The organism is Sphingobium boeckii (genome assembly GCF_014199215.1).
GTDB classification, from domain to species: domain Bacteria; phylum Pseudomonadota; class Alphaproteobacteria; order Sphingomonadales; family Sphingomonadaceae; genus Sphingobium_A; species Sphingobium_A boeckii.
Window position 1 is genome coordinate 305077 of the sequence record NZ_JACIJC010000001.1, and the last position, 54993, is coordinate 360069.

Sequence of the window (54993 nt, forward strand, 5' to 3'; positions counted from 1 at the left end):
GCACCGGCATCGAATCCGGGCAATTGGGCAGGCAGTAACGGGAGAGCGCTGACGTTGATTTTCCGGTATGCGCCGCTGCATCTTCCAGCCCGCCTGCCGCGCGGATCAGCTTCTTCGCGGCCAGTGCCTCGGCCTGTTCGTCGGGCGAAAGGACGGTTTCGTGGCGGCTCATGCCGGGACGCCGCGGGAAAAATCGCCGGCGATTCCCCGTGACGGGCTCGCAACGATGGCGGTATCGGATGGAGCGAGGCCATTCCCAGCCTCAAAAGGAGGAATATGAGGTTCCAGCTTGCGGAGCGTGTCGAGGGTGGGATTCCAGCTATCCTCTTCGCAACCCAGCAATGTGTTGTGGTGGATACCAGCCAGCTTCGCGAGCTCGCGCTTGGTGAAGCCTGGACGTTTGAGCGCGGCACGAAGCCGATCGAGAGTGTCGATAACCATGGCCCGGCAAAAAGCATATCCCAATATGCTTTGCAATCAGAAATTCATACCGGGATGTGTTTTGCGCCTGTTAAATGTCCCCGCATGGATAGAACACCCGACGAAAAGCGCGAAATCTTGCGGCGTTTCATTCTGGATCGCGATCTCAAGGTCGCGCGCTGGGCTAAGGATTCTGGCGTCGACAAGAATTCGATTTACAATTTTATCAACGGACACTCCCAGTCCCTTGATCTGCGAACCTATGCCAAGCTGGCCAGGACGACCGAAGTCCCTGTCTGGAAAATCAGCGGTGATATGCCCGAGCCGTCGAGCCCCACCGCAATTTGGGTATCCGGCCATGTCGAGGCCGGTATGTTTCGCGAAGCCGTTAGTTGGGATCAGTCACTTTGGTATTCCGTGGATATCCCGGTCCCAGGTCGATTTCGCGGCATGGCGAAGGCGCTGGAAGTGCGCGGCAATTCGATGAACCTTGAATATCCATCCGGGAGCGTCGTGATATGGGTCGACATGCTCGATTTTCGGCCGCCGCGCGATGGGGACCATGTTATCGTTTACAGTCATTGCTCTGACGACACGATAGAAGCGACGGTGAAAGAATTACGCATTGATGAAAAGGGCCGGTGGCTGTGGCCGCGCTCCGACGATCCGCTGCATCAAGCGCCGCTGGATCTCATGAGACCGCCCCAGAATATTACGTCAATCGAAATCAAAGGTATTGTGATCGGCGGTTATAAGGCCCGTGTGATCTGACTACTCCAGTGTAACGCCCCAAGGTCCGGCATGCGCCAAACGCTTGCCGCTCCGATAGCCATACACCACTGCTGATTTATAACTGTCCAGATCCATCATATCAAAATGACTAAAAGGTAGGCCGCCGTTGGCAATACAGCCTACGGTAAGCGCCAGCCCCTTTTTCGCATCGGCGGGCAGCAGAGCCCAGGCTCGATCCTCGACGTTCACGCGCTGCGGAGATGGGGTTTGACGGATCAGGCCGATTTTCTTCCCTTCCACGATTGCAGCTTCGCACTTTTTGAATTGTGCTTCCGTGGCCGCGCGATCGACAGGCGGCTTGGCGGACATCGCGGGGTCTGATGGCTTGGGCGCGTCCGAGCTGCACTGGCTGAAGGCGACCGCTACCCCTGCGAACAGCGCTAGTCCGCATCCCAGACCTTTGAAATCAGGCGCAGCACCCTTCGACGCCGAGAATGAATGGCCAGGCATCATAACCCGCGTCCCACATGCGCCACAAAGCCCCGCTCCGGAAACCAGCGGCCCCCCGCAGGCATGGCAAAATGCCATATTCCTAACTCCCTCCTGCTTCATATGGACCATGTTAACAAACAAAAAACATATCAAGGTGTGTTTCTGTGCTTGAAAAGCATATTGCAATATGCTTCACACGCAATCCTGTTTCATCAGGAGGCGCACATGCTGCAACCACATACCCACCCGATCGGCGCGCAGGCGCTGTACAAGGGACATCCCGTAACCATCCGCCAGTGGCGGTCCGATGGCGCTGCCCTCGTCTTCGGGCCAAAGATCACGCGAACCTGCCAGCCCGAAGAGCTTCAGCCGCTGCAGGATCTGCCGCTGTTCGAACGCTGGTGCGCCGCTCGGATCGCCCGCGTCGGCCCCGTGGTCACGGCCGCCAGCGATTGTTACCGCGACTATTGCGCCTTCGCCGCGCGGGATGGCCGCCCGGAAGATCGTTTGCAGTCGGCTCGGGCCTTTGCCTGGGCGATGCGCCTCGCCGGCTATGAGCGCGCCCATGCCCTGATCCGCCCCCTGAATCAGATCCGCTATCGACGCGCAGCCGCCTGGAAGATCGCATTGCACCCCGGCCCCGTGGGAGGCCTGGCATGAAGCACGATCGCATCCAGGCCGATATCTGGGCGAAGGAAGATCGCGCCGACGCCGCAGCCCGCCAGCGCCTCGATCGCGCCATGATGCTGCTGTCCATCGCGATCGTCCTCTATTGGGGCGGCCAGATCATCCGCTGGGCGGTGTCGGCATGATCGGCGCAAACCCCGCAGACGATCTGCGCCATGGTGTCAGCCCCGCGGGCCACGCCGTGTTGGATTTCGTCGAGGATCATCAGCCCGATTGGGATAATGGCGATGATCTGTTCGAAACGCAGTTCACGCTCGCCATGGCCTGCATCGCCCGCGCGCAATGCACCGGGGTCAAGCTCGTGCACCAGCGCGATCGCGCGATCGAGGCCGCCGCCCGCCTGATCGATGCCGTCCACACGCTCGACATGATGATCGATGCCGGGCGCTCTCTGCAGGAACGGGCGGCGTGATCGAGCGACCAGCTTTCGCCAATGATTGGCCAGCCCTCGCGACAGAGGCGCGCGACGCCCTTGAACGTCGCCAGGCGCAGCTCCCCAAGCTGATCGAGCAGGGCAAGGGCGACAAGGCCGAGCTCCTGCGCGGCGAAATCCGTGTCTGGCGCGCGATCGCGGCGGATTGGGCGGAGATCACCGATCGCTGCCGGCCGCAAACGGATTGGGCCGATTATGTCAGCGGCCCGGATAAGCTGGAGGCGCTCGCGATATCGCGCGCCCGTTGCCACGCGGCCCTGGTCAAGGAGGCCAATGCGCTCCCCGCCGGCATCCGCGCCAGTGCGCCAAACGTGATCCTCTCCATGATGGAGCAGGTCCATGGCGCCGAAGTGCTGCCCTATCTCGCGGCCCATCGCCGGCTCGATTGCGTCGAGGCCATGCTCTGGTGGCAGGAGCCGGCGCAATGGAAGCGCCTCGACACCCGCCTTGCGGCGGACATCGCCGGCCGCTGGCGGCCCGCATCCCTAAGTCCCGAAAGGCACGCCGCATGAAACAGAATCTCGATCATATCCCCGGCTGCGAATGCGATCCCTGCAAGGCGGCGCTCGCCGCAATGCCGGGCGCCGGCCGATGCCTTCTGGTCGCTGTGGCGGTCGCGATCATGGCGATCGTCCTGATGTCCGCCCTTTTTCGGTGATCCACCCAGTTCCACCCAGCCAGCAAAAGGAAAATGGCTATGAAGAAAGTACTTGTTACGACGGTCCATCGCGGCGTCTTCGCCGGTGAAATTGAAGAGACGCAGGATATCTTTGCCAAAGCGATGCCCCTGCAGAATGCGCGCATGGCTATATACTGGGGCACGACGCGGGGCTTGATGGAATTGTGTGAAAGCGGCCCGACCAGCAAAAGCCGGATCAGCGCGCCTGCCGATATCCCGATGCTCCACGATATCACGGGCATCTTCACGATCAGCGATGTCGCGTGGGCAAAATGGGTTGCTTGAACCCACACGATCCGATCCTCACCGCCGATGATGTGATCCGTGTCGGCGGCGCTTGTCGCAGCGGCGTGGCCCAACTCGTGGCGAGGAAGGCTGGGGTCATCGCCGCCGCCATGCCGATGTCGGAAATCCTCAAGCTCACGCCCGAATCCGATCAGCATTATGTGCTGAAAGCCGGCCAAGCTGATGGCTATGGCGATGGCGATGGCGATGGCGTTGGCTATGGCGATGGCGATGGCGTTGGCGTTGGCGTTGGCTATGGCGTTGGCGTTGGCGATGGCGTTGGCGTTGGCGATGGCGTTGGCGTTGGCTATGGCGATGGCGTTGGCGTTGGCGATGGCGATGGCGTTGGCTATGGCGATGGCGATGGCGTTGGCGTTGGCGTTGGCTATGGCGTTGGCTATGGCGATGGCGTTGGCGTTGGCGATGGCGTTGGCGTTGGCCGCGCATATGCCTAGCGAGCCCTCTCAGGATCGAGGGGGCTATGCCCCCTCGATCAACACTCAGCGTCAGCCCGTCCGTATCCAGCGCAGTCGCCGAAAGGGATCGCGCACGCCCGAGGGCGTCATCTATGTCGGGCGTCCCACCATCTTCGGCAATCCATTTTCGCACCAGCGCTTCGGTCATGCCAAATCCGTGCGGCTCTATGATCGTTGGATCGATGGCAGGCTGGGTGATCTGACACTCGAACGCCTGGGCTTCTGCCCCGCCCAGATCGAGGCGCTGCACCGCTGGCGCGCACGGTTGATCGATCGCCTACCCAGCATTGCTGGCCGCGACATTCAATGTTGGTGCCCGGCGACCAGCCGTTGGTGCCACGGCAACATCCTGCTCGATCGCGCCAATCAGATGATTCCTGCGGCGCCTTACTGATGTCGCGGCCATCATGCGCCCCCGTGTTACACGATAGCCCTCAAAACGCCGGACGCCCGGAAACCGCGTCTGCGGCTGCAGCGCTGCCACGCACGGGGCCACGCTGCCCGGAATGCCTCGCCACGTTCGAAAGCGTCAGCCCCCGTCAGCTCTTCTGCTCGGCGGCGCACAAGGCGGCTTTTCATAATCGCCAGACGGTGCGCGGGCGGCAGCTCGTGCCGCTCGTCATGGCCGCCCGGCTCACGCGCGGCGGCACTAGGGGGAATGTTGTGGCCGGCCGCAAGGCACGCCGCGACGGTGATTTCCTGATGCAGCGCTGGGCAGACGACGATCGCCGCGAAGGTCGCATGTCCATGATCGATTATTTTGCCCTGCGCGATCGCAAGGGCTTCGATACGTTGCTGATCCGGTGAAAGGGAACGCTCTGTGAAATACGAGCCAATTGACCCTCGCAAGCCATTCACGGTCAAAACTCTGGCCGTCTATTGGGATTGCAGCGAAGGCGTGATTCGCAAGCTGATCGAGCGGCAGGAGTTGCAATCCTTCCGGATCGGCGATTTGATCCGCATCCGTGCGGCCGAAGTAGAGAGATTCGAATGTCAGACCAGCCTTTCACCATCCAGCGACTGCGCGGAGCATGGGCCATCGTCTGGCGAGATGGGGATGGAAACCGACATAGACAGGCTCTTGCCGCCCCCGATCGCATCGGGGCAGAGGCCGAGGCGCGCCAGCGCTGGCGGCTCGGCAACCGTTCTCGAAGGACCGTGGGCGGATTAGTCGAGGCCTACCTTGCGGATCGCAAGGCCGAGGGCATCGTCACTGCTGACCGCCAGGCCGATGCGTGGAAGGCAATGAAATCCTATTGGGGGGATGTCAGCCCCAATCTGATCGATAAAGACATGGCACGCGGCTATGCCGCCCGGCGCAAGGCCGCCACAGCCACCATCCGCTATGAGCTCTCGATGCTGTCCGTCGCGCTGCGCTGGGCGAAGGATGAGAAGTTGATCGATGCTGCGCCAGAGATCTGGCGGCCTGCGCCACCTGATCGCAAACAGCGTCATCTGTCGCAGCAGGAATTCGAGACGTTCTTCGCCCAGGTGAAGGCACCACATGCCCGCCTCTATGTGCTATTGGGGTTATACACCATGGCACGCCCGGCCGCGCTGCTCGATCTCACATGGGATCGCGTTGATTGGAAGCGGGGCACGATCGATCTCAATCCGCCCGGCCGCACCCGGACCGCGAAGAAGCGGGCCGAAACGATCCCGCTGAATGACGAGGCGATCGAGGCACTGAAGCTGGCGTGGACGGCCCGCCAGACCGATTATGTCATCGAACGCGGGGGCAAGCGCATCGCCAACGTGAAAAAGCTGTTCCAGGCAGCCAGCGAACGCAGCGGGATCCATGTCACCGCCTATATGCTTCGCCACACCGGCGCGGTCTGGGCAGCCGAGGCGGGCGCGCCGATGAGCGAGCTGGCGCAGTTCATGGGCCACGATGACAGCCGCACGACTGAGAAACATTATGCCCGCTACACACCGGGTTTTCTGCGGGGCGTCGCCAACCGCGTCCGCCGCGCCGAGACAACGGAGGTTCAAATGAACCTTGGCGTCCTGTCCGCTTGATGCCAAAAACGGCAGAAAACTAGGAAATTTTTGGTCGGGGAAAGAGGATTCGAACCTCCGGCCCCTGCCTCCCGAAGACAGTGCTCTACCAGGCTGAGCTATTCCCCGACCGATGCGGATCCGGCACGAAGCCGGTTAGGCAGGCGGCGGCTTATAGCAGCGAAGCGGGCGGGTTCAAGTCCGCACTTCATGTGTCGCGTGCAGCGATCATCTCGGCCACATCGATGAACTTGCCGCGCGGCGCGCCATCGCGGGCACGCGCGATTTCGGCGGCCTCGATTTTTTGCCAGTCCCGAAAAGTGACCACTTCGACGGCGCGCTGCGCAAGCAGCGAATCGAGCGCGGCGCGTCCGGCCTTTTGCGATCCGGCGGCGATATCGGCCCCGATCAGCTCAACGATCGCATAACCATCGGGCCGGTTGGTGCCGATCGTGCCGCTCGGCCCACGACGCGCCCAGCCGACGCAGTAAAGGCCGGGCAGAATCCGGCCCTCGTCATTGATGAAGCGGCCCAGGCCATGATCATAGGGCACGCCTTCGATCGGCGGTGTGCGATAGCCGATACAGCTTATGACGAGGCCGCACGGGATGTCATAGGTTTCGCCCGTGCCATGGGCATTGCCGCGATCGTCCAGCGCGGTGCGTTCGACGATCATGCGTTCGGGCTTGCCGTCACCCTCGATCCGCAAGGGGCTGCCGAAGAAGTCGAAATCGATCCTTACCGGTTTCTGTGTGTTGGCGGCTGCGAAATTGCGCAGATGGGACACCGCCTTTCGCAGGCCGGGTTCGAGCGTAGAATCGTCGGCGATGGGCGGGAGATCGCGCTCATCGACATGGGGAGCCGCTTGGTCGAGATGGCCAAGCTCGCCCAGCTCCTTGGGCGTCATCGCAATCTGATGCGGGCCGCGCCGCCCGAGCAGCGTGACATGCCGGATGGAGGAGCCGGACAGCATCGTCAGCGCATGATCGACGATATCCGAACCGGCGAACTCCGACTTTGTCTTGGCCAGGATCCGCGCCACATCGAGCGCGACATTGCCATGGCCGATAATCACCGCGGACGTGGCATGGAGCGGCGGGTTCAGCGCGGCGAAATCCGGGTGCCCATTATACCAGCCGACGAAGGCGGCGGAGCCGATCACACCGGGCAGATCGCCGCCCGGCAGATCCAGCGCCCGATCCGAGGGCGCACCGGTGGCCAGCACCACGGCATCATAGAGCGTTTGCAATTCGGCGATGGAGATATCCGTGCCGACCGAAACATTGCCAACGAAGCGGACATTGTCGGACAGAGCTACCGTCTCATACCGCTTGGCCACGCCCTTGATCGACTGATGATCGGGCGCCACGCCGAAGCGGATCAGACCATAGGGCACCGGAAGGCGATCGATGATATCGACGCGCACATCCTCACCGAACGTCTTCTGACAGGCTTCGGCGGTATAATAACCCGCCGGCCCGGAGCCGATCACCGCGATATGCCGCATACCTCTGACCTTTCCGTATTTTTCGGCAATGGTAGCGCCGTGAGAAACGGGCGCAAGTGCCGCTGGCGGAGCGGCGAGCCTGATGCTACCGAACGGGGCGTGAGCGGGCTCGAAATCATTGCCGTCATTCTTGGCGCGATCAACATCGTGTTGATCGTTCGGCGGAATATTTGGAATTATCCCGTCGGGATGGCGATGGTCACGCTCTACGCGCAGATTTTCTTCGATGCGAAACTGTATAGCGATGCGCTGCTCCAGATCTTCTTCTTCATCGTCCAGATCTATGGCTGGTGGTATTGGCTCCGCGGCCGTGCTCAAGTGGGTGATATCGTTGTCGAGGCGCTGTCATGGCGCGCGCGCGGCCTCGGGGTTGCGGGGCTGATCCTGGCGACCGCATCGTGGGGCTGGATGATGCACCGTTATACCGATGCGCATTTCCCCTGGTGGGATGGCGGCATCGCGATGATGAGCGTGGCGGCGCAATTGCTGATGTCGCGGCGCTATCTTGAGAATTGGCTGCTGTGGATCGGCGTCGATATCATGTCCGTGGGACTTTATTGGGTGAAGGATCTGAAACTGACTTCTGCGTTATATGTGGTGTTCCTGGCGCTTTCGATCTGGGGTTTCGAAGAATGGATGCGGGTCCGGCAGCAAAAAGCCGTATCAGCGTGACCAGGACCATTTGCTTGCACGGGCCGGAAAGCACCGGCAAATCCACCATGGCCAAAAGGCTGGCTGCGCATTTCGATGCGCCGCTCGTGCCCGAATATGGGCGCACCTATTGCGAGCAATATGGCACGGATCTGACGCTGAACGACCTGCTGACCATCGCGCAGACGCACGATGCGATGACCGGCGCGGCCCTCCGGAACGCGCCCGCTCTGGCGATTCTCGACACCGATCCGCTGATGACCGCCGTATGGTGCGATATGCTGTTCCGTCGCCGGCCGGCCTGGTTCGCGGAGTGGGACCGGACGGCCGATCTCTATCTGCTGTTCGATATAGACTTGCCGTGGATCGACGATGGCACGCGCTTCTTCGGGTTTCCGACCGAGCGCCAGCATTTCATGGATCTGTCCCGCGCCGAACTCGAACGGCGGGGCGTGCGCTGGGCCTTGATCAGCGGCGATGGCGAAGCGCGATACGAAAGCGCGCTGTCCGCGATCACGGCCGCGGGATTGGCCTGAGAGGATCTGGCCTGAGCGGATTTGGCCTGAGCGGGCGATGTGCGGTGGGTCACAATTTATTGACCCTCGATAGGCTAGATTGATAGAGTAAAACATAACCCCAGGGGACCATCACATGTATCGCGCCATCATCCTGAGCTTGCCCTTATTGGCCGCAAGCGTGTCCACGGTCGCCTTGCCGAGCCCCGTTCGTGCCGCGATGCAGGATGGGGAGGAGGCCGTTGCGCCCTGCAAGTCACCCAAGCAAAAGAAGAAGAACAAGCTGTTCGGCAGCATCATCGGCGCGGTGGCCGATCGGACGGTGGGTAGCAATCCGATCACCAATTTCATCCCCTATAACACGATGGCGACCACGCTGACCGATGCGATTGCCTGCAAGCTGGACAAGGACGAGCAGAAAAAGGCGGCCGAGGCGACCGAAGCGGTGGTCACGCGCAGCGTGGGTGCCAGCGAGAGCTGGACAAGCGATACGCGCGAAGGCGTGAGCGGCACGTCTACCGTGACCGCCAGCACGCAAATCGCCAGCGGCGGGACCTGCCGGACGGTGACGGACGTGATCATCGTCAATGGTGAAGAGACCAGCGTGGACAAGAAGATGTGCCGCGCCCCTGGCCAAAGCGCCTATGTCGTTTCGGTCTGATCGCACCAGGGTGATGCGGGTCGCAGCCGCGCTGGCCGTGCTGGCGCTGTGCGCCGGCGCGGCGCCTGCGGGGCGCGATCCGGTGAATCCAAGCTGCCCCAAGGTGCTGAGCTTTTCGGACTATCCGGAAATGCGCTTCACGCTGCAGAAACAGGGTGCCGCGCGCATATTGCTGGCCGAAGGGCGGATCGACGGCGCGGTTGAAAGCCGGCTGGCCGATGCGCTGGAGGCCAATAAGCCGATCGACGAGATCTGGCTGCGATCGCCGGGCGGCAATGCCAAGGCGGGGAATGAAGCGGGGCGCTTCATCCGCAGCGTCGGCATTCCCACGCGCATCCCCAAGGGCTGGGCCTGTTTCAGTGCCTGCAATTTCGTTTTCATGGGCGGTGCGGTGCGGATGGTCGATCCGGGCGGCCTGTTTGTGGTGCACATGTTCACGCATCTGAATGATCGCGGTGCGATCCGCGAGGAATTGAACAAGGGCACGGACAAGGCGATCGATCTGATCGGCGACGTGGAGCAGGGGTCTGCCTTGCTCGCGAGCGACGACAATGATTTCCTGATCCGCATGGGCGTGTCGCGCAAGCTGCTCACCGAGGTGATGTATCAGCAAAAAGCGATCCAGAGTCAGGGTGGAGACAGGTCGACCCGGCGCTGTCTCACCCAGGAAGAGCTGTTCAAATACAATGTCGCCAATGCGCGCTAGGCGACGCTGATTCACCGCGGCGCTGGCAATTCGCGGGCGGGATGCTATCGAGCGGGCCAGTTCTTCTGATTGGCTATGACGTGACCGAACTCTCCAAGATCCGTAACTTCTCCATCATCGCGCATATCGACCATGGCAAATCGACCTTGGCCGATCGGCTGATCCAGGAAACGGGCGGACTCACCGCGCGCGAAATGACCAGCCAAGTCCTTGATAATATGGACATTGAGAAAGAGCGCGGGATCACGATCAAGGCGCAGACCGTGCGGCTGGATTACACCGCGGACGACGGGCTCACCTATGAACTGAACCTGATGGATACGCCCGGCCATGTCGATTTCGCGTATGAGGTCAGCCGGAGTCTTGCCGCGTGCGAGGGCGCCTTGCTGGTGGTGGACGCCGCGCAGGGCGTGGAAGCGCAGACGCTGGCCAATGTCTATCAGTCGATCGAGCATGATCATGAGATCGTGCCGGTCATCAACAAGATCGATCTGCCCGCCGCCGAGCCTGAGCGCGTGCGCAAGGAAATCGAGGACGTGATCGGACTCGATGCGTCCGAAGCCGTGTTCGCCAGCGCCAAGGCAGGGATCGGGATCAAGGAGATCCTGGAGCAGATCGTCAAGAAGATCCCGCCGCCCAAGGGCGACCGCGATGCACCGCTCAAGGCGATGCTCGTCGATAGCTGGTACGATCCCTATCTGGGCGTGGTCATCCTTATCAGGGTGATCGACGGCGCGATCAAGAAGGGCCAGCAGATCAAGTTCATGCAGGCCGGCACGACGCATCTGATCGACCGCGTGGGCTGTATGCGGCCCAAGATCGAGCAATTGCCGGAATTGGGGCCGGGCGAGATCGGCTTCATCACCGCGCAGATCAAGGAAGTGGCGCAGACCCGCGTCGGCGATACGATCACTGACGCCAAGCGCCCCGCTGCCGAACCGCTGCCCGGCTTCAAGGAAGTGCAGCCCGTGGTGTTCTGCGGCCTCTTCCCCACCGACGCGAATGATTTCGAGAAATTGCGCGAGAGCATTTCCAAGCTGCGGCTGAACGACGCCTCATTCAGTTTCGAGATGGAGACGAGCGCCGCGCTGGGCTTCGGCTTCCGCTGCGGCTTCCTGGGGCTGCTCCATCTGGAGATCATTCAGGAGCGTCTGACGCGCGAATATGATCTGGACCTGATCACGACCGCCCCTTCGGTGGTCTATCAGATCCAGCTTGCGCATAATGGTGGCGAGATGGCGCTGCACAATCCGGCGGACATGCCCGATCCCAGCCGCATCGCGATGATCGAGGAACCGTGGATCGAGGCAGTGATCTATTGCCCCGACGAATATCTGGGCTCGATCCTCAAGCTCTGCCAGGATCGCCGCGGCATCCAGAAAGGCCTCACCTATGTCGCGGGGCGCGCGCAGGTCACCTATGAACTGCCGCTCAACGAAGTGGTGTTCGATTTCTATGATCGCCTGAAAAGCATCAGCCGCGGCTATGCCAGCTTCGATTATCATCAGATCGGCTATCGGGAGGGTGACCTCGTCAAGATGAGCATCATGGTGAATAGCGAGGCGGTGGATGCGCTCAGCATGATCGTCCACCGCGGCACCGCCGAATCGCGCGGGCGCGGCATGTGCGAACGGCTGAAGGATCTGATCCCGCGCCATCTGTTCAAGATTCCGATCCAGGCTGCGATCGGCGGCAAGGTGATCGCGCGCGAGACGATCGCGGCGATGCGCAAGGACGTCACCGCGAAATGCTATGGTGGTGACATCAGCCGCAAGAAGAAGCTGCTCGACAAGCAGAAAGAGGGCAAGAAGCGGATGCGCGAATATGGCAGCGTCAGCATCCCGCAAGAGGCGTTCATCGCCGCGTTGCGGATGGGGGACGACGCCTGAAGCGAGACGGATTTGCGGGCCTCGCTTCGATCTGCGAGGTCAGCTTCCGGATTGAACCGTTTCTGATGGCGCGGGGACGCCTTCAGCCGATGCCTGGCAAAGGCGCGCCCAGTGAAATCCACCATGCCGCGCCGGCTGCGATGGCGGCGGCGATCATGGACCGCCATGCGGGGGCCATGGCCGGCCGCACGGTCACGCCGTCCATCCGCTTGCGGCCCGTCACCATCGGCCCGATCAGATTGTCGCGCTTGAAGATCACATAATAAGCGATCGCGGCGAGGTGAACCACGATCAGGCCCAGCAGAATATTGAAACCAAGCTCGTGCCATTCGCGCGCAGCGTCCGCGCCATCATAGGAAATGAGATAGGCGAGGGGCCCCGATTCGATGCCATCCACATCCTGTGCGAACAGCCCGAGCGTAAGCTGCGTCACCAATACGACCAGCAGGGCGATCACGCTGAGCGCGCCGAGCGGATTATGCCCGATCACTGGCCCTTGCCCTTCGCCATCAGACCCGCGCAAATGGGCGATGATCGCGCGCGGTCCACGGACGAAATTGGCGAAGCGGGCGGTCCCGCTGCCCACTACGCCCCACAGGATACGGAACAGGACCAGCCCGATCATCACGAAGCCGATGGTCTTGTGCGTATCGATGTCACCTTCCTCACCCGTCCACCACAAGGCGGGGATCAGTGCCACAAAGCTCCAATGGACCAGCCGCACTGGCAAATCCCAGAGCGTGACCATAGCCGGCGTTGCCGCGTCCTGCGGCGCGATGCCAGGCATCAGTCGCGGGTCCGGAAAGTGTCGTGACAGGCCTTGCAGGTGCCGCCGAGCGCCTGAGATGCGTTTTTGATGGCTGCGATATTGGTGCCCCGCGCGGCGGTCTGGAGGCCGCGCGCAGCACCCAGGAATTGGGCCGTCTTCTGGCGAAACTCGGGGTTGCGCTGCCAGATGATCGGCAGCGCTTTCATCTTCACGCCTGTTTCAGGGCCGGTGCCTTTGGGAAAATGCCCCCCCACGCGCGTCGAGGCGGCATAGAGGGCGTCCGCATTGGTCCGCACGATGGCCAGCGTGGGCGCGTCCTTCTGCAATTCGTCGCGAATGGCCTTGTAGCTGCCGCCGATCTTTTTGAAATTGGCTTGACGCGCCTGGATGATTTCGGCCGGCGTCGCCGCCCAGGCGATCGAGCCGACGGAAGCGAGCACCATGGCGGCAAGCGTGGCAGACAATCCGAATTTCATTGACGCGCTCCTAAAATCGAACGGGAAGTTCAGCCCTTGATCAACACGATAAATGGTATCTTGATCAATGCAATTGATAAGCGGCCGCGCTTGCGACGCCCGCTATGGATCAAGCATGAAGGATTCGCGTCATCGCGCACAGGGCGTCACGCGGCCTATCCATGTGTCGAATTCCGACAAGTCCGGCGGCGGATCACATAGCATTGCCAGAATGGGGCGCCATCTCCGCCGACATCAGTCGGCGGAAAGCATCAGGCCTCGATTACCCTGCGATGCCGCCGGCTGCGAGCACTGCCAGCGTCACCAGTTCGGATGCCGTGGAGGCCATCGTCGCCACCTGGACCGGTTTTTCCATGCCCACCAGCATCGGGCCGATCACATGATCGCCGCCCAGCTCGCGCAGCAGCTTCGCTGAAAGATTGGCGGATTGGAGGCCGGGCATCACCAGCACATTCGCCGGCCCTGACAGGCGCGAGAACGGGTATTTCGCCATCATCTTGGGGTTGAGCGCCACGTCCGGGGCCATTTCGCCTTCATATTCGAAACTCACGCCGCGCGCGTCCAGAATGGCCACGGCGTCACGCAGATTGTCCAGCCAATTGCCCGGAGGATTGCCGAAGGTGGAATAGCTGAGGAAGGCCACCCGGGGCTCATGACCCATGCGGCGCGCCACGGCGGCGGTGCCTTCGGCGATATCGGCCAGTTCGGCGGCGCTCGGGCGTTCGTTCACCGTGGTGTCCGCCATGAAAACGGTGTGGCTCTGCCCCACCAGCACATGGATGCCAAAGGGCGTTGCGCCTGCGCGGGGATCGATCACCTTGCGCACTTCGCGCATCGTCTGCGCATAGGTGCGCGTGGTGCCGGTGATCATCGCATCGGCCTCGCCCATCTTGAGCAGCAGCGATCCGAAGATATTGCGATCGCGATTGACCATCCGTTCGATCTCGCGCTTCAGATAGCCGCGGCGCTGCAGACGCTCATAGAGATAATCGACCATCTTGGGCACCAGCGGCGAATTGACGCTGTTATGCACTTCGAAGCTCTCGGGATCATCGACGCCCAGCGCGCGCAGACGATCATGCACATCGTCGCGCCCGACGAGCACGGGAATGCCATAGCCGCCATCGCGGAACTGGATCGCGGCGCGCAGCACCACCTCTTCCTCGCCCTCGGCGAACAGCACGCGCTTGGGATGTGCCTTCGCACCCTCATAGGCCAGCGTGAGCACGGAGGTGGTGGGGTTGAGCCGCGCCTTCAGCGACTGACGATAGGCCGCCATGTCCAGGATCGGCTTTTGCGCAACGCCCGAATCCATCGCTGCCTGCGCCACCGCTGCCGGCACGATCTCCATGAGGCGGGGATCGAACGGTGCGGGAATGATATAGTCTGCGCCAAAGCTCTGGGCGAGGCCGCCATAAGCCAGCGCCACTTCTTCAGGCACCTGCTGACGCGCGAGATCGGCCAGCGCCTGGGCGGCGGCGATCTTCATCTCGTCATTGATCGCGGTGGCGCGCACATCGAGCGCGCCGCGGAAGATGAAGGGGAAGCCCAGGACGTTATTGACCTGATTGGGATAATCCGAACGACCCGTGGCGATGATGGCATCGGGCCGCGCGGCCTTGGCCTCGGGCGGGGTAATTTCCGGATCGGGATTGGCCATCGCGAAGATGATCGGCTTGGGAGCCATCTTCATGATCATTTCCGGCTTCAAGGCACCAGCGGCGGAAAGCCCGAGGAAGATGTCCGCGCCGTCCAGCGCTTCGGTCAGCGTGCGCCGGTCGGTCTTGGCGGCGTGGGCGGATTTCCACTGGTCCATTCCGGCTTCGCGGCCCTGATAGATCACGCCCGTGCGATCGCACATGAGCACATTGTCATGCGGCACACCCAGCGCCTTGATCAGCGCGGTGCAGGCGATCGCCGCCGCCCCTGCGCCGTTCACCACCACCTTCACGTCCTTCAGTTCGCGCCCGGTGAGATAGCAGGCGTTGATCAGGCCCGCCGCGGAGATGATCGCGGTGCCATGCTGATCATCGTGCATCACCGGAATTTTCATCCGTTCTTTCAGCGCTTGCTCGATGATGAAGCATTCGGGTGCCTTGATATCTTCCAGATTGATCCCGCCGAACGTCGGCTCCATCAGCGCCACGGCATTGATGAAAGCGTCGGGATCCTCGGTATCCAGTTCGATATCGATCGAATCCACATCGGCGAAGCGCTTGAACAGCACGGCCTTGCCTTCCATCACGGGCTTGGAGGCGAGCGCGCCGAGATTGCCCAGCCCGAGGATCGCGGTGCCGTTGGAAATCACCGCGACCAGATTGCCCTTGGCGGTATAGTCATAGGCGGTGGCGGGATCGTCGGCGATGGCGCGCACGGGCACGGCGACGCCGGGCGAGTAAGCGAGCGACAGATCGCGCTGGGTCGCCATCGGCTTTGACGCCACGATCTCGATCTTGCCGGGCCGACCGTGAGAATGGAACAGCAAGGCTTCCTGTTCGGAAAATTTGACGTTGCTGCCTTCGCTCATGCGGATGCCCCTATGGAATGCTGGAATGAATCGCGCCCCTGATAGGCGCAAAGAGAGTTTTGGCAAAGTCGCTCCAAGCCGGTATCAGCGGCGCAACGATATGAGCACCAAACCCGCCCCCGCCAGCCAGCCCACGCCGATGATGGTCCAGTATCTGGGCCTGAAGGCGGAGGCCATGGATTGCCTGCTGTTTTACAGGATGGGCGATTTCTTCGAACTTTTCTTCGATGACGCCAAGATCGCGGCTGCGGTTCTGGATATCGCATTGACCGCGCGGGGCGAGCATGAGGGCCGGCCGATCCCCATGTGCGGCGTGCCGTTTCATGCGGCGGACGCTTATCTGGCGCGGTTGATCAAGGGCGGTCACCGGGTCGCGATCGCCGAACAGATCGAAAGCCCGGCGGACGCCAAGGCGCGCGGAGGCAAGACCCTGGTCGGTCGCGCGATCGTGCGCGTGGTGACCGCTGGCACGCTCACCGAAGAGACCTTGCTCGATTCGCGCAGCGCCAATTGGCTGGTTGCTCTGGGCGAAGCGGGCGGCACGCTGGGCATGGCCGCGGCGGACATTTCCACCGGCCGGTTCGAAGTGGCGGAAATCGATCCGCAATCGCTGGGCGCTGAACTGGCACGGCTGGGTGCGGCCGAAATCATCGTGGCGGAGAATGCCGTGCATTGGCCCGAAGAGGCCGTGCCGAGGCCGCCGGGCGATTTCGATAGCGCGCGTGGGGAAGAGCGGCTGAAAACGCTGTTCGGCGTCGCCACACTGGATGGTTTTGGCGGCTTCGGACGGGCGGAGCTGGCGGCCGCGGGCGGGCTGGTCGCCTATCTCGATCATGCCGGTAAGGGATCGCTGCCGTTTCTGCAGGCACCGGTACGACGCCGCGCCGACGGGCATATGATGATCGACGCAGCGACGCGCGAAAGTCTGGAACTGACGCAGGCGAGCGGCGGCGGCCGCGCAGGCAGCCTGCTCGATACGATAGACCGCACCGTGACCGGCGCTGGCGCGCGGTTGCTTGCCGCCGATCTGGGCGCGCCGCTGGCGGATAAGGGCGCGGTCGATACGCGGCTCGATCTGGTCGATTTCTGGTTCAAGGACAGCGGCGCGCGTGACGCGCTGCGGGCGGCGCTAAAGGCCTTGCCCGATATCGGCCGTGCGCTGGGCCGGCTGGTGGCCGGGCGCGGCGGACCCCGTGATCTGGGGCAGTTGCGCGATGGGCTGGGCGAAGCGCGAATGCTGCGTGAGCGGCTGGGGCATCTGCCCGATCCGCCCACGCTGCTGGGCGGATTGCTGCCTGCACTCGATGGGCATGGCGCACTGGTCGATCATCTGTCGCGCGCATTGGTGCCTGCCCCGCCGATCGATGCCGCGCAGGGCGGCTATATTGCCGAAGGTTATGACGCCGCGCTCGATGAGCTGCGCGGCGTGGGTGGCGATGGGCGTCGCGCCATCGCCGCGCTCGAAGCGCAGTATCGCACGCGCACGGGCATCACCACGCTCAAGATCCGGCACAATGGGGTGCTGGGCTATCATGTCGAAGTGCCCGCCAAGGCGGCGGATTCGCTGATGGCACCCGAATCGGGCTTCACTCACCGGCAGACTCTGGCGGGCGTGGTGCGCTTCAATTCGCCAGAACTTCACGAACAGGCGGTGCGCGTTGGGCAGGCGGGTGCCCATGCGCAGGCGGCTGAGGCGGCGCATCTGGAGGAATTGACCGGGCTTGCGCTGGCGCGACGCGATGAGATCGCGCGCACCGCCGATGCGCTGGCGCGGCTCGATGTGAGCGGGGCGCTGGCCGAGCGCGCGGCGGAGGGCGGCTGGGCGCGGCCCAAGCTGGTCGATCATCCGTGTCTGGAGATCGAGGGCGGGCGGCATCCCGTGGTGGAGAGCGCAGTGGCGCGCACGGGCGAACGCTTCGTGGCCAATGATTGCCGCCTGTCCGAAACCGAACGGGTGTGGCTGGTCACCGGGCCGAACATGGGCGGTAAATCCACCTTCCTGCGGCAGAATGCGCTGATCGTGGTGCTGGCGCAGGCCGGGGGTTTCGTGCCTGCAACCAGCGCCACGCTTGGGCTGGTCGATCGGTTGTTCAGCCGGGTGGGGGCGTCGGACAATCTGGCGCGCGGCCGCTCCACCTTCATGGTCGAGATGGTCGAGACCGCCGCCATCCTGGCGCAGGCCACACCGCGCAGCTTCGTCATTCTCGACGAGGTGGGCCGTGGCACCTCCACCTATGATGGCCTCGCCATTGCCTGGGCGGTGGTTGAGGCGGTGCATGAAATGAACCGTTGCCGCTGCCTGTTCGCCACGCATTATCACGAACTGACGCGGTTGGCCGAACGGCTGGATGCGCTCACGCTGCATCATGTCCGCGCACGCGAATGGAAGGGCGATCTTGTGCTGTTGCACGAGCTGGGCCGCGGCCCGGCGGACCGCAGTTACGGCCTCGCGGTGGCCAAGCTCGCAGGCTTGCCGCCCGCCGTTCTCGCCCGGGCTTCGGGTGTTTTGAAGAAATTGGAGGCGGGTCGCGCGCAGACCGGCGGGCTTGCGGCGGGGCTGGATGATCTGCCGCTCTTCGCCGCCATGGCCGCTGCACCCGCGGTCGAAAAAGATGCGCTGCGCGATGCGCTGGCGACGATCGACGCCGATGCGCTCAGCCCGCGTGATGCGCTTGAGGCACTATACCGGCTGAAACGTCTGGCGGAGGAGGGCGGGGAGTAGCGCTTTTGCGCCAAACTCCCTAAATGCGCTCCATGCCAGCGCGTTTCGAAACCCTGCCCAACCGCCGCCAGATCATAGACCGGCGTGCGCTGTCCGATGCGTTGGGCGAGTTGACGCCCGACAGCGCGGATATCACGGCGCTGCGCCAGGGGATGGTGGCGCTGATGCGCACCGCGCTCGAAGCCGGCCGGGCCGAGATCGCGCGGCGGATCGAGGAGCATCCTTCGCGCGGCACCGAGGCTTCTTCGGCGCAGGCGTTTCTGGTCGATCAGATACTGCGGCTGATCTATGATTTTACGATCCAGCGGCTCTATCCGATCAGCAATCCCACATCGTCGGAGCGGATCGCGCTGATCGCGGTGGGCGGCTATGGGCGCGGTGAGATGGCCCCGTTTTCGGATGTGGACATCGCCTTCCTCACCCCGTGGAAGCAGACCGGCTGGACCGAGCAGGTCATCGAATCCATGCTCTATTCGCTGTGGGATCTGGCGCTGAAAGTGGGGCATAGCAGCCGCTCGCTGAATGAAATGGTCCGCATGGCGAAATCGGATCTCACGATCCGCACGGGGCTGCTGGAGGCACGCTATGTGTGGGGCGATCAGGCGCTGTATGACGAGGCGAGCGCGCGCTTCGCCCGTGAAGTGGTGGCGGGCACCGCGCGGACGTTCATCGCCGAAAAGCTGGAAGAACGGAACAGCCGGCACAAGCGGATGGGGGACAGCCGCTATGTGGTCGAACCCAATCTGAAAGAGGGCAAGGGTGGCCTGCGCGATCTGCACACCCTGTTCTGGATCGGCAAATATGTTCATCAGGTGTCCACCGTGGCCGAACTGGTGGACAAGGGGCTGTTCACGCGGGAGGAATTGCGCCGCTTTCAGAAAGCAGAGAATTTCCTGTGGGCGGTGCGCTGTCATCTCCATACGCTGGCGGGTCGCGCGGAAGAGCGGCTGACCTTCGATTTCCAGCGCGAGATCGCGATGCGGATGCGTTATGCGGATCGGCCGGGCAAATCCGCGGTCGAGCGGTTCATGCAGCATTATTTCCTGATCGCGAAGCAGGTGGGCGATCTGACCGCGATGTTCCTGGCGCATCTGGATGACAGCTTCGCTGCGCGGGGCCGTCGCTTCGGCCTGCCTAAATTGCGGCGCAGCCCCCGCAAGCTGAGCGGCTTCATCCTCGATCGCGGGCGGCTGTCATTGCCATCGGACGATTTCTTCGAAGGTGATCCCGTGCGGCTGATCGAAATATTCGCGCTGGCGGACAAGCATGAGGTGGAGATCCATCCGTCCGCGATGCGCGCGGCGGCACGCGACGCCAAGTTGATCGATGCCCGCATTCGCAAGGATCCCCGCGCCAATGCACTGTTTCTGGATGTGCTGACCTCGCATCGCGATCCCGAAAGCGTGTTGCGCTGGATGAACGAGGCGACGATCTTCGGGCGTTTCGTACCGGATTTCGGCCGCGTCGTGGCGCAGATGCAGTTCGACATGTATCACCATTATACCGTGGACGAACATTCGATCCGCGCGATCGGGCTGCTGGCCCAGATCGAAAAGGGCGATCTGAAGGAAGATCATCCGCTGGCGAGCGGCATCGCGCGCCAGCTCGTATCGCGCCGCGTCCTTTATGTTTCGGTGCTGCTGCACGACATCGCCAAGGGCCGCGGCGGGGATCATAGCGTGCTGGGTGCGGAAGTCGCGATGCGGCTGTGCCCGCGGCTGGGGATGACCGCGGCTGAAACCGAGACGGTGGCCTGGCTGGTGCGCTGGCATCTGTTGATGTCCGCCACTGCGTTCAAGCGCGATCTGGCGGATTTCAAGACGATCCTCGATTTCGTGGAAACCGTGCAAAGCCCGGAGCGTCTGCGGCTGCTGCTGATCCTCACCATCGTCGACATCCGCGCGGTCGGCCCCGGCGTCTGGAATGGATGGAAGAGGCAATTGCTCTCCAATTTGTTCGAAGCGGCGGAAGAGGTTCTGCGTCTCGGCCACAAGCAGAAGGGCCGCGAGGAGCGGATCGCCGCAAAGCAGCAATCGCTCAAACTGGCGATGGCCTGGAATGATTCGCAGATCGCCAAGGCGGCGCGGCGGCTGCCCGCATCCTATTGGATTGCCGAGCCGCTGGATATTCTGCTGCGCAACGCCCGGCATATCGCTGCCGCCGGAGACAGGCCGCTCTCGATCGCGGCGCAGGTCTATCCCGAGCGCGGCGCGACCCTGGTGACGGTCTACGCCAGCGATCATCCGGGTCTGTTTTACCGGGTGGCGGGTGCGATCCATCTGGCGGGCGGCAGCATCATCGATGCGCGGATCCATACGACGCGTGATGGCATGGCGCTGGATAATTTCCTGGTGCAGGATCCGTTCGGCCGCCCGTTCGATGATGTGGACCGCCTCACCCGGCTGGAGCGCGGGATCGAGGATGCGCTGGCCAACCGCAACCGGCTGGCGGATCGCCTGGCCCAGCGTCCCTTGGCGCGTACCCGTGCCGAGGCGTTCACGATCGAGCCCGTGGTGCTGATCGATAACCGCGCGTCCAACCGCTACACCGTGATCGAGGTCAATGCGCGGGATCGGCCTGCGCTGTTGAATGCGCTGGCGCACGCGCTCTTCCAGTCCAAGGTGACCATCCATTCCGCGCATATCGCGACTTATGGCGAGCGCGCGGTCGATACGTTCTACATCACCGATCTGATCGGCGACAAGGTGGATGGCGCGACACGGCTGAAGGCGCTGGAGCGCCGGTTGCTGGATGCTGCCGCTGGAGAAGAAGCCCGCGAGGCGGCGTAAGATCCAAAAAGGCCCGCCCCGGTTTCCCGGAGCGGGCCAGTCTGCCCAGATGACAATCGCTTCAGAATTTCCCGCGGACAGTCACGCCATAGGTGCGCGGCTCTGCGAGGAAGCTGGAGAAAAGCTGGTTCGCGGTCGTGCCGAACGCCTGGGTCTGGGCGATGCTGCCCGCGCCTTGGAACGGCGTGTTGAACGCCACCTGCTGATAATTCTTGTTGAAGACATTCTGCCCCCAAAGCTCGATCGCCCAGCGCTGATCCGGTCCGCGCAGACCAATGCGGGCATTGACCACCGTAAAGCCATCCTGCGCCTTTTCGGGGAAGAGATCGGAGCCGGTATTATAGTCCGAGCTCATCCGCGTATCGACATAGAACAGACCGCTCAGGCCTGAGCTGCCCAGTTCCGGCGTATAAGCGAAGGATGCCGTCACCACATGCTTGGGCGCATTGGAGAGCTGTTGACCCGGCAGCAGGAACAGCGCATTGCTCAGCGGTTCGCCCGACGAACTGCCCACCAGATTGTTGCGATAATGGGTGTCGGCATAGGTGTAGCCGGCGGTCACCGCGACATCGCGGGCCGGATAGATGGAGGCCTCCAGCTCAACGCCCTGCGAAATCACGCCTGGCTTGGTCTTCCCAGCGCAAGCACCCGTCGCCGGGCTGTTGTCACTGTCCTGACCGCCCAGATCGGTGTCGCACGCCGCGATGTTCTGGACGATGAAGATCGATCCGTTGAACGTGTTCAACTGGAACGTCTTGAATTCCTGGCGGAAGGCGGCGACGTTCAGGTTGAACTTGCGGCCATTGTATTTGAGGCCGATTTCATAGGAATCCACCTTCTCCGGTTCGAAGCGAAGTCCGGGCGCGTCGGCATTGGTGCGGGGTGAGAACACCCCGGTCAGGCCACCGAGGTCAGAGCGATCCAGATTGTAGCCACCCGCCTTATAGCCCTTGGAATAGCTGGCGTAGGTCAGCAATTGATCGGTCGGTTTCCATGAAAGCACCGCGGTTCCGGTCCATTCGCTATCCTTGAAGCTATCCTGCAGATCGAGGCTGTTCAACGACGAGCTGGAATTGCCGGTGCAGGTGAGCGTCACGATGCCGCCAGCCAGCGCTGCCAGCGCAGGATTGCCGAGAAGCGGGCCGAGTGCGGCTTGCTGTGCCGGGCAGATCGTATTGTTATTATTGAAGTCGGCGTCGAAATCCTTCTTCTCATGGGTATAGCGCGCGCCAAGCGTCAGGTTCAGCGTATCGGTGATGTTGATGATGTTGTGCGTGAACAGCGCGTAGTTTTCGCTCTGCTGATTATACACCGAACGCACATCGCCCACATTATTCACGGTGCTCAGTCGGTCGATGCCGCCGATCATCAGCGGGGCCGCTGCGCCAAAGGCATTGGTCAATGTGACGCGACCGGCCGCGCTGAGGCAGCCCGGTGCCGTCGGATCACGCAACACCGCGGCGGGATTGACCGTCGCCACGATGCGGCAGGCGGCGAATGCGCCATATTGCGAGCCGAACTTGATGTTATCGACCACCTGCAGCTTTTCATTGCCATAATAGCCGCCGACGAGCCAATCGAGTTTGTCGTTAAAGGCCGATCCTTGCAGGCGAAGCTCCTGCGTAAAGGTCTTGAAGCGGCGATAGGAATTGCCGTCATCGGCGCGATAGGTGAGATCGACGTTGGAATAATCGACGTCGCCCGCGCCGCCTGCCTTGTAATAGCGATAGGCGCTGATCGAAGTCAGCGTGGCGCCGCCGAAATCATAATTGAGTTCGCCCGAAACGCCCCAATCCTTCGTGGTGTTGCGATATGTGCGGCCCGGCGAAACGGAGGCATTGCGCGCATAAGGATTTTGCGGCGGATAGGTGACTGTGCCGCCCAGGCTTTGCAGCACGTTCACGATCCGGTTGCTCGCGCTATATACGAAGGCATTGTCAGGATTGACGCCCCCGGTTGTGGACGCCGGATTGGCGGTGGGATCGGTCGTTTCCTTGGTAGCGATATAGACTGCACCGCAGCAGCTTTCATCGCGATGGGTGTAGTCGCCGATCAGTCGCACGCTGAGCGCGTCATTGGGCTCGAACAGCAATTGTCCGCGCAGGAAGTAACGGTCGCGATCGTTGATCTTGCCTTCGCTGCCGCCGGCCTGGGTCACATTATCGTAAAAGCCATCGCGCTTCACATAAACGCCGTCCAGCCGCGCAGCGATCGATTCGGTGATCGGGCCGGTGACCCCGCCGGCGAAGCGCATGAAATCATAATTGCCATAGGTCGCTTCGGCATTGACGCCGAATTCGAATGACGGCCGCTTGCTGATGATATTGATCAGGCCGGCCGAGGCATTGCGGCCAAACAACGTGCCTTGCGGACCGCGCAGCACTTCCACGCGCTCGATCTCGCCAAGTTCGTTCAGGCCGGCACCCGTGCGTGAGCGGTAAACGCCGTCGATGAACACCGCGACGGAGCTTTCCAGGCCGGGATTGTCGCCCACAGTGCCGATGCCGCGGATACGCGCCGATCCATTGGCTTCAGAGCCAGTGGATGACACGAGCAGCGATGGCGCGAGCTGATTGAGCTGGCGGATGTCGGACGCCCCGGAATTCTGAAGCGATTCGGCAGTGACGGCGGATACCGCGATCGGCACGTCGGCCAGCGCCTCGCTGCGCCGGGTGGCGGTCACGATGATATCGCTGTTGACGTAGCTGTCTTCGGTCACCGCGTCCTGGGCTTCTTGCGGCGGCGCATCCTGCGCATAGGCCGGGGCCGCAATCGCCAGGCACGCAACCGAAATAAGCCAGTTTGACTTGGGCATCCTGCTCTCCTCTGAAATCGCAACTTTGTTGCTGTTATCATAATTCGAATAACCGGTTTGGTGGCGATTGACCAGTTATCACACACGATCATTGAACAGATTTCATCTGAAAGCGGCCTTTTTGCCACACTGGTATGGTATGTCGGAATTGACGCTACGGAATACTCCGCTCATTTCGGGATGGCTGCGTCCCGCGCGCAACAAAAAGGCCGCCGGAAGCGCTCCGGCGGCCTTTTCGATCCGTGAGTACGGAAAATTATTTCGAAAGCGTTTGAATTTTGGGGCGAAACCTGAAAATTCGAGGCTTCGGTATTGCGCCTTATTTCGGCGACAACACCATCAGCATCTGACGGCCTTCCATGCGGGGATAGGCTTCCACCTTGGCATCCTCCGCAGTGTCGTCCTGCACGCGCTGCAGCAACACCATGCCAAGCTGGCCGTGCGAAAGCTCACGTCCGCGGAAACGCAGCGTCACCTTCACCTTGTCACCCTCACCGATGAACTTGTGGATCGCCTTCATCTTCGTATCATAATCATGATCGTCGATGTTGGGACGCATCTTGATCTCCTTGATCTCCTGCGTCTTCTGGCTCTTGCGGGCGAGGTTGGCCTTTTTCTGGGCCTCATATTTGAATTTGCCCACATCGAGGAATTTCGCGACGGGGGGATCAGCGTTGGGAGAGACCTCGACCAGATCCAGGCCCACTTCGGCAGCCTGCTCCATCGCCTCCTTGGTATACATGACGCCCAAATTCTCGCCATTTTCGTCGATCACACGGACCTTCGGCGAGACGATGAATTCATTATAGCGCGGGCCGTTATTCGGCATCGGCGTCGGGCCCTTAGGGCCACGGGACATGGGCGGACGTATAGCAAAGGCTCCTGTTTGATTCCGGTTCAGGCTGCCACTTAGCGATTCGTCGCCGTTAAGAAAAGGGGCTGCGCCAAGATGGCATGACGATTTACGCACCAGCGTGGCCTCCATGCTTCACTTGGATGCTCAAGCATGGCACCAAGCCGCATGGCCGGGGGCACGCTCATCTTCCAATCGTGCGATCCCGCTGCAGCGCCTGCATGGGTGGCGCGCTGCGTGGAATCGGTGCGCAATTGGGCGGAGACGAAGGGGTATAGCCACCGCTTGCTGGGCAATGAGCTGTTTGATCCGTTGCCGCCGGACTTTGCAAGTGCCTGTGCCGATCGCAAATTACCGATGAGCGATCTTGCGCGGCTCTTATGGTGCCGGCGGTTTCTGGCGGAGGGCTGGGATCAGATCGTGTGGATCGATTCCGACGTGCTGGTGCTCGATCCGGCAGCTTTCGCGGTGGATCTCCTGGATCACGAAATGCTGTGCCGCGAACTCTGGCTGTGGCGGGCCGATGGCGAGATTCGCGCACGCTGGGCGGTCAACAATTGTGTGATGGCGTGGCGGCCGGGCAGTGCGGTGCTTCCTTATTATATCCATGCCTGCGCCGTGCTGGCGGCGGCTGAGGATGGCCCCGGCACGCTCGGCCTCGGCCCGGCCTTCCTGACCCGGCTAAACGCCGCCGCGCCTTTGCCCACGGTCGATACCGTGATGACGCTCAGTCCCCTGCTGATGGAAGCGATTTTGAGCGGGGACCACACGCTGCTCGCCAACGCGCGCACGCTCTGGAATGCGCCGGTTTACGCGGTCCATCTGTGTGGCAGCCTGTCGGGTGAGGGCGGGCCGATGCTCAATCCGGTGCAGCGCTACGATCAGGTGATCACAGCGCTGCAATCGAACGGTTTTCCAGCCTAGCGTAGATCCGGCGGCGTGGCTTCCGCCCGCAGCATCGCAATCGCCTCGTCCAGCGGCATCACACGCTGGCCCTCGCGGCCCAGCGTGCGGATGGCGACGGTGCCTTCCTCCGCCTCGCGCTTGCCGATCACCAGCAGATGCGGAACCTTCGCCAGCGAATGCTCGCGCACCTTATAATTGATCTTCTCGTTGCGCAGATCGGTCTCCACGCGGATGCCCGCGGCCTCCAGCCTGGCCGTCGCCGCGCGCGCATACTCATCCGCATCGGATACGATGGTGGCGATCACGGCCTGCACGGGGGCCAGCCAGAGCGGGAAACGCCCGGCATGATGCTCGATCAGGATTCCAAGAAAGCGTTCGAACGTGCCGAGGATCGCGCGGTGGAGCATCACGGGGCGATGCCGCTCGCCATCCTCGCCGACATAGCTTGCGTCGAGCCGCTCGGGCAGCACGTAATCGAGCTGGATCGTGCCGCATTGCCAGGTCCGCCCGATCGCATCGGTCAGATGGAATTCCAGCTTGGGCGAATAGAAAGCGCCTTCGCCGGGCAGTTCCTCCCAGCCATATTCCGGCCCCGCGCGCCCGGCCTGCGCCACGGCGTCGCGCAAATTCTGCTCGGCCCTGTCCCACATGGCCTCGGTGCCGAAGCGCTTTTCGGGGCGCAGCGCCAGCTTGATCGCATAGCTTTCGAAACCCAGATCCTTGTAAATCTCGTCGAGCAGATTGCAGAACAGCCGCACTTCCTCGACGATCTGATCCTCGCGGCAGAAGATATGCGCGTCATCCTGCGTGAACTGCCGCACGCGCATGATGCCGTGCAGCGCGCCATGCGGCTCGTTGCGGTGGCAGCAGCCGAATTCCGCCAGGCGCAGCGGCAGATCGCGATAGGATTTGATGCCTTGGCGAAAGATCAGCACATGCGCGGGGCAGTTCATCGGTTTGAGCGCCATGAGATCGCCCTGGCCCGAAAGCACCGGGCCTTCCTCTTCCACATTGGGCACTTCATCGGGCACCACGAACATGTTCTCGCGATATTTGCCCCAATGGCCCGACGCCTCCCACTGACGCGAATCCATAAGCTGCGGGGTCTTCACCTCCTGATAGTCCGCCGCGTCCAGCTTGCGGCGCATATAGGCCTCGAGCTGCCGCCACAGCAGATAGCCCTTGGGATGCCAGAATACCGAGCCTTGCGCTTCGCTTTGCAGGTGGAACAGGTCCATTTCCTGCGCGATCTTGCGATGGTCGCGCTTGGCGGCTTCCTCCAGCCGCAGCAGATGCGCATCGAGCTGCTTCTTGTTGAGCCAGCCCGTGCCATAGATGCGGCTCAGCATCGCGTTGTTCTGATCGCCGCGCCAATAAGCGCCCGAAACGCGCGTCAGCTTGAACGCCTGCGGATCGAGCTTTCCCGTGGAGGCCAGATGCGGGCCGCGGCACATGTCGAGCCACTCGCCGCCAGACCAATAGACGGTCAGCGGTTCATCGCCCGGCAGTTCGGCCGCCCATTCGGCCTTGAACGTCTCGCCCTGCTCGGTCCAGCGCCGGATTAGATCCGCGCGGCTCCAGGCTTCGCGCACCAGCGGCTTGTCCGCCGCGATGATCCTGCGCATCTCGGCCTCGATCGCGGGCAGATCCTCGTCCGTGAACGGGCGGTCCTTGCCATCGATTTTGGGGGGCGCGAAATCGTAATAGAAACCGTCATCGGTGGAGGGGCCGAAGGTGATCTGCGTGCCGGGAAACAGGCTCTGCACCGCCTCTGCCAGGATATGCGCATAGTCGTGCCGCGCCAGTTCCAGCGCATCGGCCTCGTCCCGGCTCGTGACCAGCGCCAAGTGCGCATCGCCCTCCAGCGGGCGCATGATATCGCGCAATTCGCCATCCACCCGCGCCGCGATCGCCGCCTTCGCGAGGCCCGGACCGATCGCTGCCGCAATGTCCGCCGGGGTGGTCCCCGCAGCTACCTCGCGGACGGAGCCGTCGGGAAGCGTGATCTTGAACATTTCGGACATGGTATGAGGTCTTGCCTTACATGCGCGGGACTGCGCGCGCGGCTTATGCCCGCGAAGGGCGGCGCAGGGCAAGGGATGGATGATAGAGGCATGACGCACGCGCCATTTTGATGCTATGCGGGCCACCTCAGCGTGCAATGACAAGGATGCGACCGTGCTGCGCAAATGGTTTCTCGATCACCCGGCCAGTCTCGACGAAAGCTATGGCGAGCATTTCCGCGCGGCCTCCGGCTTCGGTGTGGCGATGATCGCGGGCGGGCTCGCGTGCATCATCCACGGTTTCGTGCCGCGCCTCTTCGTGGTCACGGGCAGCGGTACGGTGAAGCAGCTTTACGAGATGATGGTCGCCAAGCGTGCGCGCAAGCTGGAAGCGAACATCGAAATGACGTCGATCGAATGGGTGATCTGAGAATAGCCATCCAAGATTGACCCGGCCCCGTCTTCAATGCCAAGTCCTCGTGAGGCAAATGAAAAGCGGGGGATTATGGGCGACGATATCGACGAAGGCACCGCCTTCGAATTCAGCGGCAGTTGGAAGGAATTCCTGCCGATCGCGCTCACCAATCTTTTGCTCACCATCGTGACACTGGGCCTTTACCGTTTCTGGGCGACCACACGCGAACGCCGTTATTTCTGGAGCCGCACACGCTTTATCGACGATCGGCTGGAATGGACCGGCACCGGGCTTGAACTGCTGATCGGGTTCGTCGTGGTGCTGGCGCTGGTCTTTGTGCCGTTGTTCGTGATGCAATTCGTGGTTCAGGGGCTGATCCTGCGGGGTCATGCAGCGGCGGCCTTCGCACTGGGGGGGCTGATCTATGGCGCGCTCTTCTATCTGTTCGGGATCGCGAAATTCCGGGTGTTGCGCTACCGGCTGAGCCGCACCTATTGGCACGGCATTCGCGGCGGCAGCGATGATCAGGGCTTTGCCTATGGCTGGTCCTATATGTGGAAAACGGTCATCGGATTCTTGGCGCTCGGTCTGCTCATCCCCTGGTCGATGACCAAGCTGTGGAACGAGCGTTGGAATGCGATGAGCTTCGGCGATCACCGCTTCGAATCCAATGCCTTCTGGGGCAGCATCTTCCTGCGCTTCATCATCTGCTATGCGGCGCCATGGGTGCTGATGATCGGTCTCGGGATCGCGATGATCCCGATCGCCATGGCCATGGGCAACGCTTCGGGCGCGGGCGTCATGATCTTGATATTCGGCGTCTTTGGCGCGATCTACATCGCGCTGCCGCTGTTCGCCCTGGCTTTCTACGCCGCGTTTCTGCGCGAAGCCGTGGGCGCGGTGAAGCTCAGCGAAATCGGTTTCGCCTTCACCGCGCGGACCAAGCATTGGCTGCTGCTGTTTCTGGGCAATCTCGGGATCTGGTTGATCGCGGCGATCATTGCGATCGTCCCTCTGGCCGCATTCGGCGTCTTCTCGGGCTTTGCGGATCTGCAACCGGGGCGGGATCCCTTTGCCGGCAATCGCGCCGCCTTTTTCGGCATGATCGCGGCCATCGCCCTCCCGATCGCATTGGTCGGTCCATTCATCCGCTATCGCACATGGCGGTTCGGCGTGAACTATCTCGAGGCGACAGGGGAGGTGGATCTCGATCGGCTCACGCAATCGAGCACGCGCCAGCCCGGGCAGGGCGAAGGCCTGCTGGATGCCTTCGATGTCGGGGCACTCTGATCCATGGAGGATGCGTCGGCGCCCGGCCTGCCGGTCTGGCATTATGACGGGCGCACCGCGCGCAAGCGCACGCCGCGGCTGATCGCGTCGGCGGATGGCTTCACGCTGGTGGATGAACTGGGTGAGGATGGCCCGATCGCTTGGGCGTCGTTGATCGCGCGCGAGGCTTCGGGCGCGGACGCGGTGTATGGACTGAAGGACCGGCCCGGCTGGCGGCTCGGAATAACCGGCGCAATCCCGCCGGATATTCTGGCGCATCTGCCGCGCGCGGAACGCTATGGCCGGATGGTGGATCGCTTCGGGCTGGGTCGCTCGACCACGGTGTTTCTGGTGCTCGCCGCGATCACGGTGTTCGTGGTGCTCAGCGCCCCGCGCTGGATCGCGCCCTATGTGCCTTCCAGTTGGGAACGGCGGCTGGGCGATGCGATCGTCGGCGATTTCGGCGGGCGGCTGTGCAACGGCGCAGGCGGGCAGGCCGCGCTCGACAAGCTCACGCGCCGGATCAATCCCAAGGGTCTGCCGCTGCAGGTGCGCGTGGCGAATGTGGATATGGTGAACGCTGTGGCACTGCCCGGGGGCAAGATCATCATCTTCCAGGAATTGCTGCAGGAAGCCGAATCGGCGGACGAAGTGGCGGGCGTGCTGGGGCATGAGATCGGCCATGTGCAGCATCGCGATGTGGTGCAGGCGCTGCTCCGCCAAGCGGGATTGAGCGTGCTGCTGGGCGGGGTCAGCGGTGATGCGGGCGGCGCGTTCAACGCGCTTCTCGCGGCCACCTATTCGCGTGAGGCGGAGTCGAACGCCGATGCCGCCGCTGTGGCCGGCCTGGCCGCCGCGGGCATTTCGCCCATGGGCACCGCCGGCTTTTTCCAGCGACTGGCGAAGATGGAGCAGAAGCTTGGCCGGGCGAGCATGGCGCTGAGCTATGTCGCCAGCCATCCGCTGTCCCACGCCCGCGAAAAGGTCTTCGCCGGCAGCGCGGTCAAGGGCCGGGCCTACACCCCCGCGCTCACGCGGGATGAATGGGATGCGCTGGTAAACATCTGCCACAATGACAAGGATGTGAAGCGCGGGCCATTTTTCGGGTTTGATTGATGTTTTGGCCACTCTACCGTCACCCTGAACTCGTTTCAGGGTCCATTTCAAAGTCCCGACCTCTGCCGGGTGACAGAATGGATGCTGAAACAAGTTCAGCATGACGGCGCGGGGGCGACAGGATAGAAGCCCGCCCCATGACTGAAACCCGATATATCGCCCGGCCCGACGGCCTCCGCCTTGCTTATGCCCATCGCGCAGGCACCGGCCCCACCATCGTCTTCCTGCCCGGCTACATGTCCGACATGCAGGGCACCAAGGCGCTCGCGCTTGATGGCTGGGCCGCAGCGACGGGCCGCGCCATGCTCCGTTTCGATTATGCCGGATGCGGCGAAAGCGAGGGCGAATTCGAATCGGGTACGCTGACCGGCTGGCGCGATGATGCGTTGTTCCTGATCGATACGCTGATCGAGGGGCCGGTGATCCTTGTCGGTTCCTCCATGGGCGGCTGGATCATGCTGCTGGCGGCGATAGACCGCCCCGATCGCATGGCCGCGCTTGTGGGCGTCGCCGCCGCGCCGGATTTCACGGATTGGGGCTTCACCCAGGATGAGAAGATCCAGATGCTGAGCTATGGCCGGATCGAAAAGCCGTCTGATTATGGCGATGCACCGATGGTGGCCACGCGTATCTTCTGGCAATCCGGCGAGGCGAACCGCCTACTCCGCCGCAAGCCGGAAATCGATTGTCCGGTGCGCCTGTTGCACGGGCAGCGCGATCCGGAAGTGCCCTGGAATCACAGCACCCATCTGGCGGCGCAGCTTCGTTCAGACGATGTGCAGGTGATCCTGATCAAGGACGGCGATCACCGCCTTTCACGCGATGGGGATCTGAAAGTGCTGATCGCCACGGTGGAAGGCCTGTTGGAGACCGCATGATCCTTGCCCTTCTGCTCGCCGCTCAGGCTGCCCTCGCCCCGTCGCCCTCGGTTCAGGATGAGCAGCGGTTTCAGGCGTGCGTGTCGCTGATCGAGGCCGATGCGGACAAGGCCATCACCCAGGCCAATGACTGGCGCGTGCGTGGCGGCGGTTTTGCGGCGCGCCATTGCCTGGGGCTGGCTTATGCGGCGCAGGCGCGCTGGGCGCCGGCGGCCGTTGCGTTCGAGCAAGCCGCGCGGGAAGCGGAGGCGGCGAAGGATGCGCGCGCCGCCAATCTGTGGGTCCAGGGCGGCAATGCGCGCCTGGCGGCGGCTGAATATCAAGCCGCCCGCGGGGATTTCGATGCCGCGCTCGCATCGGGCGTGCTGGAGGGCGACAAAGCGGGTGAGGCGCATCTCGATCGCGCGCGGGCGGCCTTCGCGCTAAAGGATATGCAGGGCGCACGATCTGATCTGGATCAGGCCGTGAAGCTCGTTCCCGCCGATCCGCTGGCCTGGCTGCTCTCGGCCACGCTGGCGCGGATGATGAACGATCTGGACCGCGCCAAGGCGGATATCGGCGAAGCCACCATGCGCTCCCCCGATGACGCTTCGGTCGCGCTGGAAGCTGGGAATATCGCGTTGCTCGGTGGCGCGCCGGATGCCGCCCGCACCGCCTGGAAAAGCGCGATCGCCAGCCAGCCGGAGAGCAATGCGGCCAGATCCGCCGCCGCTGCTTTGAAGGCGCTGGACGCCGAGACGCCCTGACGGGCCTGTAAAATTCCGTCCCCTGGCCCTATATCGCGGAGCGACAGTCTTTTGCGAACAGGTCCATTCCCATGAAATATCTCCACACCATGATCCGCGTCACCGATCCCGATGCGACGATCAAATTCTTCGAGTTGATCGGCCTAAAGGAAGTCAAGCGCTTCGATAATGAGGCGGGCCGCTTCACGCTGATCTTCATGGCCCCGCCGGGGCAGGAGGATGCGCAGGTGGAACTCACCCATAATTGGGATCCGCAAACGTATGACGGTGGCCGCAATTTCGGGCATCTGGCTTACCGCGTGGATGATATCTACGCCACATGCCAGCGGCTGATGGATGCCGGCGTCACGATCAACCGTCCTCCGCGTGATGGTCATATGGCGTTCGTGCGCACGCCCGATCATATCTCGATCGAATTGCTGCAGGATGGTCATCTGGAACCGGCCGAACCCTGGGTGTCCATGCCCAATATTGGAAGCTGGTGACCCCGGACTGGCTCGGCGGGCGTCTGGTGATCCAGGCGCCGATGGCCGGGTCGGGCGGCGTCGAACTTGCGGGTGCCGCGATCCGGGGTGGGGGAGTCGGGTCATTGCCCTGCGCCTTGCTGACGCCGGATCAGGTGGAGCCACAGGTGGCGCAGGTGAGGGCGGTTGCGAAAGGGCCGCTCAACCTCAATTTCTTCTGCCATGTGCTGGGGCCGCAGCCTGATGAGACGGCGTGGCACAAGGCGCTTGCACCCTATTATGCGGAATATGGGGTTGGCCCGCCTGACGAACCGCCGCCATTGCGACAGCCTTTCGACGACGCCATGTGTGCGGTCGTCGAGCGCGTGCGGCCGGAGATCGTCAGCTTCCACTTCGGTCTTCCCGAAAGCGCGCTGTTGGATCGGGTCAAGGCGACGGGCGCGGCCATAATGTCCACCGCGACCACGATTGCCGAGGCGGTTTATCTGGAGAGCATGGGCGTGGATGGCGTGATCGCCCAGGGGTTTGAGGCGGGCGGCCATTCGGGGCGCTTCCTCCCCGGTCCGCAGGGCACAGAGATGGGCCTGTTCGCGCTGGTGCCGCAGATCAAGGACGCCGTATCGGTGCCGGTCATCGCGGCCGGGGCCATAGCGGATGCACGTGGGATTGCCGCCGCCTTTGCGCTGGGCGCTGATGCCGTGCAGATCGGCACGGCCTATCTGCGCTCCCCTGAAAGTCTGGCCTCCCCGCTCCACCGCGCGTCTCTGGCCGGGCAGATCGGTGCGGGCACGACGCAAACCCGTTTCACCAATCTCATTACGGGGCGTTTGGCGCGCGGGCTGCCCAATCGCCTGATGGAAGAGATTGGCCCGGTCAGTGCCTTGGCCCCGCCATTCCCTTATGCGTCTGTGGCACTGACCGAATTGCGGAAGGCGGCTGAAGCGCAAGGCCGCACCGATTTTTCGACGCTATGGAGCGGCCAATCGGCCAGGCTTGCGCAGCCTCTCCCCGCGGAGGAGCTCACCCGTATATTCGTCAAGGCCGCGCGCCGTGCGCAGGAGTTTTATACATGATCGAAATCGTCTGCATTCCCGTGCTCAGCGACAATTATGTGTGGCTGGTGCACGAACCCGCTTCGGGCGAGACCATGGTGGTCGATCCCGCTGTTGCCGAACCCGTGCTGGCAGCGGCGGATGCGCGCGGCTGGACAATCACGCAGATCTGGAACACGCACTGGCACCCTGATCACACCGGCGGCAATGCGGAAATCAAGGCGGCCACGGGCTGCACGATCACCGGGCCAGCGGCGGAAGCCGCACGCATTCCCACGCTGGACGTAAAGGTGGGCGAAGGCGATCGCGCGGCTTTGGGATCAGTGTCCGCGCAGGTGATCGACGTGCCCGCGCACACGGCAGGGCATATCGCTTATTATCTGCCCACGGAGGATGTCGCCTTTGTCGGCGACACGCTGTTCGCCATGGGCTGCGGCCGCCTGTTCGAAGGTACGCCGGAGCAGATGTTCGAGAATATGCAGAAATTGAAAGCCCTGCCCGGCGATACCGCGGTTTATTGCGCGCATGAATATACCCAGTCCAATGGGCGCTATGCGCTGGTTGCGGAGCCGGGGAATGCCGCGATCGCATCGCGCATGGCCGCAGTCGATGCCGCGCGCGCGCGTGGCGAGCCGACCGTGCCGACGACGATCGCGCTGGAGCAAGAGACCAATCCCTTCATGCGCGCGAAGGATGCGCAAGAATTGGGCCGTCGCCGCGCCGAAAAGGATGGATTCAAGGGCTGAATGCGCTAGATTGATCGGGTTCGGGGGAACGCGACGCATTTAAGGATTCGAACTTATGCGCATGTTTTTGCCCATCATGGCTTCTCTGCTGGTGTCGGCCTGCGCCGATGTGCCGCCATCCCCCGCTGCGCAGGCGCGGATCGATCGGGAAGAAGCCAAGCTCGCCAAGGCGCTTGCAGGCAAGGTGCCGGGAAAACCCGTGTCCTGCATCACGCTGCGCAATGTGGATTCGATGCAGGTCTATGGCGAACGCACATTGATCTATCGGATCAACAGCAAGCTCAGCTACCGCAACGATCCCTATGGCGGGTGCCCCGGCCTCACCAACAGCCGCACATTGATTACGCGCACGCCGACCGGTCAGCTTTGTCGCGGGGATATCGCGCGGGTGGCGGATCTGGTTGCCGGTTTCGAAACGGGAAGCTGTGCGCTCGGCGATTTTGTCCCCTATCGACCCGGCTGAGCCGTCAGCCCCCTGTAATCAGGCCTTGTAAAGCGCGTCGGTCCGCTCGCCGTAAATCTCCTTGATCACATGGCGGCGGATCTTGAGCGAAGGCGTCATCTGCTTATTGTCGATCGAAAAGGGTTCATCGGCGAAGATGAAGCGGCGGATCTTCTCGGTCGTGGACAGGTCGCGGTTCACACGGTCCACGGCGGCAGAGACGGCGGCGCGAAAGCATTCATGCTCGCGCAGCAGCGCGATATCCGATGGCAGGCCTTCCTTCTCGGCATAGTCCCGCACCCATTCCGCATCGGGCACGATCAGCCCGACCAGATAGGGCCGGCGATCGCCCGAGACCATCGCCTGTCCAATCTCGGTCTGAAGCGTCAGCATCCCCTCCACCTTTTGCGGGGACACATTGTCGCCCTTGTCGAGGATGATGAGATCCTTCTTGCGGTCGGTGATGACGATGCGGCCGCGGTCGTCGATATGCCCGATATCGCCGGTGTGCAGCCATCCTTTTTGCAGCACGCGTTCGGTTTCGGCGGCGTTGCGCCAATAGCCCTTCATCACCTGCTCGCCACGGATCAGAATTTCGCCATCCTCGGCAATCTTCACCTCGGTATTGAGCAAGGGCGGGCCGACCGTATCCATCTTCAGGCCGGCGCTGGGGCGGTTGCATGAAATCACGGGCGCGGCTTCGGTCTGGCCATAGCCCTGGAGCAGCGTCAGCCCGAGCGAATGGAAAAACACGCCGATATCGGGATTGAGCGGCGCGCCACCGGAGACCAGCGCCTTCATCCGTCCGCCGAATTTCTCCTGGATCTTGGGCCGCAGCGTCTTGTTGATGAAATAGTTCATGGGGCGGTCCCAAAAGGGTATCCCGCGGTCCAGATCCTTGGCACCCAGGCCCAGCGCGCGCTTGAGCAGCTTGGGCGCGAGGCCGCCCTGCTTGTCGATCGTCTTCACCATGCGTTGGCGCAGCACCTCGAACAGCCGCGGGACCACGACCATGATCGTGGGGCGTACTTCCTCGATATTGGAGGCGAGTTTGTCCAGCCCTTCGGAATAATAGATCTGTCCGCCCAGCCCGATCGGGAAGAATTGTCCGCCGGAATGCTCATAGGCATGGGAGAGCGGCAGGAATGAGAGGAACACCTCGTCGTCCCAGCCGAAATCATTCGAGATTACGTCAACACAGCCCTCCACATTGTGAAGGATCGCGCCGTGATGCTGCATCACGCCGCGGGGGCTGCCCCCGGTGCCGCTGGTATAGATGATGCAGGCCAGATCGTCGCGGGTCACGCCTTCGGATGCCCGCGCGATCCCGGCGACATCGGGTGTTTCGGCGGCGATCAGCGCCTGCCAGTCATAGAATTCCGCATTGCCGGATGCTTGCCCGATGCGCAGCTTGTCGATCCCGATCAGTGCGCGCACGCGGGAGGATCGCAGGATCGCAGGCATCACCGCGCGGCTCAATTTATCGTTGGAGACGATCACCGCCTTGGCCTCGCTATCCTCCAGGATATGCTGGTGATCGCGTTCGGTATTGGTGGTGTAGGTCGGCACGGTGATGCAGCCCGCGGCCATGATAGCCAGATCCGCGATACACCATTCGGGCCGGTTTTCGGACACCAGCATGATCGTGTCGCCGGGCTTCATGCCGATGCGCTTCAACCCTGCGGCAAGCGCGGCCACCGTCTCCGCCGTCTCGCGCCAGCTCCGGCTATGCCAGCGCCCGCCCGCTTTGTGCCAGAGAAAGGGTGCGTCCCCCAGCTCGGCTGCGCGCGTGAAAAACATGGTGACCAGATTGGGGAAATGTTCCAGTTCGCGCATGGTCTCTCCATCGGGATGCGGGCGCTATCGACGCCACACCCTAGCCTTGTATCTCGTGACGCAGCCTAGTCTAGTTTGCACGGCGCGCAGCATTGAAAACCGCGCGCGCATGATCGGTTCCAACAAAGCGGAAATGCCAGGGTTCTGGCGATACGCCCTGGCGATTGCCCTGCGGGAAGGACATTTCGAAACCGTATCGGCGCGCATTGCGCGCGATCCACTGCCCCGCGCGCGTATCCTTGAAGCAGGTTTCGGCATGGCATTTGGGGGTGCCACGCGAACCGAAATCGATCGTGAGGCCCGTTGAGTGTTCGCTATAGCCCGGTGGAGCCACCCACCGCGCCTGGCCGGCATAGCCGCGCTTCGCGATCCGGTCGCCCCGGCAGAACAGATCGGCCTGCCGCGGGATGGAGCGATAGCAGGATACGCCCATGATCGCTTGGCCCACCGCTTTGTCGTCCTTGATGGCTGCGGCGATCATCTGGTTCAGCGGCACCAGCATGTCCCGGTGGATCGAGGGACAGCCCGCGCCGCCAAAATTCTTGGGCGGGTCTACAAGTTCGGCAGGTGTGGCTTCGGCATAGGGAAAATGATTCATCAGCCGCCCGTCCGGCGATACGGGCGGGGGCTGCAGCTTTTGTCCCTGGCACAAGACGGGCGTCTTGGTCGGGCTAGCCATGGTCTTGGGTCGTGCGGCCGGGATCGGCACGGTCACTGCTTTGGGCACGGGGCTGGGAAACAGCAGCGCATAGCCGGAGCCGCCCGCCACGCCGAGCACGAGGCTCAGGCCCAGAATAGGGATGGCGCGCAACAAATTCTCCTGAAAGCGGGGAATGCGGGAGGGGCTGGCCTATTCGGCCAGGGCTGCACCCTCGCTGCGCGGATCGAAGGCGCCACGCCAGCCGGATGGGGTGCGTTCCACCGCATTTACCTTGGAGCCAAGATCCGCACTCACCACCTTCTGGCCCAGCGCCGCGAGATCGGCCTGTAACGCGGCGAGCGGCGTCCCCTGTTCCACCAACACGGCATTGCCACCGAAATATATGTTGGGCAGCGCGATCGCATCCTGCGCGGGCAGGCCGAAATCGAGCACGCCGATCAGCGTCTTGGTCACGTGCATGATGATCCTTTTGCCGCCGGCGGATCCCAGCGCGAGGATGGGCCGGCCCTTGGCATCATACACCATCGTGGGGGACATGGAGGAGAGCGGGCGCTTCCCCGCGGCCACCGCATTCGCCACGGGCGCGCCGTCCTTTTCAGGGGCGAAGGTGAAATCGGTCAGTTCATTGTTCAGCACCATGCCCGATGCGATGAGCTGGCTGCCGAACGGTCCTTCCACGGTCGACGTCATGGTGGCGAGATTGCCGGAACCATCGGCGGCGGCGAAGTTTGTGGTGCCTGCGACTTCACTGGAGATGGCGGCCGTGCGCTTTTCGGCACCGGGTGGCGTCCCCGCATTGTAGCTGCCAAGCGCCTTGGCCTCGGAAATCAGCCTGGAGCGCGATTTGATATAGGTCTTGTCGAGCAAGCCCTTCACCGGCACCGATACGAAATCGGGATCGCCCAGATATTTTTCGCGGTCCGCATAAGCAAGCTGCATGGCTTCGGCGATCAGATGCCAGGCGGCGGGCGAATCCTTGCCCATCTTTTTCATGTCGAAGCGTTCGAGCATTCCGAGAATCTGGAATACCGTGGTCGCGCCCGAAGAGGGCGGCCCCATGCCGCAGAGCTTGTAGACCCGGTATTTGAAGCAGACCGGCGCGCGCTCGGCGGCGCGGTAACTGGCCAGGTCGGCGCGGGTCAGCATGGTCGGATTGCGCTCGGTTTGGGCCACGGCGTTGACGATGCTGGCGGCGATGTCACCCGAATAGAAGCTGTCCGGCCCCTCCGCTGCCACGGTGCGGAGCAATGTGGCCAGCGCCGGATTGCGCACGGTGTCGCCCACGCGCTTGGGCCGGCCATCCTGCCAGTAAAGCGCCTTGATCGCGGGAAAATCGTCCCACAATTTGCCCATGCCCGCGATCCGGGATTCCAGCACAGGCGTCACGGCAAAGCCCTCGTCTGCCAGCTTGATCGCGGGTGCGAACAAGGCCGCCCAGGGCAATGTGCCCCATTTCCTGTGCACCACTTCCATCAACCGGATATTGCCCGGAACGCCCACCGATTTGCCGCCGGGAAAGGCCTGCAGGAAATTGAGCGGCCTGCCGTCCGCGCCCAGAAAGAGCCGGGGGGAAGCGGACATGGGGGCTTTCTCGCGGCCATCCACCGTGAAGGTCTTGCCCGCCTTGGCGTCATGATAGACGAAAAAGCCGCCCCCGCCGATGCCGGAGGATTGCGGCTCCACCACGGTCAGCGCGAGCATCATCGCCATCTGCGCATCCGCCGCGCTGCCGCCTTCGCGCAGGATCGTGCGCCCGGCTTCCGCCGCGCGCGGATCCGCTGCGGAGGCGACGCCGCCCTTGGCGGAAACGGGATTTGGAATGAGGAGGAAGGCGAGGAGGGCGACCAGGATTTTCTTCATGATCGCCGTAATAGCCGCCCGCGGGCCGCGGAGCAAAGCGCTAAGTGGCGTCCACTCCCACCGCCTCATCCACGGACTTGAACCCGTCCCGGATCAGCAAGCTCTTCAGCCCCGCGGCAATCTCAGTGGCCAGGCCGGGGCCGTGATAGACCAATGCCGAATAAAGCTGGATCAAACTGGCACCCGCCCGAATGCGGGCATAGGCTTCGTCCGCAGAAGCGATTCCGCCCGCGCCGATCATGGGCATGGCCTTGCCCGTCGCCTTGTAAAAATCGGCGAGCCGCTGCTGGGCCAGATCGCGCAAGGGCGCGCCGGATAGCCCGCCATTCTCTCCCGCAAAAGCACTTTTCAAGCGTGGGCGGCCGATCGTGGTGTTGGATACGATCAGCGCGTCGATCCGCCGTTCGATCGCGATGCGCGCGATATCGTCTATGTCTGCGGGCTCGAGATCGGGTGCCACTTTCAGAAACACCGGCGGGCCTTTGGGGCCGCGTGCCGCCATGATGGCATCGAGCAGCGCATCCAGCGCCCCGGCATCCTGCAAGGCGCGCAGGCCGGGCGTGTTGGGGGAGCTGATATTGACCGTAAGATAGCTGGCAACGGATGCCATGGTCGTGACGCCCCGGGCATAGTCCGCGATTCTGTCGTCGCTGTCCTTATTGGCACCGATGTTCACGCCGATGATGCCGGGCCGGCCGGCCTGCGTTTTCAGCCGCGCCAGCGCTGCCAACTGGCCGCCATTGTTGAAGCCCATGCGGTTGATCACCGCTTCGTCCTCCGCCAGCCGGAACAGCCGCGGCCTGGGATTGCCCTCCTGCGGCAGCGGGGTCAGCGTGCCGAGTTCGGCAAAGCCGAAGCCCAGCCCCAGCATGGTGTGCGGCACCTCGCCATCCTTGTCGAAGCCCGCGGCCAGGCCGATCGGATTGGGGAAATCCAAGCCGGCCACGCGCGTCGCGAGCAGGGGATCGGCGGCGGGCGGACGCCCCACCGGGAGCAGCTTCAATCCGGCCAAGGTCAGCCGGTGCGCGCGCTCCCCATCCAGACGGAAGACAAGCGGACGGAGGAGGGGATAGAGAGCCATGGCCGCGCTATGGCGGCGCGTCGCCCCAGCGTCAAAGTCCTTGGCGCTTTCGATCAACGGCCATGGCGGTTCGATCGGCGTCATGCGCCGCTTTCCCATCGGCGCTTCAATGCGTTAGGCTCCGTCATCGCAATCCAAGGGAGCAAAAACCGCATGCGCCTGTTTCACGCCGTTTCCGCCGTCGCCCTCACATTGGCGTCTCCGTTTCTATTCACCCCCGCCGTGGCACAAACGTCCGCAGCGCAGGAAGCGCAGGATGCCGCTATTCTCGCCTTTTTCGCGGACTATGACGCGGAGCAACTGGCGCATTCACCGACGACCAAGGCGCAGCGCGGGATCCGCGATGGCGATTATGGCAAATGGGGCGATTTTTCGGATGTCGAAGCGGTGCGCGAGCATGACGCCGATCAGGCCGCGTTGAAAGCTATGCGCGCGCGCTTCGCGCCGGCGAAACTCAATGCGGAGAATCAGCTTTCCTTCCGCTTGTTCGAAAAGCTGATCGCCCGGCGCGATGCGGCCTTCGCTTTCCGCAAGAATGAATATGTGTTCGATCAGATGAACGGGCCGCACGCGCAGTTGCCGGCGTTCCTGATCAACATTCACCGGATCGATACGAAGACGGATGCCGAGGCCTATATCAGCCGTCTCAACGGCCTCGGCCTGGTGATGGACCAGTTGATCGCGGCATCGAAGGAACAGGCCGATGCGGGCAAATCCCCGCCCAAATGGGTCTATCCCTATATCCTGTCCGATGCGCAGAACGTCATCTCGGGCTTTCCCTTCACAAAAATCGCCACCGAGGCACCGCTTTATGCGGATTTCAAGGGCAAGGTCGAGAAGCTCTCCATCACACAGGCGGATAAGGATGCGCTGTTGGCATTGGCCGCCGATGCGCTGCTCCAAAAGGTGAAGCCTGCCTATGTCCGCCTGATCGCCGAGATGGAACGGCAGGAGAAGATCGCGGGCACCGACGACGGGATCTGGCGGTTCAAGGATGGCACGGCTTATTATGCCGAGCGCCTGTCGAACTATACCACCACCGCGATGACCCCGGACCAGATCCATCAGGTGGGGCTCGATAATGTCGCGCGCATCCATGGCGAGATGCGCGAGATCATGACGCGGACGGGGTTCCAAGGCGATCTTCCCGCCTTCTTCAAATTCATGCGCGAAGATAAGCGCTTCTACGCGCCCAACACCCCCGAAGGCCGGGCGCTGTATCTGGCGGAGACCGAAAAGGCCAAGCAGTGGGTGACGGCCAAGCTCCCGGAATGGTTCGGGGTGCTGCCCCAGGCACCGATGGTCGTGAAGCCGGTGGAGGCGTTTCGCGAGAAATCGGCGGGCAAGGCCTTTTATCAATCGCCCGCGCCCGATGGCTCAAGGCCCGGCACCTATTATGCCAATCTCTATGACATGAACGATATGCCGCTGTTCGAAGTGGAGGCGCTTTTTTATCACGAGGGCATTCCGGGGCATCACCTTCAGCGTTCGATCCAGACCGAATTGAAGGATGTGCCGGCTTTCCGGCAATTCGGCGGGGTCACCGCCTATTCCGAAGGCTGGGGACTCTATTCGGAGAAGCTCGCCAAGGATATGGGCCTCTATACCGATCCCTATCGCGATTTCGGACGGCTCCAACTGGAACTGCACCGCGCGATTCGGCTGGTGGTCGATTCGGGGCTCCATCACAAGAAATGGACCCGCGAGCAGGCGATCCGCTATGTAGAGGATAATTCCGCGGACGCGCCCGGCGGTATCGTCAAGGCGATCGAACGCTATATCGTCTATCCCGGGCAGGCGACCGCCTACCTTGTCGGGTGGTTGAAGATCAGCGAATTGCGCGACCGGGCTTCTGCCAAAATGGATGATAAATTCGATGTCCGCGCCTTTCATGACGTCATCCTCAAAAGCGGTCCCGTGCCGCTTGATGTGATGGAAGAGCGCGTGGATTCATGGATCGCGACGCACACGCGCTGACTGACACCGGTGTAAATAACCCAATAAAATCCGTAAGATGTCGATTCCATACAATACAGGAACCCGGCCTTTGCGCATAAGCCCCTTGCGACCCGAAGGGCTCTCGATTTTATTGGGGGTTCTTTTACCTTACGGCCCGTCCGGATTTCCGGGCGGGCCGCTTTTCTTTGCGGGCGAAAGAAGCTACGTCCATATTGGGAATATAAAAACAGGTCGCCAACCCTATGGATGTCTCTCTGGACTATGCTGCTCCGGAAGCAGATTTGCGCGAATATCTGTCGGTCTTCTATGACTTCAAGGTCAATGGACCGCATTTCGAGGATATGGAGCGCGCCGATTTCGCGCAGATCCGGTTTATTCTAAAGGGCCGCGGCGATTATCAGTTCGCCGATGGTCACGAGCAGGAAGCCCCCACCATCGCATTGGTCGGCCCGACCACGGGCAACACGCGGCTGCGGATCGAAGGCCCGGCGCACGCCTTTGGCGCGGGGCTATTGCCTGCGGGCTGGGGCGCACTGACCGGGTTCGAGGCATCCACATTGGTCAATCGCGCGATCGATGCGACGCATCTGTTCGGTCATAGCCTTGATGGCGTGCTTGATCGGCTGCGGGCCGCCGAGACGCTGGACGAAAAGGTCGTGATCGGCAGCGCGGTGATCCGCAGCCTGGCGCAGCGCACCCGTGATGTGCCGCTGGCCTTCACCCGGCGTGTGGACGATTGGCTGGCCAGTTCGCTCTCGCCGGATGTGACCGAATTGGTCGATTCGCTCGGCCTTTCGCGCCGGCAGGTGGAACGGCAGTGCAAGCGCCTCTATGGCGCGCCGCCCAAGATGCTCGCGCGCAAATATCGGGCGCTCCGCGCCGCGATCACCCTGGCGCGCGGCGAGGCCGATATGGAGGATCTGATCGGCGAATCCTTTTATGATCAGTCCCACTTCATCCGCGAGATCAAGCAGTTCACGGGCGTCACGCCCAAGAAATTCCACGATGATCTGCCGACATTGGCCAAACTCACGCTGAAGCGCGCCGATCTGGCGGGTCAGGTGGAGCCGATCATCTACCAGACCTGAAGCCTGGTTTTTCACCAAACGGGATTGATGGTCAGGCGTGAATTAACGCAGAAGCTCCAGAAACCGCGTGGCCGCCATGAAATCGCGGCGGCGCAGCGCCTGGGTCTTGGCCTCCAAGGCATCTACCCCCCAATTCTCCGCCTGCCAGCGCTCATCCACGGTCACGGCATCCCACACCGCATCAGCATCGAACGCCTCCTCGCTGATCGCCAGCGCCGCGATCAGCGATCCCGATATCGTCACCAGCGGAAACAGCCCGGCCAGGGCGAAACTGTCCCGCGCCGCGGTGACGGCCGCGAGCCGCGCCACGGTTGCGGCCGGTTGATGCGCGTGCATCACCCCGCTGATCACGGCGAAAGCCACGTCGAAACGCTCAGCCGCCCAGTTCAGCAGCGGATCCCATGCGGCGGACTGGCGCGAGACCAGGGCCTGTGGGCTTTCTGCGCGATAGCAGAGCAGATCGCTTTCGCCATAAGCCGAAAGGCCCGCGGCGAAGGTGGCCGGATCGCCCGCCACCCGGTCGATCGCCGCATTGGCCAGGCCGGTCAGGTGCATGGATCGCGGATCGATATCCTCGCCCTGCGCGTGCCATTCCGCGGCGATCGCATCGGCGAGCGCATCGGTCGGAACCGCGAGCAGCGCCTTGCCCGGCGTGCGCACGGGGCGTCCATCCAGTGCGACGCCGCGATCGGGCGTGGCCGCGGCATCCTTGTAGAAGCGCTTCATGCCGCCGGAGGCGTGCGCCAGCGGCGGGCCATCACGCGCGGCAGGATGACGATATCGATCAGGCCGTTGACCACCAGCACATAGCCCACGATCTTCGGGATGCTCTCAAAGCGCCCATAGACGACCATGATTCCGAACACCACGAAGGCCACGCCCAGCAGGCGGGTGAAGGTGATCGCGAAATAGCGGTTGCGCGCCTGCGCGTCTTTCTGATCGGGGGTCATAGAAAGGACTCCATATGCGGGCCGATGTCGGCGGGGCTGTGCGCCACACGATGCGCGCCGGCCAGCGTGAGTTCCTCATGCGGATGATAGCCCCAGGCCACGCCAAGCGCATTGCTGCCCGCGTTCACGGCCATCAGCATGTCGAAGCTGGTGTCACCGATCATCACGGTGGTTTCGGGGGATGCGCCCGCCTCGGCCATCGCGGTTTCGATCATCGAGGGATGCGGCTTGGAAGGGTGGCGGTCGGCGGTCTGCAGCGTGACGAAACGGTGCGCGATGCCATGGTGCGCCAGGCACAGCGCAAGGCCGCGATCGGACTTGCCCGTCGCCACGCCGAGCATCCAGCCTGCGGCGTCCAGCGCTTCGATCGTCTCCTTGATGCCGTCGAACAGCGGCTCCTCCACCAATCCGCTGCCGCGCATCCGCCGGAATGCGGCTTTGTAATCCGCGGCCAGCGCCTGATGCAGCGCCGGTTCGGCTTCGGGCAGCAAGGCCTGCATCGCCTCGGTCAGGCTCAACCCCACGATGCGGCGCGTTGCGGCATGGTCCGGCGGGGTCAGCCCGGCACGATCAAAGCAATCCTCCATCGCGCGGCAGATATTGATCTGGCTATCCACCAGCGTGCCGTCGCAATCGAACAGCGCCAGCCGGTTCACGCGCGCGTCCGTCCGCGCCGTTCGCCCTTGCGCTCCTTGCGCTTGGATTTGGCGGCGGCGGTTTCGGCCTTGCGCTTGCCTTCGCTGGTTTCGGAGAATTTCACCTCGTCCAGCGGCAGCGCTGCACCCAGTTCCAGATCGAAGCCCATCATGGAGAGGCTGTCCGAAAAATGCTCGGGCAATTCGGCCTGCACGTCGATCTGCCCGCCATCGGGATGATCGATCCGCAGCCGCCGCGCGTGCAGGTGCATCTTGCGGCTGACGCCGCCGGTGAGGAAGGCTTCCTTGCCGCCATATTTGCCATCGCCCACGATCGGATGACCGATTGCAGCCATATGGACGCGCAACTGGTGCGTGCGCCCGGTAAAGGGCTGCAGTTCTACCCAGCAGGCGCGATTGCCCGCCACTTCGATCACACGGTAGCGGGTGCGCGCGGGTGCGCCTTCTTTCTGATCGACGTGCATCTTTTCCCCGCCGGTGCCGGGCTGCTTGGCCAGAGCGAGATCGATCATTCCGTCTTCCACCGGGGGGACGCCCACCACCAAAGCCCAATAGACCTTGCGCGCGGTGCGGCTGGAAAAGCTCTTGGCGAAGCTGGCGGCCGCGCGGGACGAGCGCGCAAGCAGCAGCGCGCCGGATGTGTCCTTGTCCAGCCGATGGACCAGCTTCGGCCGGCTGTCGGCCTCATATTGCAGCGCATCCAGCAGCCCATCGACATGTTCGGTGGTCTTGGTGCCGCCCTGCGTGGCGAGGCCGGGGGGCTTGTTGATCACCAGCGCCGATTTGTCGCGGTGGATCACGAAGCTCTCGGCATAGGCAATCTGCTCGGGGGTGAGCACGGGGCGTTCGCGCACCACCCGCGGCTTTGCCGCGCGCACGCCCGGTTCTTCTTCCTTCACCGGCTCGGGCGGCGGCACGCGCAGCACCTGGCCGGCCTGCAGCCGGTCGCCCGGCGTGGCGCGGCGGCCGTCGATGCGCAATTGTCCCGTGCGGGTCCAGCGCGAGACGATGTTGAAGCTCACCTCGGGCTGATGGCGCTTGAACCAGCGATCGAGACGGATGCCATCATCGTCATAGCCGATGGTGAACTGGCGCACGTCCGACGCGGGCTTGGTGTTATCCTGATCGTCGCTCATGCGAATCCCCGTGCGGCGGCCAGCCCGGCAAAGAGCGTGGCGATGGAGCCGATCACGGAGACCAGCGCGTAAAGTGCGGCGGCGCTGATTGCGCCGCGTTGTATCATGGTAACCGCATCCAGGCTGAAGGCAGAAAAAGTGGTGAAGCCGCCCAGAATGCCGGTGCCGATGAACAGGAAATAGCTTTGCTCGGGCTGGGCGATCCGCGCCAGCAGGCCCACGAGGAATCCCATAAGCAGGCCGCCGATCAAATTGACGGCCAGCGTGCCCCAGGGATAGCCGGGGCCGAAATGCGCCAGCGTGAGGCGGCCGACTCCGAAACGGGCTCCGGAGCCCAGCGCGCCGCCGAGCATGACAAGAAAAAGGTGCTGCATAACCGCGCCTTTAGCGCAGGAATGCCCGCATTGGAATGGAGCGCCGGTCAGCGGCCGTTATTGGCGATCAGATCGACATCCGTGCCGCCCCCCGCCGCGGCGCGGGCGATGACGAGATAAGCGCCATCATCCCGGTCACGCGTGCCACCCAGCATATGCTCTTTGTCTTCCACGATATGCTCCGCGGAAAAGCCGCTGCGGACCGCGCGGGTATAATAGAAGTCCATGATGTCCTGCAGCGGCGCGTCGGTCTTGAAATTCACCACGCGCAAGGCGCATCCGCCGGTCTCGCCGGCAGCCTCGGTCACGCCCCCGCCCGGATAGATCGGCATGTCGCCGGGCAGGCGCTCCGCCCAACTCATCGCATAATCCACCTTGGCGCTGCATTTGCGTTTTGCGTTGGTGCTGGCCTGTTGCGCGGCGAGGCCGCCCAATGTGCGCGATTCTTCGGACGCTTCGGCGGGTTTGACCGGTTTGGGTGCCGGGATCAGCTTGCCGCCTGCCGCCTTCATCACATCCGCGCTGGCCGTGATCGTGCCTTCGCTATCGGCCAGTGCCTGGTCCAGCGCGTTCAAAGCCTGCGCATTCCGGTCTTCACCCTTGCTGCACGCCGCCAAGGACAGCGCCAGGGCTAAAGCCGTGGGGATGAGGAAAGGATGGCGGGCCATGGGTATCGCTCCTGATTTTCGGGCAGTTAATCCGTCCAATGGTTGATAAGTCTTCAGGAAAGTCAGTTAACTTGCAAATTGTCCGTTAACAAATGCCCGAAATCCGCCACCCGCTGAATTTCGCTGTCCTACATCGACCCGATCTGCTTGTCTGTGCGCGGCTTTTTGAAATGGAGAACATGATGGAGGCGGGTCGTGCGCGCATAATTGCCCGATCGGCCATCCTCATCTTTCGACGAATCCAGTGTGAACTTTCGCGGAAATCCGCCGGTCTCGTACCCGGCTACCCAACTCAGTCGGTGTCAAAGTTTCAGGCGCGCGCGCTGCGCACGCCATTCCACGGCGGTCTGGCCCCAAGCATCCACCGGCGCATCCTCATAAGGCGGAGGCAGGCGGGTGGGGCCGCGGTTGACCGAGCCCAGCCGTTTGGCGAGCGCGATCGACGCGATGTTCTCCGGATCGATCGTATGGATCACATCCTCCCAGCCCAGCGTATCCACGGCATAATCCATGCTGGCGATCGCGGCTTCGCGGGCATATCCCTTGCCGGCAAAGGCCCGCGCCACGCCCCAGCCCACCTCGCTGCCGGGCCAGCCTTCGGGCTGCCACGGGCCGACGCGACCGATCCATCGGCCGGATACGCGCTCGATCAGGCTGAACATCGCAAAGCCGGCAATATGCCAGGCACCCGCCATGCCGCAGAAGCTGCGCCAGGCAGACGAACGCGGTTGTGCGCCGCCCAGGAAGCGCATCGTTTCGGGGTCTGCGCTGAAATCGGCCCATGCGTCGAAATCTTCGGGGGCGGGCGGGCGCAGGATCAGCCGTTCGGTCACGATGATCGGGCCATACAGTGCCATGATGCGCTCCCCTTTTCGATGCGGCGGCTCTATCATCGCTTTGATCGGCGGGGAACCCGCACGCCGCAGGATCATTGATCAACCGCAACGTCTGCAAGGAACGCCATGAATCCTAAACAAAAGAAGTGGACTCTCTTCGGCGCTGCGGCGATCGCCCTCGGCACAGTCGCGGGGGCGGGCTTTCTCTATGCGCGCGAACGCCGCTCCGAAAAGCCGGATTATGCCTTGCTCGATAGCGATGGCGATTTCGAATTGCGCGATTATCCGCCGCTGCTGGCGGTGGAAACGCGCGTCGCGGGCAAAAGAGAGGAGGCGCTGTCGGCGGGCTCCGGCGTGCTCGCCGATTATATCTTCGCCAAATCCCGGCCGGGCCAAACGATCGAGATGACCGCACCGGTGCTCTCGGACCGCCCCGACGCGGGTGGCTGGCGCACCCGGTTCCTGATGCCGGCGATCTGGACCCGCGATACTTTACCCGAAGCCCCTAGGGACGTGACGATCGTCGAAATTCCGGCGCGGCGCATCGCGGCCACGCGCTTCACCGGAACCGCGGGCGCGCGCACGCTGGCCGCCGAGGAAGCGGCGCTCCGGCGCTGGATCTCGGACGGCGATCTGATCGTGCAGGGTCCGGCCGAGCACGCTTTCTACAATTCCCCGATCGTGCCCGGCCCGCTCAGACGCAATGAGATCCTGATCCCGGTGGCCTGAATGTGGGGTCGGCGGGCTCCGGCCTCAGAATAAGGCATTCACCGATTCGATGAACTTCAGCACCGAAATCGGTTTGGACACATAGGCCTCGGCACCGGCGCCGCGGATGCGCTCTTCGTCGCCCTTGGCGGCATAGGCCGTCACCGCCATGATCGGGATGTTCTTCAGCGCCGAATCGCGCTTTATCTCTTCGATCAAATCGAGCCCGCTGACATGCGGCATCTGGATATCCATCACGATCAGATCGGGCTGAAATTCCCGCGCTCGCCCCACCGCGTCCCGCCCGTCGCGCACGGGATCGGCCTCGTGATCGTGCGCGCGCAGCAGATCGCAGAAAAGTTTCAGATTGAGTTCGTTGTCCTCGACAACGAGCACCCTTTTTGCCACGCCCGCCCTCACATTGTTAGCAAGGGTTGCTGTAGGGCATGACGCCGCTGGAAACAAATGGGGAAGAAGCGCTGGCACTTTCCGCGCTGGTCTGGACACTGTCCGACGCCGGCCGCGCCGATCGGTTGCTGAGCCTGACCGGGCTGACGCCGGACGATCTGCGCGCAGGGACGCGGGATCGGGGGATGCTGGCCGCCGTGCTCGCCTTTCTGGAGGCACATGAGCCCGATCTGATCCTGTGCGCGCGCATTCTCGAAGTTACCCCGCTCGATCTGGTCGAAGCGCGCCGCAGGCTGGAGGCATGAGCCGCCCGCTGCTGATCACGGATTGCGATGAAGTGCTGCTGCACATGGTCAGCCATTTCGGGAACTGGCTGGGCGAGGCACATGCCATCGATTTCACCCCCGATGGCGGCGATTTTTCGCGCGCGATGAAGCGCCGCGCCGATGGCAGCATCCTCTCACGCACCGAAATGTGGCCGCTGCTCGGCGGCTTTTTCGATACCGAGATGCACCGGCAGACGCTCGTCCCCCATGCGAAGGACGCGCTGGACGAGATCGCGGACTATGCCGATGTCGTGATCCTTACCAATCTGGAAGATCACCGACAGGCGCACCGCATGGCCCAACTCCGCGCATTCGGCATCGATTTCCGGGTTGTGACCAATCAGGGCGGCAAGGGGACGCCGGTCAAGGCGTTGCTCGCCGAATATGCGCCGAGCGCCGCCGTGTTCGTCGATGATCTGGCGGTGCACCACCAGTCCGTTTCCGAAGAAGCGCCCGCTGTCTGGCGGCTGCATATGATCTCCGAGCCCAGCCTGGCCCCCTCCATACCGCCCGCGCCCGCCGCGCATGTGCGGATCGATGATTGGGTGGCGGCCAAGGCCTGGATTTCCGGCAAGCTGTTGCCAGCCTCTTGACCGACTCACCCAAACAACGGACTCCCCCAACATGACCAACGCCATTGCCGAAAAGCTCGCCCATCTCGGGCTGAAACTTCCCAAGCCCGCCGCCCCCGTGGCGGCCTATGTGCCGGCGGTCGAAATCGGCGGACTGCTCCATATTTCGGGACAACTTCCGTTCCGCGGTAGCGATCTGATGACCGGGCGACTGGGCGAGGATGTCGATGTGGAGTTCGGCTATGAAGCGGCGCGCAATTGCGGCCTGATGCTGGTGGCGCAGATGGAACGTGCGCTGGGTTCGCTGGACCGGGTGGAGCGGATCGTGAAGCTGGGGGTGTTCGTGAACAGCGATCCACGCTTCACCGATCAGCCAAAAGTGGCGAATGGCGCTTCCGAACTGATGGAAGCCCTGTTCGGCGAAAAGGGCAAGCACGCTCGCAGCGCCGTGGGCGTGCCCGCGCTGCCGCTGGGTGCCGCTGTGGAAATCGATGCGATCGTCGCAATCAAGCCAGCCTGAACCGGCGATCCGGTTTGCCTGATGAGTGACCGCGACATTCTGGCGCGGATCGGCAGCGGGGTCGCATCGTTCGACGCCGCTGAGTGGGACGCCTGTGCCGGGGCTGGCAATCCCTTCGTCAGCCATGCCTTTCTCTCGGCACTTGAGGAATCGGGCAGCGCGACCAGCGAAACCGGATGGCAATCGCTGCCGATCGTGGTGGACAGCGCGGATGGGCGGATGGTAGGCGTCATGCCCGCTTATGCAAAGAGCCATAGCCAAGGCGAATATGTGTTCGATCATGGCTGGGCCGATGCTTATGAGCGGGCAGGCGGGCGCTATTATCCCAAGCTTCAGATCGCCGTGCCCTTTTCCCCTGTGCCGGGGCCGCGCCTGCTGATGCGAGATCCCGTGGCACCGGCCCTGATCGCGGCGGCCGAGGCCGTGGTGAATCAGAATGGCCTCAGTTCAGCCCATGCGACGTTCATCCAGGAAAGCGAAATCCCGGAGTTCGAGGCGGCGGACTGGCTGATCCGCACGGGCACGCAATTTCATTGGGTGAACAAGGGCTATCAGGATTTCGATGATTTTCTGGGCGCGCTGGCGTCGCGCAAGCGCAAGGCGATCCGCAAGGAGCGCGCCGCCGCTGTGGAGGGGCTGGAGATCGTCCATCTGCAGGGCGGAGACATCACCGAGGCGCATTGGGATGCCTTTTGGCATTTCTATCAGGATACCGGCGCGCGGAAATGGGGACGACCCTATCTGACGCGCCAGTTCTTTTCGCTTTTGGGCAAGCGGATGGCGGGCAGCATTCTGCTGATCTTTGCCTATCGCGATGGCCGGCCGATTGCGGGCGCGCTCAACATGATCGGGGCGGACACGCTTTACGGACGCTATTGGGGATGCAGCGAGGAAGTGCCCTGCCTGCATTTCGAATTATGCTATTATCAGGCGATCGACGCGGCGATGGCCCGCGGACTCACCCGCGTGGAAGCCGGGGCGCAGGGCGAACACAAGCTCGCCCGCGGTTATGAACCGGTGCCGACATGGTCGGCCCATTATATCGCGGATCCCGGCTTCCGGGCTGCGATCGCGGATTTCCTGCGCCGGGAGCGTCAGGCCGTGGAGCGCGATATCGATGCGCTGACCGAAATGGGGCCGTTCAAGCGCATTCCTTAGGGATCAGGCGGCGTGGCGTCCGGTTTCGTTCAGCCAGCTTCGCGCCTGGCGCTGTGCTTCGGCAATCTCGCGGGCGCTCATTTCGCCGGAGATGTCAGCGCGGCATTCCTGTGCGCGATCACTGCCGCCCAGCGCCGCCAGATTGAACCATTTATGCGCCTGCACCAGATCGACCTCCGCACCCCCCGTGCCGGCCGAAAAAGCGATGCCCAGTTCAAACAGGGCGTCGGGATCGCCGCGGCCTGCATCGGCCAGGCGGCTCTCGATAAAGAAATCCTTCGTGCGTTGACTGTAGCCCATGTCTCCGAACCCCTGTGAATGACGTTTTCGTCATCGGGCACCATCGGGGAGAGGGGATAAAGAAATGGTTAACGCACGTTCACCATGATTTATTGTGATGGTTCAATGGGTAAATTGTCGATCAGCCGCGTCCGCCCCATCCGCGCCGCTGCCAGCAGCCGGGCCGGGCGAGCCAGCGTCTTCATCGGCGCCAGCGTTTCCGCATCATTGAGCGAGATATAGTCGATCGGTCCGAAGCCCGCTTTCTCCAGCGAAGCAACCGCCTTTGCCAAGGCTTCGGCCACATCGCCGCCGCCCGCAATCGCCCGCGCAGCATCGCCCAGTGCACGGGGCAACGCGCGCGCCGCCTCGCGCTCTTCGGGCGACAGATAGGCATTGCGGGATGACAAAGCCAAGCCGTCCTCTTCGCGCTGCGTGGGTACGCCAAGCACCTCAAGACCCATATCGAGGTCAATCGCCATGCGCCGGATCACCGCGAGCTGCTGATAATCCTTCTCGCCAAACAGAGCGACATCGGGACGCACCTGATTGAACAGCTTTGAAACCACCGTGGCGACACCATCGAAATGGCCCGGTCGTGCTGCGCCATCCAGTCCGTCGGTCACGCCCGAAACCGATACATTGGTCGCGAAACCCGCCGGGTACATGGCCGCGACATCGGGCAGCCAGAGCAAGGCGCAGCCGGCCTCCTCGAGCATCGCCGCATCTGCCTTTTCCTTGCGCGGATAGGCATCCAGATCTTCATTCGGTGCGAATTGCCTGGGATTGACGAAGATCGACGCGACCACGCGGTCGGCCCGGCGCTTCGCTTCCTCGATCAGGGCCATATGCCCGGCGTGAAGCGCGCCCATGGTCGGGACAAGTGCGATGCTCAGCCCATCGTCCCGAAACGAGCCGATGGCCGCGCGCAGGCTTTGAAGATCACTCACAGTTTGCACGCCGGGTTTGCCTCCGATATGGCCGCAGACGCGCTCCTTGCCGGGCGCAATCTCTGGAATCAAGTGGCTTGGGGGCCATGGAGCGACATGGCGGGAAACGGCGTGCATCTAATCGTATTCGCCAATGAAAAGGGCGGGAGCGGAAAATCGACGACCGCTGTGCATACGGCGATCGCGCTGGCGAAAGCCGGGCGCACCGTTGCGGCGCTCGATCTGGATACGCGCCAGCGCACGATGAGCCGCTATCTGGAGAATCGCGAAGCCACGGCGCGCAAGCGCGGCATCGAACTGACGCAGCCGCGTTACGTCACACTGGAGCGGCTCACGGAACCCGGTTTCGATCAGGAAGTGGCGCAACTCGCGCGCGGCGCGGAGTTCGTCGTGATCGACACGCCAGGGCGCGATGATCCGCTGGCGCGCCACGCCGCCTCGCGTGCGGACACGATCGTGACGCCGATCAACGACAGTTTCATCGATCTCGATCTGATCGGGCAGGTCGATTCGGAAACCTTCAAGGTGAAGAAGCCGAGCTTTTATTCGGAGATCATCTGGGATGCGCGCAAGGCACGGGCCAAGGCGGATGGCGGGACGGTGGATTGGGTGGTGCTGCGCAATCGGCTCCAGCATGTCGAGGCGCGCAATATGCGCCGCGTAGGCCTGGCGCTGGCCGAACTGTCCAAGCGCGTCGGTTTCCGCGTGATCCCGGGTCTCAGCGAGCGCGTCATCTATCGCGAGCTTTTTCCTAAGGGCATCACTTTGCTCGATCTGGAAGAATTGGGCGAACTCGGCATCAGCCATATCGCCGCGCGGCAGGAATTGCGCGAGATGGTCTCTGCGCTGGCGCTGCCCGAAGCGCAGCCGATGCTGGCGCTCTGAGATGTCCAAACTGATCCTCATTATCGGCCTCGCGGTCATCGGCTGGCTCTGGTGGAAGGGCCGGCAGTCGCGCACGCCGATGACGGCGCAGGAAGCGCGGATGCTGCTCGGCATAGAGCCGGGTGCCGACGCCGAAGCGATTCGCGCGGCGCATCGCCGGATCATCGCGCGGGTTCATCCCGATGCGGGCGGTAGCGAAGAGCTGGCGCGAAAAATCAATGCCGCGCGTGACCTGTTGCTCAAATCAGGCGTTCAGGCATCATCACGTAACGATTAACCGACGGAGACTCCCCAGATGAGCCATGTTTTCGATCCGACCAGCCTTCGCGAATATGATATCCGCGGCATTGTCGGGAAGACGCTCGGCCCCAAGGACGCCTATGCGATCGGCCGCGGCTTCGCGACGATGCTGCGTGAGGTTGGCGGCACGCGCGCAGCGGTCGGCTATGACGGCCGGGAATCTTCGCCCACGCTCGAAGAATCGCTGATCAAGGGGCTGAACGAGGGCGGCGTGGACGTGGTCCGTGTCGGGCTCGGCCCCACGCCGATGCTCTATTATGCCGAAGCCATTCTCGAGGTGGATGGCGGCATCATGATCACGGGCAGCCATAATCCGGCCGATTATAACGGCTTCAAGATGGTGATCCAGCATGGCCCCTTTTATGGGGAGCAAATTCTGAAAATCGGTGAACTCGCGGCCGATGGGGCATGGTCCGAAGGCACGGGCACGGTTTCCAATTTCGATATCCTCGATGATTATGTCGGCCGCCTGCTCGCGGGCTATGCCGGCGGCGCGTACAAGGTGGGTTGGGATGCGGGCAATGGCGCTGCCGGCCCTGCGCTCGAAAAGCTCGTGAAGCTGCTGCCCGGCGAACATCATCTGCTTTTCACCGATGTCGATGCTAATTTCCCGAATCATCATCCCGATCCCACCGAGGAAAAGAATCTCGCGCATCTGAAGGC

Annotated in this window: 62 protein-coding genes, 1 tRNA gene and 1 pseudogene (2 of these 64 cut by a window edge); 40 read left to right on the top strand and 24 right to left on the bottom strand. The window is 62.9% G+C overall.

Going from position 1 to position 54993, the window contains the following annotated elements; translation table 11 throughout:
• Positions 1–172: the 5' portion of a phage regulatory CII family protein gene (locus tag FHS49_RS01575; protein WP_184014556.1), read on the bottom strand. The gene continues 350 nt to the left of window position 1, outside the view; 172 of the gene's 522 nt are visible here — the first part of the coding sequence; the start codon lies at positions 170–172; the stop codon falls past the left edge of the window.
• Between the two features lie 104 nt (positions 173–276).
• Between FHS49_RS01575 and FHS49_RS01580 the strand changes: the two genes are divergently transcribed.
• Positions 277–1191 (top strand): LexA family protein, encoded by a 915-nt coding sequence (locus FHS49_RS01580; protein WP_184014557.1) that lies wholly within the window; start codon positions 277–279, stop codon positions 1189–1191.
• On the opposite strand, the gene FHS49_RS01585 is transcribed toward FHS49_RS01580, so the two are convergent.
• Positions 1192–1665 (bottom strand): hypothetical protein, encoded by a 474-nt coding sequence (locus FHS49_RS01585; protein ID WP_184014558.1) that lies wholly within the window; start codon positions 1663–1665, stop codon positions 1192–1194.
• Positions 1666–1869: 204 nt separating this feature from the next.
• Here FHS49_RS01585 and FHS49_RS01590 point away from each other — a divergent pair, with 204 nt between their 5' ends.
• The 11 genes and pseudogenes from FHS49_RS01590 (at position 1870) to FHS49_RS01640 (ending at position 6223) form a co-directional block, all read left to right on the top strand.
• A complete protein-coding gene (locus FHS49_RS01590) occupies positions 1870–2304 on the top strand; it encodes a hypothetical protein (protein ID WP_184014559.1) in 435 nt (144 codons plus the stop codon).
• On the top strand, positions 2301–2456 hold the full coding sequence (locus FHS49_RS01595; RefSeq protein WP_184014560.1) for a hypothetical protein: 156 nt from the start codon (positions 2301–2303) through the stop codon (positions 2454–2456). The genes FHS49_RS01590 and FHS49_RS01595 overlap by 4 nt, the downstream gene beginning before the upstream one ends.
• Entirely contained in the window at positions 2453–2743 is a 291-nt protein-coding gene (locus FHS49_RS01600) for a hypothetical protein (protein ID WP_184014561.1), read from the top strand. The genes FHS49_RS01595 and FHS49_RS01600 overlap by 4 nt, the downstream gene beginning before the upstream one ends.
• The gene (locus FHS49_RS01605; RefSeq protein ID WP_184014562.1) at positions 2740–3276 is read left to right on the top strand and encodes a hypothetical protein; all 537 of its coding nucleotides are present in this window, start codon (positions 2740–2742) and stop codon (positions 3274–3276) included. Before FHS49_RS01600 ends, FHS49_RS01605 begins: the two co-directional genes overlap by 4 nt.
• The gene (locus FHS49_RS01610) at positions 3273–3422 is read left to right on the top strand and encodes a hypothetical protein (RefSeq protein WP_184014563.1); all 150 of its coding nucleotides are present in this window, start codon (positions 3273–3275) and stop codon (positions 3420–3422) included. Before FHS49_RS01605 ends, FHS49_RS01610 begins: the two co-directional genes overlap by 4 nt.
• 39 nt (positions 3423–3461) lie before the next feature.
• Positions 3462–3728 carry a DUF6948 domain-containing protein gene (locus FHS49_RS01615; protein ID WP_184014564.1) on the top strand — a complete coding sequence of 89 codons (267 nt, stop codon included), beginning with the start codon at positions 3462–3464 and terminating at the stop codon, positions 3726–3728.
• Positions 3725–4183: a hypothetical protein gene (locus FHS49_RS01620; protein WP_184014565.1), complete on the top strand. Its 459-nt coding sequence runs from the start codon at positions 3725–3727 to the stop codon at positions 4181–4183. The genes FHS49_RS01615 and FHS49_RS01620 overlap by 4 nt, the downstream gene beginning before the upstream one ends.
• Positions 4128–4598: a DUF4326 domain-containing protein gene (locus FHS49_RS01625; RefSeq protein WP_184014566.1), complete on the top strand. Its 471-nt coding sequence runs from the start codon at positions 4128–4130 to the stop codon at positions 4596–4598. The genes FHS49_RS01620 and FHS49_RS01625 overlap by 56 nt, the downstream gene beginning before the upstream one ends.
• A gap of 23 nt (positions 4599–4621) precedes the next feature.
• Positions 4622–5011: a hypothetical protein gene (locus FHS49_RS01630; protein WP_184014567.1), complete on the top strand. Its 390-nt coding sequence runs from the start codon at positions 4622–4624 to the stop codon at positions 5009–5011.
• A gap of 13 nt (positions 5012–5024) precedes the next feature.
• Positions 5025–5180: pseudogene (locus tag FHS49_RS19945) on the top strand (excisionase family DNA-binding protein); the annotation flags it as partial.
• 14 nt (positions 5181–5194) lie between these two features.
• A complete protein-coding gene (locus tag FHS49_RS01640; RefSeq protein ID WP_246350192.1) occupies positions 5195–6223 on the top strand; it encodes a tyrosine-type recombinase/integrase in 1029 nt (342 codons plus the stop codon).
• A gap of 31 nt (positions 6224–6254) precedes the next feature.
• Here FHS49_RS01640 and FHS49_RS01645 read toward each other — a convergent pair.
• Positions 6255–6331: transfer RNA gene (locus FHS49_RS01645), tRNA-Pro, on the bottom strand.
• 79 nt (positions 6332–6410) lie between these two features.
• Entirely contained in the window at positions 6411–7709 is a 1299-nt protein-coding gene (locus FHS49_RS01650; protein WP_184014570.1) for an FAD-dependent oxidoreductase, read from the bottom strand.
• A 99-nt stretch (positions 7710–7808) separates the two neighbouring features.
• On the opposite strand from FHS49_RS01650, the gene pnuC reads away from it, so the two are divergent.
• The 5 genes from pnuC to lepA all read left to right on the top strand — a co-directional run bounded on the left by pnuC (position 7809) and on the right by lepA (position 12131).
• On the top strand, positions 7809–8381 hold the full coding sequence (pnuC, locus tag FHS49_RS01655; RefSeq protein WP_184014571.1) for a nicotinamide riboside transporter PnuC: 573 nt from the start codon (positions 7809–7811) through the stop codon (positions 8379–8381).
• A complete protein-coding gene (locus FHS49_RS01660; RefSeq protein ID WP_343052870.1) occupies positions 8378–8896 on the top strand; it encodes an AAA family ATPase in 519 nt (172 codons plus the stop codon). Before pnuC ends, FHS49_RS01660 begins: the two co-directional genes overlap by 4 nt.
• Before the next feature lie 115 nt (positions 8897–9011).
• Positions 9012–9536, top strand: a complete 525-nt coding sequence (locus FHS49_RS01665) for a hypothetical protein (protein WP_184014573.1) — start codon at positions 9012–9014, stop codon at positions 9534–9536.
• A 13-nt stretch (positions 9537–9549) separates the two neighbouring features.
• A complete protein-coding gene (locus FHS49_RS01670) occupies positions 9550–10242 on the top strand; it encodes a COG3904 family protein (RefSeq protein WP_184014574.1) in 693 nt (230 codons plus the stop codon).
• Between the two features lie 80 nt (positions 10243–10322).
• Entirely contained in the window at positions 10323–12131 is a 1809-nt protein-coding gene (lepA, locus tag FHS49_RS01675; protein WP_343052871.1) for a translation elongation factor 4, read from the top strand.
• 82 nt (positions 12132–12213) lie between these two features.
• Here lepA and FHS49_RS01680 read toward each other — a convergent pair whose 3' ends face one another.
• The 3 genes from FHS49_RS01680 to FHS49_RS01690 all read right to left on the bottom strand — a co-directional run bounded on the left by FHS49_RS01680 (position 12214) and on the right by FHS49_RS01690 (position 15903).
• Positions 12214–12918: a cytochrome b/b6 domain-containing protein gene (locus tag FHS49_RS01680; protein WP_184014576.1), complete on the bottom strand. Its 705-nt coding sequence runs from the start codon at positions 12916–12918 to the stop codon at positions 12214–12216.
• Positions 12918–13376, bottom strand: a complete 459-nt coding sequence (locus FHS49_RS01685; protein ID WP_184014577.1) for a c-type cytochrome — start codon at positions 13374–13376, stop codon at positions 12918–12920. Before FHS49_RS01685 ends, FHS49_RS01680 begins: the two co-directional genes overlap by 1 nt.
• Before the next feature lie 262 nt (positions 13377–13638).
• Positions 13639–15903, bottom strand: a complete 2265-nt coding sequence (locus tag FHS49_RS01690) for an NADP-dependent malic enzyme (RefSeq protein ID WP_184014578.1) — start codon at positions 15901–15903, stop codon at positions 13639–13641.
• A 100-nt stretch (positions 15904–16003) separates the two neighbouring features.
• Here FHS49_RS01690 and mutS point away from each other — a divergent pair, with 100 nt between their 5' ends.
• On the top strand, positions 16004–18625 hold the full coding sequence (gene mutS / locus FHS49_RS01695; RefSeq protein WP_484592888.1) for a DNA mismatch repair protein MutS: 2622 nt from the start codon (positions 16004–16006) through the stop codon (positions 18623–18625).
• A gap of 32 nt (positions 18626–18657) precedes the next feature.
• A complete protein-coding gene (locus FHS49_RS01700; protein WP_184015910.1) occupies positions 18658–21414 on the top strand; it encodes a [protein-PII] uridylyltransferase in 2757 nt (918 codons plus the stop codon).
• Between the two features lie 61 nt (positions 21415–21475).
• Here FHS49_RS01700 and FHS49_RS01705 read toward each other — a convergent pair whose 3' ends face one another.
• The gene (locus tag FHS49_RS01705) at positions 21476–24229 is read right to left on the bottom strand and encodes a TonB-dependent receptor (RefSeq protein ID WP_184014579.1); all 2754 of its coding nucleotides are present in this window, start codon (positions 24227–24229) and stop codon (positions 21476–21478) included.
• Positions 24230–24289: 60 nt separating this feature from the next.
• Between FHS49_RS01705 and FHS49_RS01710 the strand changes: the two genes are divergently transcribed.
• The gene (locus FHS49_RS01710; RefSeq protein WP_184014580.1) at positions 24290–24475 is read left to right on the top strand and encodes a hypothetical protein; all 186 of its coding nucleotides are present in this window, start codon (positions 24290–24292) and stop codon (positions 24473–24475) included.
• A 73-nt stretch (positions 24476–24548) separates the two neighbouring features.
• On the opposite strand, the gene infC is transcribed toward FHS49_RS01710, so the two are convergent.
• Entirely contained in the window at positions 24549–25088 is a 540-nt protein-coding gene (gene infC, locus FHS49_RS01715; RefSeq protein ID WP_184014581.1) for a translation initiation factor IF-3, read from the bottom strand.
• Positions 25089–25235: 147 nt separating this feature from the next.
• On the opposite strand from infC, the gene FHS49_RS01720 reads away from it, so the two are divergent.
• A complete protein-coding gene (locus FHS49_RS01720) occupies positions 25236–26006 on the top strand; it encodes a hypothetical protein (protein ID WP_184014582.1) in 771 nt (256 codons plus the stop codon).
• Here FHS49_RS01720 and thrS read toward each other — a convergent pair.
• Entirely contained in the window at positions 26003–28012 is a 2010-nt protein-coding gene (gene thrS, locus FHS49_RS01725) for a threonine--tRNA ligase (RefSeq protein WP_184014583.1), read from the bottom strand. The genes FHS49_RS01720 and thrS overlap by 4 nt on opposite strands.
• A gap of 115 nt (positions 28013–28127) precedes the next feature.
• On the opposite strand from thrS, the gene FHS49_RS01730 reads away from it, so the two are divergent.
• From FHS49_RS01730 to FHS49_RS01770, 9 genes are all read left to right on the top strand, one after another.
• Positions 28128–28421, top strand: coding sequence for a DUF6356 family protein (locus FHS49_RS01730; protein WP_221240335.1), 294 nt, complete (start codon positions 28128–28130; stop codon positions 28419–28421).
• Between the two features lie 75 nt (positions 28422–28496).
• Positions 28497–29696: a YjgN family protein gene (locus FHS49_RS01735; RefSeq protein ID WP_184014584.1), complete on the top strand. Its 1200-nt coding sequence runs from the start codon at positions 28497–28499 to the stop codon at positions 29694–29696.
• A gap of 3 nt (positions 29697–29699) precedes the next feature.
• Positions 29700–30791: a M48 family metallopeptidase gene (locus tag FHS49_RS01740; RefSeq protein ID WP_184014585.1), complete on the top strand. Its 1092-nt coding sequence runs from the start codon at positions 29700–29702 to the stop codon at positions 30789–30791.
• Positions 30792–30928: 137 nt separating this feature from the next.
• Positions 30929–31669: an alpha/beta fold hydrolase gene (locus tag FHS49_RS01745; RefSeq protein WP_184014586.1), complete on the top strand. Its 741-nt coding sequence runs from the start codon at positions 30929–30931 to the stop codon at positions 31667–31669.
• Entirely contained in the window at positions 31666–32415 is a 750-nt protein-coding gene (locus FHS49_RS01750) for a tetratricopeptide repeat protein (RefSeq protein WP_184014587.1), read from the top strand. Before FHS49_RS01745 ends, FHS49_RS01750 begins: the two co-directional genes overlap by 4 nt.
• 71 nt (positions 32416–32486) lie before the next feature.
• Entirely contained in the window at positions 32487–32900 is a 414-nt protein-coding gene (locus tag FHS49_RS01755) for a VOC family protein (RefSeq protein ID WP_184014588.1), read from the top strand.
• Positions 32897–33952 carry an NAD(P)H-dependent flavin oxidoreductase gene (locus FHS49_RS01760; protein WP_343052872.1) on the top strand — a complete coding sequence of 352 codons (1056 nt, stop codon included), beginning with the start codon at positions 32897–32899 and terminating at the stop codon, positions 33950–33952. The genes FHS49_RS01755 and FHS49_RS01760 overlap by 4 nt, the downstream gene beginning before the upstream one ends.
• The gene (gene gloB, locus FHS49_RS01765) at positions 33949–34677 is read left to right on the top strand and encodes a hydroxyacylglutathione hydrolase (protein ID WP_184014589.1); all 729 of its coding nucleotides are present in this window, start codon (positions 33949–33951) and stop codon (positions 34675–34677) included. The genes FHS49_RS01760 and gloB overlap by 4 nt, the downstream gene beginning before the upstream one ends.
• Before the next feature lie 55 nt (positions 34678–34732).
• Positions 34733–35140 carry a DUF6491 family protein gene (locus FHS49_RS01770; protein ID WP_184014590.1) on the top strand — a complete coding sequence of 136 codons (408 nt, stop codon included), beginning with the start codon at positions 34733–34735 and terminating at the stop codon, positions 35138–35140.
• Positions 35141–35158: 18 nt separating this feature from the next.
• Here FHS49_RS01770 and FHS49_RS01775 read toward each other — a convergent pair whose 3' ends face one another.
• From FHS49_RS01775 to FHS49_RS01790, 4 genes are all read right to left on the bottom strand, one after another.
• Entirely contained in the window at positions 35159–36955 is a 1797-nt protein-coding gene (locus tag FHS49_RS01775; protein WP_184014591.1) for an AMP-dependent synthetase/ligase, read from the bottom strand.
• A 70-nt stretch (positions 36956–37025) separates the two neighbouring features.
• Positions 37026–37766, bottom strand: a complete 741-nt coding sequence (locus tag FHS49_RS01780) for a M15 family metallopeptidase (RefSeq protein WP_184014592.1) — start codon at positions 37764–37766, stop codon at positions 37026–37028.
• A gap of 39 nt (positions 37767–37805) precedes the next feature.
• Positions 37806–39476: a gamma-glutamyltransferase gene (gene ggt / locus FHS49_RS01785; RefSeq protein ID WP_184014593.1), complete on the bottom strand. Its 1671-nt coding sequence runs from the start codon at positions 39474–39476 to the stop codon at positions 37806–37808.
• 40 nt (positions 39477–39516) lie between these two features.
• On the bottom strand, positions 39517–40557 hold the full coding sequence (locus FHS49_RS01790; RefSeq protein ID WP_184015916.1) for a quinone-dependent dihydroorotate dehydrogenase: 1041 nt from the start codon (positions 40555–40557) through the stop codon (positions 39517–39519).
• A gap of 153 nt (positions 40558–40710) precedes the next feature.
• Here FHS49_RS01790 and FHS49_RS01795 point away from each other — a divergent pair, with 153 nt between their 5' ends.
• Both FHS49_RS01795 and FHS49_RS01800 read left to right on the top strand, forming a co-directional pair.
• A complete protein-coding gene (locus FHS49_RS01795; RefSeq protein WP_184014594.1) occupies positions 40711–42534 on the top strand; it encodes a DUF885 domain-containing protein in 1824 nt (607 codons plus the stop codon).
• Positions 42535–42758: 224 nt separating this feature from the next.
• The gene (locus FHS49_RS01800; RefSeq protein WP_184014595.1) at positions 42759–43604 is read left to right on the top strand and encodes a helix-turn-helix transcriptional regulator; all 846 of its coding nucleotides are present in this window, start codon (positions 42759–42761) and stop codon (positions 43602–43604) included.
• Between the two features lie 42 nt (positions 43605–43646).
• Here the strand turns inward: FHS49_RS01800 and FHS49_RS01805 are convergent, their stop codons facing one another.
• The 7 genes from FHS49_RS01805 to FHS49_RS01835 form a co-directional block, all read right to left on the bottom strand.
• Positions 43647–44330, bottom strand: a complete 684-nt coding sequence (locus FHS49_RS01805; protein WP_184014596.1) for an ATP12 family chaperone protein — start codon at positions 44328–44330, stop codon at positions 43647–43649.
• Positions 44327–44554 carry a hypothetical protein gene (locus FHS49_RS01810; RefSeq protein ID WP_184014597.1) on the bottom strand — a complete coding sequence of 76 codons (228 nt, stop codon included), beginning with the start codon at positions 44552–44554 and terminating at the stop codon, positions 44327–44329. Before FHS49_RS01810 ends, FHS49_RS01805 begins: the two co-directional genes overlap by 4 nt.
• Positions 44551–45210 (bottom strand): HAD-IA family hydrolase, encoded by a 660-nt coding sequence (locus FHS49_RS01815; protein WP_184014599.1) that lies wholly within the window; start codon positions 45208–45210, stop codon positions 44551–44553. The genes FHS49_RS01810 and FHS49_RS01815 overlap by 4 nt, the downstream gene beginning before the upstream one ends.
• Positions 45207–46346 carry an RluA family pseudouridine synthase gene (locus FHS49_RS01820; protein WP_184014601.1) on the bottom strand — a complete coding sequence of 380 codons (1140 nt, stop codon included), beginning with the start codon at positions 46344–46346 and terminating at the stop codon, positions 45207–45209. Before FHS49_RS01820 ends, FHS49_RS01815 begins: the two co-directional genes overlap by 4 nt.
• On the bottom strand, positions 46343–46720 hold the full coding sequence (gene crcB / locus FHS49_RS01825) for a fluoride efflux transporter CrcB (protein WP_184014603.1): 378 nt from the start codon (positions 46718–46720) through the stop codon (positions 46343–46345). Before crcB ends, FHS49_RS01820 begins: the two co-directional genes overlap by 4 nt.
• A 47-nt stretch (positions 46721–46767) precedes the next feature.
• Positions 46768–47388, bottom strand: a complete 621-nt coding sequence (locus FHS49_RS01830) for a hypothetical protein (protein WP_184014605.1) — start codon at positions 47386–47388, stop codon at positions 46768–46770.
• 302 nt (positions 47389–47690) lie between these two features.
• Positions 47691–48245, bottom strand: coding sequence for a GNAT family N-acetyltransferase (locus FHS49_RS01835; RefSeq protein WP_184014607.1), 555 nt, complete (start codon positions 48243–48245; stop codon positions 47691–47693).
• Positions 48246–48350: 105 nt separating this feature from the next.
• Between FHS49_RS01835 and FHS49_RS01840 the strand changes: the two genes are divergently transcribed.
• Positions 48351–48953 (top strand): SOUL family heme-binding protein, encoded by a 603-nt coding sequence (locus FHS49_RS01840; protein ID WP_184014609.1) that lies wholly within the window; start codon positions 48351–48353, stop codon positions 48951–48953.
• Between the two features lie 24 nt (positions 48954–48977).
• Here FHS49_RS01840 and FHS49_RS01845 read toward each other — a convergent pair whose 3' ends face one another.
• Positions 48978–49340, bottom strand: a complete 363-nt coding sequence (locus FHS49_RS01845) for a response regulator (RefSeq protein ID WP_184014611.1) — start codon at positions 49338–49340, stop codon at positions 48978–48980.
• Positions 49341–49378: 38 nt separating this feature from the next.
• On the opposite strand from FHS49_RS01845, the gene FHS49_RS01850 reads away from it, so the two are divergent.
• From FHS49_RS01850 to FHS49_RS01865, 4 genes are read left to right on the top strand one after another with little or no spacing between them, the layout of a single operon-like run.
• Positions 49379–49645 (top strand): DUF3572 family protein, encoded by a 267-nt coding sequence (locus FHS49_RS01850; RefSeq protein ID WP_184014613.1) that lies wholly within the window; start codon positions 49379–49381, stop codon positions 49643–49645.
• Complete coding sequence (locus FHS49_RS01855) at positions 49642–50259, top strand: HAD family hydrolase (protein ID WP_184014615.1); 618 nt, start codon at positions 49642–49644, stop codon at positions 50257–50259. The genes FHS49_RS01850 and FHS49_RS01855 overlap by 4 nt, the downstream gene beginning before the upstream one ends.
• Before the next feature lie 31 nt (positions 50260–50290).
• The gene (locus FHS49_RS01860; protein WP_184014617.1) at positions 50291–50758 is read left to right on the top strand and encodes a RidA family protein; all 468 of its coding nucleotides are present in this window, start codon (positions 50291–50293) and stop codon (positions 50756–50758) included.
• Positions 50759–50779: 21 nt separating this feature from the next.
• Positions 50780–51916 (top strand): GNAT family N-acetyltransferase, encoded by a 1137-nt coding sequence (locus tag FHS49_RS01865; RefSeq protein ID WP_184014619.1) that lies wholly within the window; start codon positions 50780–50782, stop codon positions 51914–51916.
• Between the two features lie 3 nt (positions 51917–51919).
• Here FHS49_RS01865 and FHS49_RS01870 read toward each other — a convergent pair whose 3' ends face one another.
• Both FHS49_RS01870 and panC read right to left on the bottom strand, forming a co-directional pair.
• A complete protein-coding gene (locus FHS49_RS01870; RefSeq protein ID WP_184014621.1) occupies positions 51920–52216 on the bottom strand; it encodes a sel1 repeat family protein in 297 nt (98 codons plus the stop codon).
• A gap of 89 nt (positions 52217–52305) precedes the next feature.
• Positions 52306–53154 carry a pantoate--beta-alanine ligase gene (panC, locus tag FHS49_RS01875; protein ID WP_184014623.1) on the bottom strand — a complete coding sequence of 283 codons (849 nt, stop codon included), beginning with the start codon at positions 53152–53154 and terminating at the stop codon, positions 52306–52308.
• An 87-nt stretch (positions 53155–53241) separates the two neighbouring features.
• Here panC and FHS49_RS01880 point away from each other — a divergent pair, with 87 nt between their 5' ends.
• The 3 genes in view from FHS49_RS01880 to pgmG are tightly spaced (at most 18 nt apart) and all read left to right on the top strand, a layout consistent with a single transcriptional unit that may run on beyond the window.
• Positions 53242–54030: a division plane positioning ATPase MipZ gene (locus tag FHS49_RS01880; RefSeq protein ID WP_184015918.1), complete on the top strand. Its 789-nt coding sequence runs from the start codon at positions 53242–53244 to the stop codon at positions 54028–54030.
• Between the two features lies 1 nt (position 54031).
• On the top strand, positions 54032–54307 hold the full coding sequence (locus FHS49_RS01885; protein ID WP_184014625.1) for a J domain-containing protein: 276 nt from the start codon (positions 54032–54034) through the stop codon (positions 54305–54307).
• A gap of 18 nt (positions 54308–54325) precedes the next feature.
• Positions 54326–54993: the beginning of a phosphoglucomutase/phosphomannomutase PgmG gene (pgmG, locus tag FHS49_RS01890; RefSeq protein WP_184014627.1), read on the top strand. Its footprint extends 715 nt past the window's final position; the window shows 668 of its 1383 coding nt (coding positions 1–668); it begins with the start codon at positions 54326–54328; its stop codon lies beyond the right edge, outside the window.

Excerpts from the sequence above, each read along its gene's own strand:
- FHS49_RS01580 (WP_184014557.1), top strand. The coding sequence starts at position 277 with ATGAGGTTCCAGCTTGCGGAGCGTGTCGAGGGTGGGATTCCAGCTATC.
- FHS49_RS01585 (WP_184014558.1), bottom strand. The coding sequence starts at position 1,665 with ATGATGCCTGGCCATTCATTCTCGGCGTCGAAGGGTGCTGCGCCTGAT.
- FHS49_RS01590 (WP_184014559.1), top strand. The coding sequence starts at position 1,870 with ATGCTGCAACCACATACCCACCCGATCGGCGCGCAGGCGCTGTACAAG.
- FHS49_RS01595 (WP_184014560.1), top strand. The coding sequence starts at position 2,301 with ATGAAGCACGATCGCATCCAGGCCGATATCTGGGCGAAGGAAGATCGC.
- FHS49_RS01600 (WP_184014561.1), top strand. The coding sequence starts at position 2,453 with ATGATCGGCGCAAACCCCGCAGACGATCTGCGCCATGGTGTCAGCCCC.
- FHS49_RS01610 (WP_184014563.1), top strand. The coding sequence starts at position 3,273 with ATGAAACAGAATCTCGATCATATCCCCGGCTGCGAATGCGATCCCTGC.
- FHS49_RS01615 (WP_184014564.1), top strand. The coding sequence starts at position 3,462 with ATGAAGAAAGTACTTGTTACGACGGTCCATCGCGGCGTCTTCGCCGGT.
- FHS49_RS01625 (WP_184014566.1), top strand. The coding sequence starts at position 4,128 with ATGGCGATGGCGTTGGCGTTGGCGATGGCGTTGGCGTTGGCCGCGCAT.
- FHS49_RS01640 (WP_246350192.1), top strand. The coding sequence starts at position 5,195 with ATGTCAGACCAGCCTTTCACCATCCAGCGACTGCGCGGAGCATGGGCC.
- FHS49_RS01650 (WP_184014570.1), bottom strand. The coding sequence starts at position 7,709 with ATGCGGCATATCGCGGTGATCGGCTCCGGGCCGGCGGGTTATTATACC.
- FHS49_RS01665 (WP_184014573.1), top strand. The coding sequence starts at position 9,012 with ATGTATCGCGCCATCATCCTGAGCTTGCCCTTATTGGCCGCAAGCGTG.
- FHS49_RS01670 (WP_184014574.1), top strand. The coding sequence starts at position 9,550 with ATGCGGGTCGCAGCCGCGCTGGCCGTGCTGGCGCTGTGCGCCGGCGCG.
- FHS49_RS01680 (WP_184014576.1), bottom strand. The coding sequence starts at position 12,918 with ATGCCTGGCATCGCGCCGCAGGACGCGGCAACGCCGGCTATGGTCACG.
- FHS49_RS01685 (WP_184014577.1), bottom strand. The coding sequence starts at position 13,376 with ATGAAATTCGGATTGTCTGCCACGCTTGCCGCCATGGTGCTCGCTTCC.
- FHS49_RS01690 (WP_184014578.1), bottom strand. The coding sequence starts at position 15,903 with ATGAGCGAAGGCAGCAACGTCAAATTTTCCGAACAGGAAGCCTTGCTG.
- mutS (WP_484592888.1), top strand. The coding sequence starts at position 16,004 with ATGAGCACCAAACCCGCCCCCGCCAGCCAGCCCACGCCGATGATGGTC.
- FHS49_RS01700 (WP_184015910.1), top strand. The coding sequence starts at position 18,658 with ATGCCAGCGCGTTTCGAAACCCTGCCCAACCGCCGCCAGATCATAGAC.
- FHS49_RS01705 (WP_184014579.1), bottom strand. The coding sequence starts at position 24,229 with ATGCCCAAGTCAAACTGGCTTATTTCGGTTGCGTGCCTGGCGATTGCG.
- infC (WP_184014581.1), bottom strand. The coding sequence starts at position 25,088 with ATGTCCCGTGGCCCTAAGGGCCCGACGCCGATGCCGAATAACGGCCCG.
- FHS49_RS01720 (WP_184014582.1), top strand. The coding sequence starts at position 25,236 with ATGGCACCAAGCCGCATGGCCGGGGGCACGCTCATCTTCCAATCGTGC.
- thrS (WP_184014583.1), bottom strand. The coding sequence starts at position 28,012 with ATGTCCGAAATGTTCAAGATCACGCTTCCCGACGGCTCCGTCCGCGAG.
- FHS49_RS01730 (WP_221240335.1), top strand. The coding sequence starts at position 28,128 with ATGCGGGCCACCTCAGCGTGCAATGACAAGGATGCGACCGTGCTGCGC.
- FHS49_RS01735 (WP_184014584.1), top strand. The coding sequence starts at position 28,497 with ATGGGCGACGATATCGACGAAGGCACCGCCTTCGAATTCAGCGGCAGT.
- FHS49_RS01740 (WP_184014585.1), top strand. The coding sequence starts at position 29,700 with ATGGAGGATGCGTCGGCGCCCGGCCTGCCGGTCTGGCATTATGACGGG.
- FHS49_RS01745 (WP_184014586.1), top strand. The coding sequence starts at position 30,929 with ATGACTGAAACCCGATATATCGCCCGGCCCGACGGCCTCCGCCTTGCT.
- FHS49_RS01750 (WP_184014587.1), top strand. The coding sequence starts at position 31,666 with ATGATCCTTGCCCTTCTGCTCGCCGCTCAGGCTGCCCTCGCCCCGTCG.
- FHS49_RS01755 (WP_184014588.1), top strand. The coding sequence starts at position 32,487 with ATGAAATATCTCCACACCATGATCCGCGTCACCGATCCCGATGCGACG.
- gloB (WP_184014589.1), top strand. The coding sequence starts at position 33,949 with ATGATCGAAATCGTCTGCATTCCCGTGCTCAGCGACAATTATGTGTGG.
- FHS49_RS01770 (WP_184014590.1), top strand. The coding sequence starts at position 34,733 with ATGCGCATGTTTTTGCCCATCATGGCTTCTCTGCTGGTGTCGGCCTGC.
- FHS49_RS01775 (WP_184014591.1), bottom strand. The coding sequence starts at position 36,955 with ATGCGCGAACTGGAACATTTCCCCAATCTGGTCACCATGTTTTTCACG.
- ggt (WP_184014593.1), bottom strand. The coding sequence starts at position 39,476 with ATGAAGAAAATCCTGGTCGCCCTCCTCGCCTTCCTCCTCATTCCAAAT.
- FHS49_RS01790 (WP_184015916.1), bottom strand. The coding sequence starts at position 40,557 with ATGGCTCTCTATCCCCTCCTCCGTCCGCTTGTCTTCCGTCTGGATGGG.
- FHS49_RS01795 (WP_184014594.1), top strand. The coding sequence starts at position 40,711 with ATGCGCCTGTTTCACGCCGTTTCCGCCGTCGCCCTCACATTGGCGTCT.
- FHS49_RS01800 (WP_184014595.1), top strand. The coding sequence starts at position 42,759 with ATGGATGTCTCTCTGGACTATGCTGCTCCGGAAGCAGATTTGCGCGAA.
- FHS49_RS01805 (WP_184014596.1), bottom strand. The coding sequence starts at position 44,330 with ATGAAGCGCTTCTACAAGGATGCCGCGGCCACGCCCGATCGCGGCGTC.
- FHS49_RS01810 (WP_184014597.1), bottom strand. The coding sequence starts at position 44,554 with ATGACCCCCGATCAGAAAGACGCGCAGGCGCGCAACCGCTATTTCGCG.
- FHS49_RS01820 (WP_184014601.1), bottom strand. The coding sequence starts at position 46,346 with ATGAGCGACGATCAGGATAACACCAAGCCCGCGTCGGACGTGCGCCAG.
- crcB (WP_184014603.1), bottom strand. The coding sequence starts at position 46,720 with ATGCAGCACCTTTTTCTTGTCATGCTCGGCGGCGCGCTGGGCTCCGGA.
- FHS49_RS01830 (WP_184014605.1), bottom strand. The coding sequence starts at position 47,388 with ATGGCCCGCCATCCTTTCCTCATCCCCACGGCTTTAGCCCTGGCGCTG.
- FHS49_RS01835 (WP_184014607.1), bottom strand. The coding sequence starts at position 48,245 with ATGGCACTGTATGGCCCGATCATCGTGACCGAACGGCTGATCCTGCGC.
- FHS49_RS01840 (WP_184014609.1), top strand. The coding sequence starts at position 48,351 with ATGAATCCTAAACAAAAGAAGTGGACTCTCTTCGGCGCTGCGGCGATC.
- FHS49_RS01850 (WP_184014613.1), top strand. The coding sequence starts at position 49,379 with ATGACGCCGCTGGAAACAAATGGGGAAGAAGCGCTGGCACTTTCCGCG.
- FHS49_RS01855 (WP_184014615.1), top strand. The coding sequence starts at position 49,642 with ATGAGCCGCCCGCTGCTGATCACGGATTGCGATGAAGTGCTGCTGCAC.
- FHS49_RS01860 (WP_184014617.1), top strand. The coding sequence starts at position 50,291 with ATGACCAACGCCATTGCCGAAAAGCTCGCCCATCTCGGGCTGAAACTT.
- FHS49_RS01865 (WP_184014619.1), top strand. The coding sequence starts at position 50,780 with ATGAGTGACCGCGACATTCTGGCGCGGATCGGCAGCGGGGTCGCATCG.
- FHS49_RS01870 (WP_184014621.1), bottom strand. The coding sequence starts at position 52,216 with ATGGGCTACAGTCAACGCACGAAGGATTTCTTTATCGAGAGCCGCCTG.
- FHS49_RS01880 (WP_184015918.1), top strand. The coding sequence starts at position 53,242 with ATGGCGGGAAACGGCGTGCATCTAATCGTATTCGCCAATGAAAAGGGC.
- FHS49_RS01885 (WP_184014625.1), top strand. The coding sequence starts at position 54,032 with ATGTCCAAACTGATCCTCATTATCGGCCTCGCGGTCATCGGCTGGCTC.